The following is a 57,671-nucleotide window of genomic DNA, read 5'->3' on the forward strand; positions in this document are numbered from 1 at the left end:
CAGCACACCGCGGTGGTCCGTGCCGGAAGAGTGCCTGTGCGGTGCCTGGACGGACCGCACCATCGCCGATGCGACGAAGCCCTCGCGCCATTCACGGCGGGCGGCATCGATACGCTCCTCCCGGGAGGACCCTGCTGCCCCCGCCTCCAGAAGCCGCTCAAGGGTCCGCGCATAGGCCGGGTTGCGGAACAACTCGCCCTCGGCCGGGACCCTGCCTTCCGGCATCCACAGCTCGGCCGACGTGGGCCAATGCTCCCGGAACAGCCCGGAAACGGCCGCGATCGTCGCTCCAACGCGGCCCAGCACCGGATGGCCGTCCCGGGCATACCCGACTGCAAACTCCAGCACAGCCGGCAACTCCCACGTCCCGTGGTCGCGCAGCAGCAGAAGCCAGGCGTCGACGGCGGCAGGCACCGCCGCCGCGAGGGCACCCGAGCCGGGGACAAGTTCCAGACCCTCCGAGCGAAAGTGTCCGGGCGTTGCTCCGGCGGGCGCGGGACCCTGCCCCATCAGGACCACCGGTTTGCCTGGTGCCTCGGCAGTGACGAACACACCGGTCATGTCCCCGCCCGGACCGTTCAGGTGCGGCTCAACAACGTGGAGCACAAACGCCCCTGCGGTGGCGGCGTCGAACGCATTCCCGCCGCGTTCCAAGACGGCCTGCGCGGTGGCCGTCGCGATCCAGTGCGTGGAGGCGCTCATCCCGAAGGTGCCCCGCAGGGTGGGGCGCGTGGTGAACGGATCGGGCCGCGTGAAAGTCATGGGGTCCACTGTAGCCACGGCCCGCGTCTGGAGAGCGGTGCGGTTACTTGCCCAGGCCGGCCTTTCGCAGCGCTTCGGCCATGGCGGTGTTCACCGGAGCGGGCTTGGGCGGCGGCGTCCGCGTGGCGTCGGTACGGCCGTTGTTCCTCGCGGGCCGGCCGTCATTCCGCGCCTGGCGGGCATCCTTCCGCGGCTGACCGGCGTCGCTACCTTGCCGCGGCGCACTGGTGCCCTGCCTCGGCGCATTGTTGCCCTGCCGCCCACCGGCTGCAGCCGGCCGGCCACCGGAAGGTGCCGGTTCGTCGTCGAGCCTCAACGTGAGCGAGATGCGCTTCCGCTCGGGATCTGCCTCGAGGACCTTAACCCGCACCACCTGTCCGGATTTCACCACTTCGCGCGGATCGGACACGAAGCGGTTGGCCAGCGCGGACACGTGCACCAGCCCGTCCTGGTGCACTCCGACGTCCACGAACGCCCCGAACGCAGCCACGTTGGTGACGGTTCCCTCCAGGATCATCCCGGGCCGGAGGTAGGAGATCTTCTCGATCCCCTCCGAGAACTTGGCCGCTGCGAATGCCGGCCGCGGATCCCGTCCGGGCTTCTCCAGCTCGGAAATAATGTCCTGCACCGTGGGCAGGCCGAAGGCGCCCTCAACGAAGTCCTGCGGGTTAAGTGCGGCGAGGCTGCCGGTACCTGCCCCTCCTACGGCTGCCCTGCCGCCTGCGGCGGCGACGATCTTCCGCGCCACCGGGTAGGCCTCGGGGTGCACGCTGGAAGCGTCCAGCGGCTCCGCTCCCCCGGTGATCCGCAGGAATCCGGCGCACTGCTCGAACGCCTTGGCGCCCAGCCGTGGCACCTTCTTCAGCTCGCTCCGCTTGGCAAACGGTCCGTGCTCGTTCCGGTAGGCCACGATGTTCTCGCTCAGCAGCGGTCCGACGCCGGCCACACGGCTCAGCAGCGCGGGCGACGCCGTGTTGACGTCCACCCCAACAGCATTCACGCAGTCCTCCACCACGGCATCCAGGCTGCGGTCCAGCTTCGCCGCCGTGACATCGTGCTGGTACTGCCCGACGCCGATCGACTTCGGCTCGATCTTCACCAGTTCGGCCAGCGGGTCCTGCAGGCGCCGGGCGATGGACACGGCACCACGCAGGGAAACATCCATGCCGGGCAACTCGGCAGCAGCCAGCGCCGACGCCGAGTACACGGACGCTCCGGCTTCCGACACCACCAGCTTTTCCGGCGGCCGGGTTCCCGGTGCCGCGTTGCCCGTTTGCCCCGTCGCTGACTCCGCGGCTGACCCCGCGGACAGCTTCTTGATCAGTTCGAGGGCAAGCTTGTCAGTCTCCCGGGATGCCGTCCCGTTGCCGATCGCCACGAGTTCGACGGCGTGATGACGCGCCAGCCGGACCAGTGTGGCCAGGGCTTCGTCCCATTTCCGCGCCGGGGCGTGCGGGTAGACAGTGTCCGTGGCCACCACTTTGCCGGTGCCGTCCACCACCGCCACCTTCACGCCGGTGCGGAGCCCGGGATCGAGCCCCAGGGTGGCCCTGTTTCCGGCCGGGGCAGCCAGCAGCACGTCGCGGAGGTTGGCGGCGAAAACCCGGACCGCTTCGTCTTCGGCGGCTGCGAACATCCGTCCGCGCAGGTCGGCCGTCAGCCGGGCCAGCACCCGCGAGCGCCACGCCACCTGCGCGGTCTGCAGGAGCCACTCGTCGGCGGGACGGCCGCGGTCCGCAACCCCGAGGAACCTGGCCACGGCGGATTCGTAGCGGCCGCGGGCGGCGGCCAGGGCGTCGTCGTCGGACGGTTCAGCCTCAGCCAGATCCAGCTCCAGCACCCCGTCCTTTTCCCCGCGAAGCAGCGCCAGGACGCGGTGCGACGGCATCCCCGACGGCGCCTGCGAAAACTCGAAATAGTCCTTGAACTTCTGGCCCTCGGTCTCCTGGCCCTTCTTCACCCGGGACACCATGCGGCCCTGGGTCCAGAGCCGTTCACGCAGTGTTGCGGCGAGGTCGGGGTCCTGCGCCACCCGCTCCACCAGGATGGACCGGGCGCCCGACAGCGCCGCTGCGGCGTCGTCAATGGAGTGTTCAGGGTTCAGGAACTTGGCGGCCTCGCGCTCCGGATCCAGCTCCGGGCGCTTGAGCAGCGCGTCGGCGAGCGGCTCCAGCCCCGCCTCGCGGGCGATCTGCGCCTTGGTCCGCCGCTTGGTTTTGAAAGGCAGGTAGATGTCTTCAAGGCGGGATTTGGTGTCCGCATCGACGACGGCGGCCTGCAGTTCCGGCGTCAGCTTGCCTTGCGAGGCGATCGCCTCCAGGACGGTCCGACGGCGGTCCTCCAGTTCACGGATGTACCGCAGCCGCTCCTCGAGCTCGCGGAGCTGCGTGTCATCCAGGGTCCCGGTAGCTTCCTTGCGATACCGGGCGATGAACGGAACGGTCGAACCGCCGTCGAGGAGGTCCACGGCCGCCTTGACCTGCCAGGCCTTCGCTCCCAGTTCGCCGGCGATCTGGGCCGCGATCTGTTCGGCCACGGCGTCGGCGGTCTTGCCGGCGGGCTTGCCGCCTGGCTGCGCGGCTGTCTGTCCGGCTGTCCCGCCGGCGGTTTTTCCGGGCATCACGGCGCCCGGAGTGGCAGGGGACGGGGAAGGGCGCTGCGGGATGTGGTTCACCCAGAACATTTTGCCTTACCGGACCGACACTATGGCACGGGCTGCGCGAGATTGGGTCTACCGGGCCCGGGGCATAAGTGATGTAGTGGCAGTAGGAAGGCCAGCAACCAACGGAGGCGGTCCATCATGCAGGAGTTGCTCATCATCCTTCAGGACGGCTTTGAGGAGGACAATGTCACGGTCTTCGTTAACGGCAAGCAAGCCAGGCGCGACACCGATCTCTCCACCAACCCCCTTTTGGGCATTGCGGAGGAGGTCGCAATCGAGCTTCCGGCGCGCGGGGCCACCATCGGCGTCGAGGTCACCAGCCGGGGTCTGGCCGGAGGCGTCAAACTCAGCGGAAGGCCGAAGAGCCTCCTCGTGTCCATCGCAGAAGGCAAACTGGTGATTCGGGAGGGAACCGGACGCGAGGCCTTCTTGTAGCTTTGCGGTCAAGTAGCTTTGCGGTCACCCGAGACCCGGCGCAAGGAAGTGACGGCAGGTAAGCGACAAGCGCCGCGACCAGGTCGCGGCGCTTGGGTCGGTTGGCGCTTGGGTCGATTGCAGTCAGCAGTTGATCGCATTCGGCACTAGGCCATGTTCTCCATGGGCCTCTTGGCCGAAATGTGTTCCACCAGTTCGCCGACGCGCTCTTCCGAGTAGTTGCGGGCAATATCGCCCTGGCTGATGATGCCCACCAGCTTATGGTCGGAAATGACCGGCAGGCGCCTGACCTGGTACTGCTCCATCACTGCAATGGCTTCGTCGATGTTGGCGTCAGCATCGATCCAGCGCAGATTGCCCTGGGCCAGGTCGATGGCCTTGACCTCCCTGGCGTCCAAGCCCTCGGCAACGCACCTGAGTACGATGTCGCGGTCCGTGATGAGTCCCCTGAGTTTGCCTTCGCTGCCACAGATCGGCAGCGAACCACAGTCAAGGTCGCGCATCATTACGGCCGCTTCCTGCAGTGTCTGCTCTTCCTTGACGCACTGGGCGTTGGTAGTCATGAATTCACGTACGACGCTCATCAGTCCTCCTTCATCGGTTGGGGTTCGACGCAGGGGCCCTCCGCTCCGGCGCCGATGCTGTCAGCCTACGCCCGGGCAAACGCCCTGACTAGGCTCAATCATGGTTCGTCGGACGGCGGTACCGGAGGGCGCACCCGGGCCGGTTTAGGCTCCATTTTGGAGTTCAAATAGGGCCGTGCGGGAGGCAAAGTTGAAGATGACGGCCTACTCGGCGATGTCCTCGGCCCACAGTTCCGGGTAGTCGTGTTGGAACGTGAGCATCATGTCCACGCAGCGCTGGTCGTCCAGCACCACCACCTCCACACCACGCGAGCGCAGGAGGTCGAATTCGCCGGGGAACGTCCTGGCCTCACCCACCACAACTCTCGGAATCTTGAACTGGATGATGGTTCCCGTGCACATCGCGCAGGGTGCAAGGGTCGTGTACAGAGTGGTGTCGCGGTAGCTCTTCTGCCGGCCCGCTGCCCGCAACGCGGCCATCTCGCCGTGGGCGATCGGATCACCGTGCTGCACGCGTTCGTTGTGGCCGCTGGCGATCACCTCGCTCCCCCTCGCCAGCGCGGCCCCGATGGGGATGCCGCCTTCGCCGAGGCTCTGTTGCGCAGCCCGGACCGCGGCCTCGAACGCGGCTTCGTCGTATGCAGTGATGCCATTTTGCTCAGTCATGGTCCCCGGTTCAGTTCAGAATTAGGGTGCCCCGCCTGCAGCGGTGCACCGTCTGTTGATTTTTGTCTCAGGCACGTCCCTCAGACCCTACGCCGACAGCACGGGCCTGGAGCAGACCAGCTATTGCAGCCAACCCGCCAATACTGTCAGGGGCCTTTGATACTTTGGCAATAAGACATCAACGGCAACACGACATCTACGGCAACGAGGCGCAGTGTTTCTTCTTGAACCGCAAGCACCGGATCTGGACCAGGATCTGGTTTTCTCCGCGAGCGATCTCGTCATCGCGGCCACGTGCGAATACCAGCTGCTGCGCAAGCTGGACGAAAAACTGGGCCGGTCCCCCAAAGCGGAGTTCGAGGCCGACGAGATGTTGGCCCGCACAGCGAAGCTGGGTGACATCCACGAGCACAAGGTCCTGGACAGGTTCCTGGATGAGTTCGGCCCGTGGGATCCCGCCACCGGCCGCGGCGTGTACGACGTCGCGCCCGCCACAGCCATGGACCGCGCCACCCTGCAGGCCAAGCATGCCGAATCCGTCGATGCGCTGCGGGCCGGGGCGGACGTTGTCTTCCAGGCGGCTTTCTTTGACGGCCGCTTCCACGGGCGTTCCGACTTCCTGGTCAAACAGGCCGATGGCAGCTATGCCGTGTACGACACCAAGCTGGCCCGCCACGCCAAGGTGACGGCGCTGCTCCAGCTCGCCGCGTACGGCGACCAACTGCTCCACGCCGGCATTGCGCCGGACCCTGCGGTGACGCTGATTCTGGGTGCCACGGTGGAAACGCCCGGGGGCGGCTTCGACTATGTTCGGAGCAGCCACAAACTGGCGGACATCCTCCCGGTCTTCCGCGAGCGGAGGGACAGATTCCTGGCGCTCACTACCGGCCACCGCAACCAGTCCGACGTCGTCAGCTGGGGCTCGTCCGGTGTCGTGGCCTGCGGCCGGTGCGATTACTGCCAGGAACAAGTGAAAGCCACTGATGACCTCCTCCTGGTGGCACGGATGAACTCTGCCCAGCGGAAGAAGCTGCACGCGCAAGGAATCCTTACGGTCAAGCAGCTGGCCGACGCCACGTTGCCCGGAGCCAACGCGTCACTGCTGCGGATGCAGGATCAGGCCAGGATGCAAAGCAACGCCGGAACCGCGGAGGGATCCGTCAGCTACGTCAAAGACGGTGAACAGCACAGCATCGGCTACCGCGTGATCCCCGAGAACACGCTGGCGGAACTTCCCCCGCCCAGCCCCGGAGACATCTTCTTCGATTTCGAAGGGGACCCGCTGTGGCAGGACAGCAGCACCGGAGTCTGGGGGCTTGAGTACCTCTTCGGAGTTATCGAAGCACCGCAGGAACGTGATGGCCCAACCGTTTTCAAGCCGTTCTGGGCACACAACCGTGCGGCGGAGAAGCAGGCATTCCTCGATTTCCTGGACTACGTCGAGGACAGGCGGCGCAGGTATCCGGACATGCACGTCTACCACTACGCAGCCTACGAGAAGACGGCCCTCCGCAAGCTGTCGGTCATGCACGTCGCCGGCGAGGACACCGTGGACAACTGGCTGCGGGACGGGCTCCTCGTGGACCTGTACCAGACCGTCCGGAACAGCATCCGTATCTCCGAGAACTCCTACAGCATCAAGAAACTCGAGCCGCTGTACATGGGCAGCAACCTCCGCTCCGGGGACGTGAAGGACGCCGGCGCCTCGGTTGTGGCGTATGCCGATTACTGCGAGGCGCGCGACGCCGGCCTGGCCGGGGATGCTGCGGCCATCCTCGCCGGCATCTCCGACTACAACGAATACGATTGCCTCTCCACCCTGGAACTGCGCAACTGGCTGCTGCGGCTGGCCGGCGAGCGCGGAATCGGGACCGCCCTGGGAAGCAAAAAGACTGCCGGAAATTTAGGGCAGGCGGCGCCTGACTCCGATGACAGTGCCACGGTCCGGCGGTCTGAGCTGGCCATCAGGGCTTTCCTGCACCAGGCTGCGGAGTTCCGCGCTGTGGGTGTCGCGGCTGAGTCCGTCCGTGCCGCTGTGGGGCACGTCGGTGTGGATCCTGACGTTCAGGCCGTCGCCATGGTCGACGCTGCCGTGAGCTACCACCGCCGCGAGCGCAAGGCGTTCTGGTGGGCCCACTTCGACCGCTGCGAAAACGGACCCGACACCCATCAGCAGGACCGCAACGTCTTCCTCGTGGAGGAGGCCCGCATCCTCGATGACTGGCAAAAGGTCGGCACCAGGCTACCGGAGCGCAGGGTACGGCTGACCGGCACCGTGAGCGCCGGTTCGGACCTTCGCGAGGGCAGCAGGTGGTTCCGCATGTATGACCGTCCGCTGCCGGCCGGGCTGGAAGGCACGGGAAGCGACGGTTCCGGGCGCAACGGCTGGTTCGGGACGGAGGTTCTGGAGCTCGGTCACGAGGACGGCAGGGATACCGTGGTGATCCGGGACAGGCTGCCTCGGAAGATCGATCCTCACAACAGCCTGCCCATCGCACTGACCGAGGACCAACCCATCCCCACCAAGAGCTTGGAGGAGGCACTGGCGCGGCTGGCTGACCAGGTCGCGGCCGGGCTTCCGGACGGCACGGCAGCGGCGCCGGGGAAACCAGTCTTTCGGAAGCATCCGGCCCTGGACCTCGTGCGACAGGTTCCGCCGCGGCTGGTGACAGCCGGGCCGCTGCCCGAACCTTCCGTCGGCCCGGACCGCTTCATCGACGCCATCACGGCTGCCGTGGAAGCGCTCGACCATTCGTACCTGGCAGTCCAGGGTCCGCCAGGAACCGGCAAGACACACGTCGGATCGCACGTCATTGCCCGGCTGGTGGCCCGCGGCTGGAAGGTGGGCGTTGTTGCCCAGTCGCACGCCGTGGTGGAGAACCTGCTCTGCACGGCCGTGAATAAGGCCGGAGTGGATCCGCGCAGGGTTGCCAAGGACGTCAAACACGACGGTTCCCTGCCGTGGCATCACCGGGATGCCGCGGATGTGGACAGGCTGCTCAGTACCCCGGGCGGGGCCCTGGTGGGCGGCACGGCCTGGACCATGACCGGTTCCACGGTGCCCGCGGGGTCTTTGGATCTCCTCGTGATCGACGAAGCGGGGCAGTTCTCGCTCGCCAACACCCTGGCTGTTGCCCAGGCCAGCCCGCGGCTGCTGCTGCTCGGCGATCCGCAGCAGCTCCCCCAGGTCAGCCAGGGCACGCATCCCGAGCCGGTCAACGAATCCGCCCTGGGCTGGATCTCTGCTGGCCGTGCCACGCTTCCGCCGGAGCTCGGCTACTTCCTGGCCGACTCGTGGCGGATGGCATCGCCGCTGTGCGCTGCTGTGTCGGAGCTCTCGTACGAGGGCCGGCTGCAGTCCGCCAGCGCGGCGGACCTGAGGTTCCTGGACGGCGTTCCCGCCGGAATCGAAACGGTCATGGTGCCGCACAGCGGCAACATCACGTCCTCGGTAGAGGAAGCCGCCGAAGTGGTGCGGCAGGTCGGCAGGCACCTGGGATTGACGTGGCACGACGAAGCCGGCAGCCTGCCGCTCGGGCCGGAAGACATCCTGGTGGTGGCGGCCTACAACGCCCAGGTGAACCTGATCCGGGATGCCCTGGACGCTGCCGGCCACACGGCGGTCCGCGTGGGCACCGTGGACAAGTTCCAGGGCCAGGAGGCGGCTGTGGTGATTGTGTCCATGGCCTGCTCAGCGGTGGCCGAGGCTCCGCGCGGCATGGAGTTCCTGCTCTCCCGGAACCGGATCAATGTCGCTGTGTCCCGCGGGAAATGGCGCGCTGTGGTGGTGCGGGCCCCGGAGCTGACCAACTATCTGCCCACCCATCCGGAGGGCCTCGAACAGTTGGGGGGCTTCATCGGGCTCTGCCAGCGGTCTGTTTCTTCGTAGCGGCTTCTACTTAGCGGCGATCAGCAGCGCCTCATCCAGCACCCTGCCGAAGTTCGCGGCGTCGTGCGCGAAGCGGCCAAGGAAGAGCCCGGACACGCCGCTGAGCCGGGGCAGCAGGCCGGGCTTGGCAGAACCGCCGTAGATGACCGGAAGATCCTGAAGTCCGTGCACGGCGAGCAGGGCACGGAGGTGACTCACGACGTCGGACACGTAGCCGGCGTCAGCCGGCTCGGCGGCGCCGATGGCCCAGACAGGCTCGTAGGCAATGATCAGGCGCGAGGCCAGCGCCCAGTCGCCGCCAACCGCGGCCTTGATCTGCCGGTACACGAAGCCGGCCGCAGGGGCGCCGCCGGCCACGTCACCGCCGGCTGAGTCCCCGCCGGCAGCAGGCCCGCGGGCTAAGTCCCCGCCAACTGAGACTTCACCGACGCAGAGCAGCGGCGTCAGCCCGGCGTCGTCCGCGGCGCGTACCTTAAGCGCCACCACGGCGTCGTTTTCGCCGAAGTGCGCGCGGCGTTCTGCGTGGCCGATCTCCACCAGGCCGACGCCGAGCTCGGCGAGCATGGACGGCGCCACCTCACCGGTCCACGGCCCGTCGGCCCAGCCGCAGTTCTGCGCGCCCAGGACCAGCGGTGACCCGTCCAACACCGCGGCAGCCGCCGGGAGCACCGGGAAGGACGGGATGACAAACGGGACAACCCGCCCGGCCGCGAGGGCCGGACGGGAGTCCACTTGGTGCCGCAACTGCTCCAGCCAGTCCAGGCTGTCCCGATAACCCAAGTACATCTTGGTGCTGACGCCCACGTAGATGGTGCGGTCGTACGCATCCGGGCGTGCCGCAAGGGAGCCGGGGGCCTGGCTGGCTGAAGCGTGCTGCATCTGTCTTGCTTTCTCGCTGGGGCGGAGGCTGACGGCCGCCTTGCTGGTGACGGGTCCGGAGCTTGTGTCCCGAACTTCCTTCCGGAACCTACTTCTCCAGCAGTTCGTCGGCCTTGTTCTGGAACCGCTTTGTGGCGTACATCATGACCGCAGCCACGAACGGCAGGACGCCGAGGGCGTAGACGCCCATCGTTCCGGTGTCGGACGCCGTGACCTGGTTGACCGTGGTGCGCAGGATCGGGGCGACGAAGCCGCCCAGGTTGCCCAGCGAGTTGATCAGGCCGATGCCCGCAGCGGCTGCCGTTCCGGTGAGGAACGCCGTCGGGTAGGACCACGCGATGGGTCCGATCGACAGGAAGCTGCAGACGGCCAGGGTGATGAAGATGATGCCGAGCGCCGGGATGTGGTTGGCTCCGGCCCAGGCCGAGCCGAAGATGCACAGGCCCGTGGAAATGAAGAGGCCGGTGCCCCAGACGCGGCGGCGGACTATGGTGTTGGCAGCTTTGCCGATGAAGTAGCAGGCGAAGATACCGAAGAACCACGGGATGGCTGCCAGCAGGCCCACCACGATGCCCACCTTCTGGCCGGTCAGCTGGGCTACCTGCTGCGGCAGGTAGAACGTCACGCCGTAGACCGCTATCTGCAGGCAGAAGTAGATGGCTGTGAAGTACCAGACCTTGCGGTTCTTCATCGCGGCAAGGACACCGCGGGGGCCGGTTTCTTCCTTGACAGTGTCCTCCAGCGCCATGACGTCCAGCAGCGCCTTCTTTTCGCCCGGGTTCAGGAACTTTGCGTCCTGCGGGCTGTTGATCAGGAAGAAGTACGCCGCGATGCCGGCCAGGACCGCAAGCATGCCTTCGACGAAGAACATAACCTGCCAGCCGGCCACACCGGGAACCTGGTCGCCGATGTTGATCAGCCATCCGGACAGCGGGGCCCCCATCATCTGGGAGAACGGCTGGGCAAGGTAGAAGATGGCGAACATCTTCACGCGCACCTTGTTCGGGAACCAGGCCGCCAGGAACATGATGACGCCCGGGAAAAGGCCGGCCTCAGTCACACCGAGCAGGAAGCGCAGGATGATGAAGGAGGTCTCGCCCTGGACGAAGGCGAAGCACGCGGACACGATACCCCAGGTGATGGCGATCCGTGCCAGCCACATCTTGGCGCCGAACTTGGTCAGCAGCAGGTTGCTGGGGATTTCGAACAGTGCGTAGCCGATAAAGAAGATGCCCGCCCCGAGGGCGTACGCACCGGCCGTGATGCCGCGGTCCACACCGAGGGCGGCTTCAGCGAAGCCCACGTTGGTGCGGTCCAGGAAAGCGACGACGTACAGGATGACGAGCATCGGCATGAGCCGGAACGAGGCCTTGGAAATCGCCGATTTGAGGATCGGCGAATCCAGGAGCTCCTTGGTGGAAGTTGCTGTTAGGGACATCAAAACTCCTCTTTGAGTAAATCAGTTGCGAACGAAGGTGGGCCCCTCGGGTCCTAGCGGGAGAACGCGATGATGAGGACGCCGGCGATGCAGGCAAGGATGCCGACGGCGAGGTAGATCCGGCGTTCACGGCTCCAGGACCTGAGCCCGGTGGCTGCCGGTAGTGCCGCTGCCGGCTGTGCTGCGGTCCGTGACGCCGAAGTCCGTGCGGCGGGTTTGCTGTGCTGTGCCATGGCTGTCCGTTCCTAGTGCATGTAGAGTCCGCCGTCCACATTCAGCGTCTGACCAGAGATGTACCCGGCGTCCTCGCTGATGAGGAAGGCGATGGCTGCTGCGATGTCGCGCGTGGATCCGACGCGGTTGACCACGAGGTCCTTGGTGAGTTCGTCCTTGCGTTCCTGGCTGAGGGTGCCGCCCATGATGTCGGTGTCGATGGGGCCCGGGGAGATGGCGTTGACGGTGATGTCGTACTCCCCCAGTTCGCGGGCGGTGGAACGGGTCAGCCCAATCACGCCGGCCTTGGCCACAGAGTAGGGCGTCTTGGAGAAGGTGCCGCCGCCGCGCTGGGCGGACACCGAGGAGATGTTGACGATGCGCCCGATCCGGTGCTTCACCATGGATTCGGCCACCCGGCGGGTGGCGTAGTGGACGCCGTTGAGGTTGATGTTCAGGACGCGGTCCCATTCGGCGGCGTCCAGTTCCAGGTATGGAACCGGCGAGCTGACACCGGCTACGTTGGCGAGGGCCACGACCTGCGGCAGTTCCGCTTCGATGGAATCGATGGCTGCGCGGACGGATGCTTCGTCGCCGACGTTGGCGCCGACACCGTGGGCCTGCACGCCGTACTGGGCGGCGAGTTCCTTGGCGGTGGCCTTGCACAGGGCGTCGTCGAGGTCGATAATGCCGATGTTCCAGCCCTGCGCGGCGAGGTAGTTGACGGTGGCCCGGCCGATGCCGCGCTCGGAGACGGCGCCGGTGACGATTGCCGTGCGTTCTGCGGGGAAAGTGCTCATGGTTGCTCCTGGAAAGGTGAAGAGTAAGGGGAGATCAGTTGATGGGGGCCGGGCCGAGGTCGTCGATCAGCTTCTGCATGGCCACGTAGGCCTTGTTGCGGTAGGCGATCAGTTCCGGAGTGCGCTCGGCCGGGACGTTGAGGAAGCCTGCTCCGGTCTTGGTGCCCAGCTTCCCGGCGTCCACCAGGTCGCTGAGGATCTTCGGGGTGGCGAACCGCTCCGGGAAGTCGGTCTGGAGGGACTTGTAGCAGAAGTTGTAAACGTCCAGCCCGGCCATGTCCGCGATGGCGAACGGTCCGAAGAACGGCAGCCGGAAGCCGAACGTGGTGCGGACCAGGGTGTCCACGTCGTCCGCGGTCGCGATGCCCTGCTCCACCAGCTGCGCGGCTTCGTGGAACAGCGCGTACTGCAGCCGGTTGAGCACGAAGCCGGTGACGTCCTTGACGACGGCGGTCTGCTTGCCGGCGGCGTGCACCAGGTCGCGGACCGCGCCGACGGTGCCGGCCGAGGTGCCGGCGTGCGGGATGATCTCGACGCCGGGGATGAACGGCGAGGGGTTGGAGAAGTGCACGCCCAGGAAGCGCTCCGGGTTGGTGACCGGCTCGGACAGTTCGGCGATGGAGATCGTGGAGGTGTTGGAGCCGATAATGGCGTCCGGCCGGGCTGCTGCGCTGATGCGGGCCAGGGTCTGGTGCTTGATGGCGATGACCTCGGGAACGGCTTCCTCGATGAAGTCGGCGTCAGCGACCGCTTCCTCGATGTCCTTGGCGGCCCAGAGGTTCTGCTTCAGGATCTCGGTGGAACCGGCGGGGAACAGGCCGTCCGCCACGAACTGGTCCGACTCCGCCAGGAGCCTGTCGTAGTTGCTTTGTGCCACCTCGGCGGACACGTCGGCGAGTGCCACGCGGGCCCCGCCGAGGGCCAGGACCTGGGCGATCCCGCCGCCCATGTAGCCGGAGCCGACGACGGCGATCTTCCGGGCGCTGTTTGCCGCGGTGGCGGCTGTGGTGGTGGTGCTTGCTGTTTCGGTCATGATCAGATTGCCTTCGTGTAGTCGGGCTCGTAGGAGCAGATGGCGTCCACCTTGGCGGCGGAGGATGAGGTCTCATCGAAACGGTAGTCGAGCCATTCGCCCACCAGCTTCTTGGCCAGTTCCAGGCCGATGACGCGCTGGCCCATGGTGAGGACCTGTGCGTTGTTGCTCAGCACGGAGCGTTCCACGGAGTAGCCGTCGTGGGCGGTGACTGCGCGGATCCCGGGTACCTTGTTGGCTGCGATGGCCACCCCCAGCCCGGTACCGCAGATCAACAGCGCCCGGTCCGCTTCGCCGTCGGCCACCTTGCGGGCGGCGTCGACGGCGACGTGCGGGTATGCGGTCGAGTCGTTCGCCCCGACGCCCACGTCCAGAACGGACGCCACGCGGCTGTCCGCTTCGAGGAGCGCCTTCAGCGCTTCCTTGTATTCGACGCCGGCTTCATCGTTGCCGATGACGATGCGCCATCCGGCCGCAGTACTGGTGCTCATGGGTGTGCTCCATTTCCGGCCGCAGCGGCCAGTTGGGAATCAGACGGTTGTGAATCATTCAGTTCGGAATCGAAGTAGTTCGAGATCCGGGCAGCGATCAGCCCGAAGGACACAGCGCCGGGATCGGGATGGCCCAGGCTCTTTTCCGCCAGGGGCCGTGCCCTGCCCTTAAGCGGCCGGAGCGAAGCGGTGGCGTCCGCCGCCTCCTGTGCGGCGGCCGCTGCGGCGGCGACGGCGCCGGCGATCGGAGTGCCGCCGTCGAACGCGGCCAGGAAGGTGTCTTTGAAGGGAAGCAGCGCGTCCACCATGGTCTTGTCCCCTGGTTCGGCCTTGCCGAGGGCGGTGATGGCGTCCACGAAAGCCGTGACGGCGGCCGCAGCATCCTCGCCGCGGTACGACTCCCTGTTACCGAGCGCGAGTCCGGCGGCGATCACCGCGGATCCCCACAAGGCCCCCGAGGTTCCGCCGGCGCGTTCGCTCCAGGCCTCCCCGGCGGCGGTGAGCACGCGTTCTGCCGATGCCCCCGCCGCAGAGGTTTGCTGTGCTGCGGCGGCTGCCGCGTCCACGCCGCGGCGCATGCCGATGCCGTGGTCGCCGTCGCCCGCGATGGCGTCCAGGTTGCCCAGTTCCTCTTCATGTTCGACGACGACGCCCTGCACCTGGGCGAGCACGGCGGCTGCCAGCCGGCCCAGGTCCGCTGCTGCCGCCGTCGTTTCCTCCGATGCGGCGGCCACCGCGTCCTCCGGTCCGGCCGGTTCGCGACGTGCCCGCGGGGCTAGGTTGCCCTTACGAAAGGCCGGGGTGTCGGCCGGGGCTGCCCAGAACTGCTCCAGTTCGTCGTCCAGCCACAGCAGGGTCAAGGAGAGCCCGGACATGTCCAAGCTGGTGACCAGCTCGCCACATTCCGGTTCCACCACAGTCAGGCCGGCCGCGGTCAGGAGCTTTTCGATCTTGCCGAACAGCAGGAACAGCTCGTCGTATTTGACCGTGCCCAGGCCGTTGACGATGGCCACCACGCGGTTCCCGGCGTCGTCGGGCTTGTCCGCGAGGAGCCGGGAGACGAGCAGTTCGGCGAGTTCGGAGGCCGTGGGCATGGGGTGTTCGGAGATCCCCGGTTCGCCGTGGATGCCCAGGCCCAGCGACATCTGGCCGGCGGGTACGTGGAACAGCGGTGCCTCTGCCCCCGGGAGGGTGCAGCCGTCGAACGCCACGCCGAGGGAGCGGGTACGGTAGTTGGTCCGGATGGCAAGCCGTTCGACGGCGTCGAGGTCCAGTCCGGCTTCGGCTGCGGCGCCGGCGATCTTGAAGACCGTCAGGTCCCCGGCGATGCCGCGGCGCTTCCCGATCTGGTCCAGCGGCGCACTGGCGATGTCGTCCGTGACGACGACGGTGCGGGTTTCGATGCCTTCCGCATTGAGCCGCAGCTGGGCCTGGCCGAAGTGGAGCACGTCGCCGGCGTAGTTGCCGTAGCTCAGCAGCACGCCGCCGCCGGCATTGGCGGCCTTGGCCACCCGGTAGACCTGGCCGGCTGCCGGGGACGCGAACATGTTGCCGCAGGCTGATCCGGTGGCGAGGCCCGGTCCCACCAGGCCGGCGAAGGCCGGGTAGTGGCCGGAGCCGCCGCCCACCACCAGGGCCACCTGGCCGGCAGGCACCTCGGTGGAGCGGACGACGCCGCCGTCCACCCGGGCAACGTACCCCCGGTTGGCCGCCACAAAGCCGTCCAGTGCCTCATCCGCGAAGTCAGCGGGGTTGTCGAAGATCTGGGTCATGGTTCCTCATTGAATCCGTGTTGGGAAAGCGGTGCTGGGTTAGGAGGCCGGCTTCAGTCAGACGCCGGCTAGTTCGACGGCGGACGGCTGCTGCCGCCCCTGGGCCACCTGGCTCTGGCCGAGCGAGTAGCCGTCGGTCTTCGGGAGGACGTGGCGGCGCAGGTAGTCCTGGTTGCTGGCGGTCACGCTCAGGCCGTCTCCGCCGTAGTGCTCGGTGCAGAGAATGCCCTGGAACCCGACGGAAAGCGCAAGTTTGAAGGCTTCGCGGTAGTTGATGAGGCCGCTTTCCATCGGTGCCGGCATGGCGACGTACATGTCGCGGGCTGCGTCCTCGTCCCGGATGTAGTTCTTCATGTGCCAGTAGTTCGAGTACGGCAGGGTCTTCGCGACCATCTCACGCCAGTCCTCGATGGGCCGGTGGAGCCGGATCAGGTTGCCGAGGTCCGGGTTGAGACCGACGTTCGAGAGGCCGATGTCCTGGACCAGCTGTACGGACGAATCCGCGGTGCCCAAGTAGGTGTCCTCGTACATTTCGAGCGAGAGCAGGACGCCCACCTCGGCAGCGTGCCGGCCGAGTTCGCGGAGGCGGGTGACGGCGTTGCCCCAGGCTTCCTTGTTCCCCGCCGGGTCCTTGTGGCCCTCAACCGTCCAGAACCACAGCTGCTTCTGCTGCTCGGGCGTGATGGCCTGGTGGAGCCCGAAGGAGACAACCTCGCAGCCCAGCTCGGCGGCGGCGTCGATGGTGCGGTGGCTGTAGGCCAGGTTGGCTTCCCAGTTGCCTTCCTCGATGACGCTGCGGCGGATCGCGGAGATCACCGGGATGCCGATACCGACGGTGGCCGCCGTCTGCTTGAACTCGGCGAGGCGCTCCTTGCTAAGGTCCCCCGGGCGAACCCAGCTGTCCGTCAGGTCCGCGTGGGCGAAACCGGCGTCCTTGACCTCGGTGAGGACCTCAGCCCAGGCCGAAGCGTCGGCGTCGTTGATCGGGGTTCCCTGGGCGTCGGTGCCCGGGAACTGCAGCAGGGCCGCGGTAATGGGCCAGTTCTCAGCTGTGTAAGCCATGATGTTCACTCCTTTGTGCGAATCCTGTTTCCTATAGGATTTACTATCGAAAGAGAGTTGTCAAGGTCACACTTCGGGTGGTGCCAGCCCAACTAGGTAGCAGCAGGTGTCGTTTTGAGGCTCCAAAACGACACCTGCTGCTACTTAGTTGGGTATGGGCGGGCCTAGCCTTCCGGGGCGTCGGCGATGGCGCGACCGCGGACCTTCCGGACGTGCTCGGCCATGGCGGAGGCGGCCTTTTCGGGTTCCCCCGTGGACAGCGCGTCCAGGACAGCCTGGTGCTCGGCGATGGCGTTTTCAGCATCCGTGATGCCGACGCCGCCGAACAGTCGGAACCGCTGCACTTGGCCTCCCAGTGCAGCGTAGGCGGCCACCATGAACTGGTTTCCGGTTTGTTCGGCGATTAGCCGGTGGAAGCGTTCGTCGGCTTCGAGGTAGTCACGGTATTCAGCGAATGACGGGCCCCGCGGCGCAGTCTTCAGGTCGGTCACGGCCTGTTCCAGCTGGGCGAGCCGTTCCGGGGTCAGCCGTGCACAGGCGAGGCGGGCGTTCACCGGTTCAATGGCGAGCCGGGCCTCCATAAGCTCGGCAAAGTCCTCGCGGGTGAAAACCGGCGCCACGCGGTAGCCCTTAAGGGCCACGCGGCGGACCATGCCGGTGTGCTCCAGCCGGGCCAGCGCTTCGCGGACCGGCGTAGGCGAAACGTCGAGATCCCGTGCGGTTCCGTCAATGCTGACAGTGGCGCCCGGCTCGAGCCGGCCATCCATCAGTGATTCCAGCAGCTCCTCGTAGACGTGGTCGGCCAGCACTTGGCGGCTCACAGGCCTGCCTTTGCGGGTGCCGGGACTGTTGATCTGGGACGGACGCTGCATGTTCAGATCCTATAGGGCTGGCACGAAGCAGCTCGCATGGACGCCGGTGGGAACGAGAACGCGGGGTCACATCCTGTCCGATAACCTCAGGCCAAAGGACTCGATGCGACCCCGCGTTGCTATGTGCAGCTGCGAGCTAAGACGCTAGTTGCGGGACTCCTCGTAGAAGGGGTAGTCGGTGTATCCTGCTGCGCTGTCGCCATAGAACGTGGCCTGGTCCGGCTCGTTGACCGGCAGGCCCTCGCGCCAGCGGCGGACGAGGTCCGGGTTGGCGATGGCAGGCCGGCCCACGACCACTGCGTCGGCATGGCCGTCGGCAACCAGGGAGATGGCTTCATCGCGGGAGGTTACGACACCGAAGCCGGTGTTGACCAGGAACGTGCCCCTGAAGCGGGCCTTCAGGTCCTGGACCAGAGCGCCGGATGGCTCGTTGTGCAGAATGCTCAGGTAGGCAAGGTTCAGCGGCGCGATCGTGTCCACCAGGACTTCGTAGGTTGCGCGGACATCGGCGGGGTCGTTCTCCGCGATCCCCTGGACGCCGTGTGCCGGTGAGATCCGGATCCCCACCCGGTTTCCGCCGAGCGCTTCGACCACGGCGTTGACGGTTTCGATGACGAACCGTGCCCGGTTCTCGGGAGACCCACCATAGCCGTCCGTCCGCACGTTGGTGTCCGGCGCAAGGAATTCGTGCAGCAGGTAGCCGTTGGCCGAGTGCAGCTCAACGCCGTCGAACCCTGCCTCGATGGCGTTCCGTGATGCCGTCACGATTTCCTGGATCACCACGGGCACCTCATCGGCGGTGAGCTCGTGCGGCACGGGGTGCGCCTGCTTGCCCTTGTACGTACGGGTTTCAGCCTCGAGGGCGATGGCGCTCGGTGCGACGACCTGGTGGCCGCCGTTGATGTCCTCGTGGGAGACCCGGCCGCCGTGCATGATCTGCGCGAAAATCCGGCCGCCTTCGGCATGGACAGCGTCCGTGACCTTCTTCCAGCCGGCAATCTGTTCGGCGGTGACAATGCCGGGCTGCCCGGGGTAGGACCGGCCGGCGGGGCTGGGGTAGGTGCCCTCGCTGACGATCAGGCCAAGCGAAGCGCGCTGGCGGTAGTGCTCAACAACGAGCGCACCGGGCACGCCCTCCTCGCCGGAGCGGAGGCGGGTGAGCGGCGCCATTACCAGGCGGTTGGGCAGTTCGAGCTCGCCGAGAGTCATGGGGGAAAACAACATGCGCGGTTCCTTTCGAAGCGGATGGGGTCCACTGGGCTCAACTGGGGCGCGCGTGCAACTATTCCGCAAGAGACGGGGATCACTAAGGGTGCACGATGATCTTCACCGCCGTGTCGTTGTGGTTGATGAGCGTATCGAAGCCCTTGTCCACCAGGTCCTCGAGGGCAATTCGTCCGGTGATGAAAGGTTTGAGATCCACTTTCCCTTCCTGGACCAGCTTGATGGCAGCCGTGTGGTCGCCCCGGTAGGCAATGGTGCCGCGCAGGTCGATTTCCTTGAGGACGATCTTCTGCATGTCCACCGTGGCCGGACGGCCCCAGATGGACACGTTGACCACCACACCGGCAGGCTTCACGACGTCGAGCATGGTGTCCAGCACCGCGTTCACCCCCGCGCACTCAAAGGCTGCGTCCGCACCGGCTCCGCCGGTCAGCTCGAGTACGCGCGCCTTGACGTCGTCACTGCTCGGGTCGATCACATGATCCGCGACGCCGGACGACGTCGCCTTCTCCTTGCGCGCAGCGGACAGTTCGGTCACCACGGTGGTGACGCCGATCCCTTTCAGGACTGCCGCCGTGAGTAGTCCGATGGGACCTGCACCGCCGACGACGGCGACGTCCCCGGCTTTGAGGCCGCTCCGGGCGACGGCGTGATAGGCCACCGCGAGGGGTTCGATGAGCGCGGCTTCGTCCAGCGGGATGCTGCCAACGGGATGGACCCAGCGTGAGTCGACCACGATCTTTTCGCTGAGTCCCCCGCCGCCGCCGGCCAGTCCGATGAAGCCCAACTTGGTGCACAGGTTGTAGTTGCCCTCCCGGCACGGACCGCATTCGTCACAGACGAAGTAGGGTTCCACCACCACACTGTCTCCGATGGCGAGCCCGGTAACGCCCTCGCCCAGTTCCTCCACAGTGCCGGAGAACTCATGACCCAGGGTGACCGGGGCGGCCTCGTGTGACAGCCCGTGGGGGTGCCCGGGCGGTGGGGTGAAGATGGGCCCCTCCAGGAATTCATGGAGGTCTGTACCGCAGATCCCGCACCAGGCGACGGCGATCTTCACGGCTCCGGGGCGCAGCCCCGGCTCCGGAATGTCTTCGATCCGGAGATCCTCGCGGGCGTGGAATCGTGCTGCTTTCATGATGTCTTCCTTCGCATTACGGGCCGTGGATGCACCCGGCCAGGCGCACCCACGGCATGTCGTTGGATTTTCACAGCAGGGGCCGTCACCCCCAGTGTGGTTCCCGTGTTGGTGATTGTCACGGCCCGTCGGGGTCAGCGCGCGTGGTGGGTGGGCTGGAGTTCGTAGACCGGCGTCGGCAGCCCCTCCATCCGGGCCTTCAGCTGAAGCGCCAGGTAGTTGGAGTAGTGGCGGCTCTGGTGCAGGTTGCCGCCATGAATCCAGAGACTCCCAACATTGGTGGGCTTCCACATGTTGCGCAGTTCGCCCTCCCACGGGCCCGGGTCCTTGGGCGTGTCCGAACCGTACCCCCAGCACTTGCCGACGGCGTCCGCCACCTCGGGCGAGACCAGGTCGGCCAGCCACCCGTTCATGGAACCGTAGCCGGTGGCATAGATGATGACGTCGGCTTCAAGCTCCGCCCCGCTGTCCATGACTACGGCATTGCCGGTGATCTTGCTGACCTGGCCGTTCGCGAGCTTGACCCGTCCGTCGATGATCAGCTGGGAGGCACCGACGTCGATGTAATAGCCGGAGCCGCGCCGCAGGTATTTGAGGAACAGGCCGGAACCGTCGACTCCGAAGTCCAGGTCGAAGCCGGCGGCCTCAAGCTGGGAGTAGAACCCGGCGTCGCGCTTGGCCATCTCCTGGTAAACCGGGATCTGGGCTTCCGGCAGGATCCGATACGGCAGGGACGCGAACAGGAGGTCGGCCTTCTCCGTGGTGACGCCGTTGGCGAGCGCCTTCTCCGAGTACAGGTCACCGAGTGCGAGATCCATCAGCGACTCGCTCCGGGCAATGTGCGTGGAGGACCGCTGCACCATGGTGACGTCCGCGCCGTGTTCCCAGAGATCGGCGCAGATATCGTGCGCGGAGTTGTTGGAGCCGATCACCACGGCCTTCTTGCCCGTCCAGTCTCCACCGCCCGGGTGCTTGGACGAGTGGTACTGCTGCCCCAGGAAGGACTCGGCGCCGTCGAACGCTGGAACGTTCGGGTAACCCGAGACGCCCAAGGCGAAGACAAGCTGTTTGGGCCGCAAGGTGACCGGTTCGCCGTCGCGCACTACCTCAACGATCCATTCCTGGGACGCTTCATCAAAGCGGGCGTTGGTGCATTCGGTCCTGGACCAGTAGTTGAGCTCCATGATCCGGGTGTAGTGCTCCAGCCAGTCGCCGATCTTGTCCTTGGCGGCAAAGACCGGCCAGTCGTCCGGGAACTTCATGTACGGCAGGTGGTCGTACCAGACGGGGTCGTGCAGGTGGAGGGACTTGTAGCGGTTCCGCCACGAATCGCCGGGCTTCTCGTTCTTCTCCACGATGATGGTGGGCACGCCGAGCCTGCGGAGCCGCGCACCAAGTCCGATCCCGCCCTGTCCGCCGCCGATGATCACGGTGTACGGCTGGTCCTCATAGCCGAGCTTTGCCGCTTCCTCCTCCTTGAGTTCCAGCCAGGACTTGCGGCCCTTGCTGATCTGGTGCGCCACGCCCTTCTCCCGGTTGGGGCCCTTCTTTTCCTCGAATCCTTTGAGCTCCTGCATGGTGGTGAGCAGGGTCCAGCATTTGCCGCTGCGTAGCCGCAGGTGGGCATAGCCCCGCGCCTGGGCGGTTTCGAAATTCACCCACGCCTCGGTGTTCGCGGCGTCCCCGGTGGCATCCTCGGCCAGTTTCCAGTTGCCGGGCTGGACGTCGCCGAGCGTGGTGTCCAGCATGCGCTGGATTTCCGCTTTGCCCTCCAGTGTTTTGAGGTTCCAGGTGAAGGATACGAAGTCGCGCCAGTACGAATCGTCCTCGAACAGTTGCAGTGCGGCATCGGTGTTGGTGCTGCGCAGCGCCTCATCGAACTGCGCCAGCCAGGCCTCCACAATGCGGTTTGGTGTCTCAGGCATGATTCCTCTTTCCGTTGCTTTCAGTGAGCCACTCCCGGTCCGCCTCGCCATGACCGCCCCGTGACCCGCATCACAAGTAAAAGACGCCGAGGGTTACAATCGAGTGACATGGCCCTCTCCCCCGTTCCTTCGAGCTGTCTGCCGTGGGAACTGCTGGAGAGTGGCCTCCGGTTTTTGGCCGGATCGATTCGATGACGAGTTGGGAGATTGCGGATGCGGACGGGCACCGGCGCGGCCACCTATCTTCCTGACCTGAGGTTTACCGCGCCGGCGGAGTACGCACGTACGCTGCGGAAGGCCCATGAAGCCACGATTTCGGGCAATCCTGATCCGTTCCTTTCGCCGGGCATCATCAAGTCCTGGCAGCGATCGCTGGCACTGGGGATCGACCCGGATCAACACCGCCCCGTTCACCGGCACGACGTGTCCGAGGCGCGCTCGCTCAGCGCCGGGCACCGACTGGCCTACGTGATGCCGGCCTTGTCGCAGCTGCTGGCCGACGAGTCCGCCGCGGGCCGCCATCTGCTGATCGTCACGGATCAGCAGGGCGAGGTGCTGTGGCGGGTTGGCAGCCGGCAGGCGCTGCGGCTGGCCGATTCCCTGGAGTTCGTTGAGGGAGCCGACTGGTCCGAATCCGGTGTCGGGACCAACGCCATCGGCGAGGCCTTGGTGACCGGCGCACCGGCGCAGTTATTCAGCGCCGAACACCTGGTGCGCACCCATCACGACTGGGCCTGCACGGCAGCGCCGATTCGCGATCCGTTCACGGGCGAAGTCGTGGGAGTGCTCGATGTGTCCGGGCCCTTTGAATCGGTGACGCCGGACAGCCTCCGCATGGTGCGCTGCGGTGTTCGGCTGGCGGAGGAGCTGCTGAAGACGGCCGGCGCCCCGGCCGCCGGCCACCTCCTGCGGCAGCCGGCGAGCGCGGTGCGCTCAACGCTGATGCTGAAGTTGCTGGGTGACACTCCCAGCGCCGAGGTCGACGGCGGTGCCCGGCTTCCGCTGACTCTTCGCCGCGCGGAAATCCTGGCACTGCTGGCATCCCGGACCCAGGGGTGGAGCGCCGACGAACTGGCGTATCGGCTTCACGGCGAGGACGGTGCCGCAACAGCCATCAGGACAGAGATGCATCGAATCCGCGGCGTCCTGGGCAACGTGGTGGAACCCAACCCCTATCGTTTCTCTTCGGCCATCCGCGTCGTTACGGACGCGTCTGTCGTTGCCGGCCACTTGCGCGAGGGCCGGGTGCTGGACGCCCTGGCCGTTTACCCTGCAAAGCTGCTGAACCGTTCGGTCAACCTGTCTGTTGAACTGATGCGGGACGAGCTCAACGAGGCGGTGGGCGCGTCAGTCCGCGCAAGCGGGAATGCCCAACTCATGATGCGGTGGTGCGCGAGCGACATGGGTGCAACAGATACCGAAGCAGCTTCGGCAATGGCCAGCCTGGTAGGGCCTAGCGATCCGCGCTATCAGTTGGTTCGGGCGCAGATGGAGCGGGTGGACCGGGAGCTGCAGGCGTAGCTGCCGGTCGCGCCGATGGTCGCGCCGGAAGTGCGACTCCCTACGGAACCGTGCGGAGCCCGCGACGCTCTTACGGAGCCTGCGGCGCGACGCCCGGACAGCCTTGGCCCTGCGGATTCCTGATGCAGTCGTCGGCGTAGTTTCGGGTGACGGAACGCCAGACGCTGATCGTTTGAGGCAGCGAATTGAACTGCCCCTGTCCCGGGATGGGCAGCGGTGGGCCGTTGTTGACGGAGTAGGTCCCCTGGAAATGGGTTGTGAGCACCACCTGGAAATCGCCGGTCTGGGTGTAGACGTGGCTGGTGCGCGTTTTCTCACCCCACCGGCCCTGCGGAAGAGGGCCGCCCGCCGAGGGCTGCGGCCCCAGCGTGGTTCCGTCTCCGTAGTTCCATGTGTATTGAACCGGTGTCGCAACGACATGCACTTTCTGGGCGAGGATCGTGATGTCGAACTGCTGCTCGGCAGAGTCAGCATAGAAATTTGTTTCGGCTCCACGCAGAGTGTGCGGACTCGGCTGAGCGGTCACAGTTCCTGCGGCAACGGGGAGTTTCTGAAACTCGCTCTGGATTAAGGCTGCGATGCGAGGAAGCAGGTCCTCAGGCTTGGGGTCGAAGAGGCAGGTCGGTCCGGAATGGAAGGTCCACACCGGGTTAGGGATGCCCTTGGGCGCTTTTAGCCAAACAACAGGAATTCCGTCTTTCCCGTCGGGGCCATTCTTGCACTCCAACTGTCGCGCCAAACAAGGCGTGTCAAAGTCGCCCCCGCCTAAATGACATTGAAGTTCGTACTTGTACTGGTTGGGGTCTGTGTTGGGGGCACCGGGCTCCCGTGGGACCACCTTGCCTGTTGATGGATCGACGGTCCATTTGTCAGCGCCGACAGCAATGCCCTGATCCTCGTAACCGATACCAATGGGCGGGTCATCTGCGAGCGCCGCGACCGAGGTGCCCACATTGGAGACCACAATAATCGCAACGGTGACCAAGAATTTGGCGACCCAACGCATGGTCTACCGAATCAACCCGAGGTCGGTAAAGATCCAGCCGTTTGTGCCATAGGTAGCTGTCGCTTGGCTTGCTGTATTTGTGGGTTTTGTCGGTTCCTGGTAAAGACTGCCATCCGCCTTACGGATCCCGATCTGCTGCTGCAACACCTGAATTGTCGCCTGGGAAGCTGTTCCTGACGAGAGCTGAACCGTCACTGAGGGAGTTTCAATTGTTCCACCCTCAATCCATTTTCCGTCTCGCCATGCGCTCTCCACCCCCTTGCTGAGGCCCGCGCAGAAAACACATTCCGGACCGCTCATCGCTTTGAAATAGGACGTATCGCCGGTTTCATAGGCATAGCTAAGCGTTGAGTACCAATACTTCGCGAAAGCCTCCAGCCCCTCCTTCGTCTCCGCCTTCGCCGCCTCAGGCAGCACCGGGACCGGCACATTCTGGGCTTTGCCCTTGGCGTCTGCCGGTTTGTAGGCGGCGGACGGTGTAGGCGTGGGACTCGAGGTGGCTGAGGCCGACGCGGACTCTGAAGCCGACGGGGACGTCGGGTCGTTGCCCGGTGGATTACCACCGTCATTGCACGCTGTCAGGACGAGAGCTGTAGCAGCAAGAACTGCAGCCGCGGAATAGCGCAATCGTGTGAAGGGCGAAGTGCGAGATGTCATGGGCAGCTATTCCCCCAATAGTTTTCAAGACGTCCGAGCCGCCCGCCAATAAATCCGGACGATTATTAAAGGGTAACCGAGGTCACACTTTGAGGCTCAAAGTTATCCACAGCCATTGCCTCCGTTTTTACCACTCGGCGCAGACGTTAGGAAGTCACTAATATCCCGGCCGGGAGCCAAAAGCCGGCGAACGCCCGTCCGCATCCGGCAATCCCTAACGCGTGGCGGAGAGCCCCACTCAATGGCCCCTCGCATCCGAATAAGTCGTACGGCACTGGCCTTTGGCCGCCACCGACGGAACAATGAGCTCATGATGTTCACACATGCAGACAGTAAACCCATTCTGAACCTGGACGATGACCAGTCGTGGAAGCTCCTGGAGGGCACAAAACACGGCCGATTGGTAGTGACTGTGGCCGGTGAGCCGGATATCTTTCCGGTCAACTACGCCGTGAGCGGCCGGAAGCTCTACCTCCGAACCGCCCCCGGGAACAAGCTTGCGGAGCTGACGATTAATGCCAAGGTTCTCTTTGAGACGGACGGCATCATGTCCGACGAGGCCTGGTCCGTGGTACTTCGCGGAACTGCGCGGGTCCTTGACCAGTCCGCAGATATCGCGGCCGCGGAATCGCTCGGATTGAAGCCCTGGGTGCCCACGTTGAAGGACTTCTACGTGGAGATCGAACCGGTCTCGCTCAGCGGCCGGCACTTCCAGTTCGGCGAACATCCGGAGCGGGAAATCTAGAATCCCAGCAGGTCAGAGGCAGCCGGCCGCGCCGGATGTGGCCCGCCTAGACTTGAACTATGGTTGACCGGCTGAGTCCAGAACAGCGCAGCTGGAACATGTCCAGGATCCGGGGCAAGAACACCAAGCCGGAATTGTTGGTTCGCAGCCTGTTGCATGCGAAAGGTTACCGCTATCGCCTGCATGGCAGCGCGCACGGCGGCAAACTCCCCGGCAACCCTGATCTGGTGTTCGCGGGACGGCACAAAGTCATCTTCGTCAACGGCTGCTTCTGGCATTTCCACGACTGCAGGGCGGGTCAGCACTCCCCCACTGCGAACGCAGAATTCTGGGAAGCCAAACGGACGCGCACAAGGAACCGCGACGCCGAGCAGCGCCAGCTGCTTGAGGACTCCGGTTGGGAGGTGCTCACCGTCTGGGAGTGCGAACTCAAGGACACTTCCGCTCTGGAACAGCAGCTGGAGCGATTCCTCGCGTGAGCCCGGTCACTAAGGAAATCCGTGAAGGGAAAACCTGCGCAGACCTTGATGCAATCTTTGGGCTATCCCCGGACATTTACTGAGGCAGGGCCAACAGGATGGATCCCGTTGCCCTCAGGACGAGGGCCGTAAATTCCTTCTGAAGAGGCTTCTTTGCAGTCAGTATTACCACCGGCCACGGCGTCGTCTTTGCCGGACGACTCGGATCCCCGTGAGGCAGCCTGGCAACTGCGGGTAGTCGTCCTCGTCCCCGCCTACAACGAGGCCAGCTCCATCGGTGCCACCCTTGATGGTCTGATGGTGCAGTCCCGCCCTGCGGACCGGATCGTGGTGATCCCCAACGGCTGCTCGGATTCGACCGCATGGGCGGCCCGGAAGTACCCCGTCACGGTCATGGAACTGCCACGGCTTGAACACCGCAAGTCCGAGGCGTTGAACCGTGCCTGGAATGAATATGCGTACGACGCCGACGTGGTGATCTGCCTTGACGCGGACACTGTGCTGCCGCCCAACGCACTGGCGGCCTGGGCCCAGGAATTCGCCGCGTCAGAGACGCCTTCCGGAAGACCCTTGGGCGGGTCGTCGTCGAAATTCACCATGCAGGATCCCGGCATCCTCAGCAGGCTGCAGAAGGCAGAGTTCGCCACGTGGACCGACGTCGCGCTCCGGCGCGGGCGGACCAGCGTGCTGGCAGGAACCGGCTGCGCCATCAACAACAGTGTCCTTCGGCGGGTCGCGGCCCGGGACGACCGCGAAGGCCCTTGGGTCTATACCTCCCAGGTTGAAGACTTCGAACTCACCTACCGCATCCGGGAACTCGGCTATACCTGCCAGGTCTCCCCGGATGTCCGCGCCTACACGGACTCGATGAAGTCGGTAAAGGCGCTGTGGGGCCAGCGGATGAAGTGGCAGGTAGGCACCGTGGAGGACCTGCTCGAACTGGGCGTCAACCGGCTGACCCTGCGCGACTGGGGCCAGCAGGCCATGGGCTTGCTGGGGGTGTTCCTCAAGCTCCTGTGGCTCGCCGTTATGGCGGCGTCCCTGGTGCTCGGGGTTTTCCGGTTTGTCCTCTTCTGGTGGCTGGTGCCGATCCTTTTCGTGGCTCTGGACATCAAGCGGGCACGGCGGATTCCGCACCGCGACTGGAAGGACATTGCCCTCGCGGCGTCCTTCTTCCCGCAGGAAATCTTCATGTGGCTCCGGTCCGGATGGTTTCTGGCCTCCTGGTGGGCCGTGCTTACAGGCAAAATCACCCGGCGGCGGATTGACCGCTGGGAAGCGCAATACACAGCAGAGGAAATCAACTAAACATGTACGGAATGAACGCTGCAATGCCCGCGACTGGTGCAGGCGCCACTTTGGCCTACACCGGGCTCAATATGGGCGCAGGCCTGCTCACCGCCCTCGGCATCATGCTGATCGGCGTAGCACTCCTGGCCCTGGCCCGCCCCAGCGGCCAGGTCCGTCCCTAAGCGGCTCGGCGTCCCCAGGGGGTCCCGCGCGCCGCCCTGCACCAGCCGCTACGACGCCCGGCGGGCCGCCAAAGCAGTTTTGAATGCGGCCGCCGAGGCGTCGGTGCTGTTGATGCGCCAGTCGGTTTCCTTCTGAAGGTGGAACCAGACGAAGCCCATAACATCAGGCTGGGCTGCAAGATAGCTAACCAGGTCCGTGTTCCACGCGGCCTTGGAACCGCCCGCCTCACTCGAAGCCGTCTCGGCGATAAGGATGGGAACCCCGGGTGCCAGCGCACGCAACTGGGCTATCCCGGGGGCGAACAGGTCCTGCGGGGAAATCCAGCCGCTCCACGACGCCGAGGTTCCCCAGTTGTAGCCGTCGAGGGCCACAACGTCCACGTAACTGGCTCCTGGGAACAGACCGTCAAGATCCGTGGAACCGAAGTAGGGAACATTTGGGCTCCATACCCAGGACACGTTGCTTGCACCGGTCGCAGCAACGACGTCGTGAACATGCCGCCAGGCCTGGACGTAGTCCCCGGGCTGGTTTCCGTTCACGCCTTCGGCCCACGGGTACCAGTTGCCGTTCATCTCATGGGCGAACCTCAGCTGGACGGGCTGGCCCCAAGACGCCAAGGCCTGGCCCCACTGCGCAATGTGGGCGTCAAAGTCGCCGGCGGCAATCCTGTCCAGGGAGTAGGCGGGCTGTTCCAGGCCGCCGCCCCAGGCCCAGGGTTCCCACGTAACCAGCGGGACGGCGCCACGTGCCCGTACGGCGTTCATCTCCGTGATGGGCGGCGCCTGGAGGAAGTCCTTGTAGAAGAGCACGCTGGAGGGGCTCTCCCCCGCCAACTGCGACACTTCGTCCAGTTCAGCACTGGCCAGCGGGCCGCCGGCTGTGGCCACTCCAAAGCGCAGCGCCGCGGTGCTGACCGGCGGGACGGTGGGCGCGGGGGCTGCAGCAACCTTGAACACGGACGATGCTTTGACGGAGGAGGTTTTGGCCGTGATGGTCAGCGAACCAGTGGCTGCGGCCGGGATCGTGATGGAAGTGCTGAAGGCACCGGATGCCGCCGTGTTGAACGAAAAGGTGGAGGACCCGACGATGACGGTTCCTGTGGTGGACACCTTGAACCCTGTTCCGCTGACTGTCACCGCGGACCCTGCCGGTCCTGTATTCGGGTTGAGTGAAATCTGCGCGGCCGCCGGCGCTGCCTGGACGGGCTGGATGGCCGCCAAGGTCAGTCCCAGCCCGACAAGAAGGCCAACAAGAAGTGTCTTCACGGTACTGAACAAAGCGATCCCCGCAATCGGCTGGTGGCCGGAAGACCACAGGTCAGTTCGGTGCCGACAGGCACTTGTCCCGATCCTAAAGCTCAAGCGGGCAGTCTGATCAAGATTGGCGCAAATTTTTTTGGAAAACGCATTCCGCAGCCGCGGGAGCCCTACTGTAAAAGAGGCAAGGTTTATGTCCGCACCCGCTATCCCAGCTGTGCGAGGCAAAGGGAAGGGGTGTCCAATGGATGGACAGGATGGCGCCAGCCAGCCTTACGTTGACCCCGCCGTGCTTCAAACACTCCGCTGCGAACTCGAGCCCGACCCGGACTACTGCGTCGTGTTCGTCAACAGCTACATCCAGCAATTGCCGCAACGGCTGGACCGGCTCCGGAATGCCGTGGAAGCCATGGATTTGGATGCGGCCATGGACGCCGTGCTGAGCGTCAAGACGTCCAGCCAGATGGTCGGGGCGGCGTATCTGGGGATGCTCGCCGACGAACTCGAGACAATCCTGAGGCACCTGGAGACCCACCCGGGGATCCCCGCAGAGCAGCCGGCGTTACTCCAGCTGGCTCTTCTGGAAAGCATGGACGCCTGCACAGGCCAGACGGTGGCCGGTCTCTCCGCCGCCGTCGCGGCCTGAGCCCAGGGCCCTAAGAGTCAGCGTTCAGCTGGAGCCAGCCGGTAGCCCACGCCACGCACAGTCTGGAGCCACCGCGGATTCTGCGTGCTGTCACCCAGCTTCTTGCGCAGGTTTCCCATGTGCACTTCAACGGACCGTTCGTCGGCCTCGGAGATGTACCCGCCGACGTCGTACGGCTCGTCCCGCAGGCGCTTCACCAGTTCCGACTTGGTCCGCACCATCCGGCCGGCCTCAAGAAGGGCGTGCAGCAGGTCGAATTCAGTGCGCGTCAGGTGCAGTTCGCGCCCGTCCACGCTCACGGTCCGCGCCTCGTAGCTGAACTCGAGGCCGTTGTGCGTCAGCGTGTGGCCGGTGCCGCCCGCTGCGGCAGGTGCCTTGCCACCGGCGGAGGAGTCCGACGTCGAACGCGGACGCCGCATCATGGCGGCAACTCGTGCGCGCAATTCGCGGGGACGGAAGGGCTTTGTCAGGTAGTCGTCAGCCCCTGATTCCAGGCCGATGAGGGTATCCAGTTCCTCCGCACGCGCCGTCAGCATGACGATGTATGCATCGGAAAACTCCCTGATCTGGCGGGCGACTTCAAAGCCGTCGATGTCCGGGAGCCCCAGGTCCAGGGTGATGACTGCGGGATTGAGCTCCTTGGCCGCTACAACACCGGCCGCCCCGCTGCTGGCCACTTGGACATCGAACCCGGCCTGGACCAGCACTACCCGCACCAGTTCACGGATGTCGTGGTCATCCTCGATTACCAGACCCACACGTGATTCACTCATCGCAGCCCCCTCAGTCCGCTCGATACCGTCAGAAGTATAGCGGTCGCCGGATATCGTGGTGGTATGCGTCCACTAAACCGCACGACTTTGTTCACCCGGCCATGAGCGGCAACCTTACCTGGGACATCTCGTCCGGCCGGATACTGTTCTTCCGACGGCCGTTCCACGAGTACTCGTTGCGGGGGCGGGTAGTGCTGAGCCAGATGCCGCTGTCCATCACTGCAGGGCTCACTGCCGCCCTGATGCTGTTGTTTTTCCCCGGCACCCTTGGAAATCCCCCCTTCATCGCATTCCTGGTGACGCAGGTCGTCATTCTTGCCCTGTGCTACTTCACGCCGTGGGAGCGGCTGCCGTACCCCAGCTTCCTGGCGTTACCGTTCCTTGATTTCGTCTCGATCGCATTGGGGCGGGAAGGCGGACAGGAAAGCCTTATGGGCATCAGCCTCCTGGCCGTCTTTCCCGTCATCTGGCTGTGCGCGTCGGGGATTTATCCGCGCACCGCCCTGCTGATGTCATTCGTCGCTCCCCTGGGCATCATCTGGGTGCCCTTGTTTGTTCGCGGCGACGTCACGGGGCAGGATCTGGCGAAGTCACTGCTGCTGCCGGTGATGATGCTGGGCATCGGCGTGTCAGTCAGCGTATTGACGCTCAGCATGGTCCGCCAGCAGCGCGATCTTGAGGAGAAGGATGCGCAGCTGCGGATCGCCCTCGAGGACAGCAAGCGGCAGGAACGGCTGCTCAACTCGGTGCTGGAAACGGTGCACCTGGGGGTCCTGGCCGTGGACGCGGACGGGCATGACATCCTCATGAACCGGAAACAGCGGGAGAACCACCGGCTCGCCGCCCCGGCGGGAAACAGCGACCCGAACGAATCCCAGCTCCTGGTGTTCCAGCCTGACCGGGTCACCAAGGTACCGGTGGAAGAGCGGCCCGTCCGCCGTGCGGTGTTGGGTGAGAATTTCACGGATAACCTGGTGTGGCTTGGCAGCGGCAGTGAACAGCGCGCCATTACTACCAGCGCCCGCGCCATGCGGGACCACGACGGCGCCTTCGCCGGCTCCGTCATTGTGTTCAGCGACGTCACGGACCTGGTGAACGCGCTGGCGGCCAAAGACGACTTCGTCGCCAACGTTTCCCACGAGTTCCGGACCCCGCTGACCTCCATCCTCGGCTATGTGGAGTTGTTGCTGGATGACGGAGAGGAACTGCAGGATTCCCATCGTGAACCGCTCAACATCATCCGGCGGAACTCCGAGCGGCTGCTGGGGCTTGTCTCGGACCTGCTTGCCAGCCGGAGTGGGCAGCTCATCGTAAGCCCGCAAGCGGTCAACGTGGCCGAACTTGTGCGGTCCAGCGTCAGCGCCGCGCTCCCCCGCGCCGCGGCAGCCAGGGTGCGGCTCCATACAGAAGCCCCTGAACGGCTGGAGGCCCACGTGGATTCCGCGCGCATGTCACAGGTACTGGACAACCTGGTCTCCAACGCCATCAAGTATTCGCCTAATGGCGGCGACGTTGTGGTGTCTTTGGGGTCGGAAGGATCAGAGCTGGTGTGCCACGTCAGTGATTCCGGCATGGGCATGAGCGAAAAGGACCAAGCCGACGTGTTTAAGAAGTTCTTCCGGACCGGCAACGTGCGGAACACGTCCATCCCGGGAGTGGGGCTGGGACTGTCCATCAGCAAGGCCATTGTTGAGGCACACGGCGGTAGCATCCAGCTGCGGAGCGCGCTGGGAGAAGGGACCACCTTCACAGTCAAGGTGCCGGTCTAGGGTTGTGGCCGGAACTCCTCGATCAGCGTGCGGGCCATACTCTGGGCACGCTTGGAGGCTTCCAGGTCGCCTTCCGTCGCGGAGATGATGGACCCCTTCATCAGGATGTGCCATGAGCGGGAGAAGTCCTCGGCATCCCGGAGCCCTGCCTCCTCCGCGAACTGCTGGACATGGCCCCGGATCTTGGCGAGGTAGTCAATGCTCGCACGCCCCAGCGGATGGTTGGCGCCCATTTCCAGCAGGATGTTGATAAAGGAACACGCCTCAAAGTCATCCCGGCGGAACCAGTCACCGAAGACATCGAAGATCGCCAGCAGCTGCTCGGTAGGGGTGCTGCCGCGGCGTCGCGCATCGGCAACGATCTGGTCCACAGTCCACACCCGGTCGCGTTGCTCGAGGAAGGCGAGCACCAGTTCATCCTTGGATGCAAAGTGCCGGTAGAACGTTGCCTTGGCCACGCCGGCACTGCTGATCAGCTCGTTGACGCCCACGTCGCGGATTCCCCGGCGTGCGAACAGCTGGTACGCCGTATCGACAATCCGCTGCCTTGCGTCGGCAGGAGTCATCACAACCTCGCCCTGGGGCGCGGGCTGTAGCGATACAGATTCTGGCGTTGGGGTCATTACAAATAGTCTAACGCAAAGGGCAGACAGACTTGTCTGTCTGCGATAGGATTCTTACATTCCGGTCGGTCGAATTCCCAGGCGTTGAGCCAGAGCGCTTGTGCCACAGGAGGGTAAGAGATGCCGAAGAAAATGTTGTCAGCCGTTGAGTCCCGCCAGGGCGATTCGTGGCAGGCGCGGTCCGGGATCCATGCCGGTGGGGGGCCCGTCAGCGGGCGCGTGAATCTTGAGCCGATTCGTCACCAGTCGTGGGAAATCATCAGTGCAATCCTGGCGGACACCGATCCGGAGGGATCTGAAATCCGCAATCAGCTGCGCCGTTGCCTCAGCAAGAACCAAGGCAACCCTGAGAGGGCACTGCTCATGCACCTCATGTCAATGCCGGGCCGCTCCGTGCCCGCGCTCCTTGATTAAGTCCTGCCTGCCGCACCACTTCGCCCCAGGACTGCTGTGCCAGGTCAGCAACCGCTGCCAGGATGTCCGACGGCGGCAGGGACAGATCAAGCGGGTACTCCACCACGTCGATGTCGGTATTGAGGATGCGGCGGAGCTTCATTTCCCCCGCGCCTGCATACACCAGCCAGGCGGTGGGAACCCGTAGAGCCGTGCAGAACGCAAGCATTTGAAAGTGGTCCGCGGACAGTGACGCGCCCTGGTCCGTCGCCGCCCGGTACTTCGTGTCGTAGACCACCACCGGACGGCCGCCCAGGAGATGCACGGCGTCGGGACTCACCGTGAGCCGGTCCGAGTCGCGCACGGCCTCGTTCAGCAGGGCGTTGTACTGCAACCGCATTTCGCCCGGGAAGGCAGCCATGGCTTCGCGGAGTGCCGCCCCCACGAAATCCTCGAACACCTGCGCCATATCCACCACAAACGACGCCGTCTGTTGCTTTCCGTCGCCCGCTTCGGCCGAGGCATTGCGAAGGATCACCTCGGACAGGCGGAGCACCGCGTGGTACCGGGTATTCTTCCGGCTTGCCTGCCACGGAGGCAGCGGCGCTCCGGACTGAAGGCGCGTGACGGCGTCGAGCTTTCCCTTCAGCTGCCGCAGGCGGCTCTGGACATCGGGCCGCACGCGGGGAACCCTGGCCATGCGCTCGAGGGCAGCCCGAAGGATGCGGTTCTCGGCAATGTCCTCGGTGAATTCGTCGTACGAGACTTCCAGCGGCACGAGCATTCCCGGCCGGCGGGAAATCTGGTCCGAGATCCGGATCCTGCCCTTGACCGTCCGCAGCGATTCGTCAACGGTGAGGTAGCCCTGCAGGACCCCACGGCTCAGGGCGCGGTCCGCCAGCTGCGCGAGCGATTCTGCCAGCGCGCTCCACAGGTCCGAGTCCTCCACGGCGGCCACCGGATCGTCGCGGAAGCCCTGGTTCCCCGCGTAGCTGAGCAGGAACAGCAGCCGGCTCAGGCCAAGGCGGTCCTTCGGCCGGACCTCCAGCTGCACCGTGGGCGTGCGCACGGACCCCACCATGCCCACCGGTTCGATCCTGAACAGGCCCATCCCCATGGGGGACGCCTTGGCAAGGCCGCTGGCGTTCAGGAACGCGGCACTGGCTGCGTCAAGCTTGTCCACCACGCCGCCGGAAAGCTCGTCCAGGACGATGTGTCGGACAGCCTTTACCGGGGTGGCGGGCTGCCGCGACGGCAGTGGCGGAACAGCGACCTGCAATGTGTTAGCGGGACGCAAGGCGGCCCAGCAGTTGCTCAAGCCCGAAGCGCTCTTGCAGCTGGGCCCGGTTCAGCTGCCCGTGGTAGTGCTCCTCCAGCAGGGGCATCAGCTCGTATTTCCAGATCCGGCGCAGGCCGGAGGGGGTCTGGGCCGCCTTCTTCATGAAGTAGGACGGCCCGATCATCAGGTCCCGGTCCCATTCGTCGATTGCATCGTTGAGGGCATCGAGCAGGAGGGCCGGGGTGGTGTCCAGGCCGCGGGCCTGCAGGAAACGCAGCAGCGACCCCTTCACCGGTTCGGTCTTGGGGTGCAGCTCGATGAAGGAGAAGCGCCGGCGGATGGCGGCGTCCATCATGGCGATCGAGCGGTCCGCGGTGTTCATGGTGCCGATGATGTACAGGTTGTCCGGGAGCGTGAACGGCTCATTGGGGCTGTACTGGAGGTAGATGCGGTCATCGCGGTATTCCAGCAGGAAGTACAGCTCTCCGAAGACCTTGGCCAGGTTGGCGCGGTTCATCTCATCGATGATCAGGAAGTACGGCTTCTTTTCATTGCCGGGCTTCGCAGCTTCCTCCGCGAGCCGCCGCAGCGGGCCGGCCACGAGCTTGAAGGACACCTGCCCCTCGTCGGTCTTGTCCGGACGGAAGCCTTCGAAGAAGTCCTCGTAGGCGTACGACGGGTGGAACTGCACCAGCTTGACGCGTTCGTCCGTGCTGTCAGCGGCAAGTTCGGCCGCCAGATGCTTGGCGAGGTAAGTCTTGCCCGTTCCGGGCGGGCCGTACAGCACGAGCTGCCGGTTCTCCTCCAGGAGCTCCGCGATTTCCTGCAGCGGTTCCAGGTCCATGTGCAGGGACGCTGCGAACTCCTCCGTCAGCGGACGGAACCCTTCCGGGACAGGTTCGACGACGGCGGCCGGTGCGGCGGCGTCGTCGGCCTCCGCTTCCGCTTCGGCGGGCAACAGCGCCTGCAGCGCCTGCACCACCCGGGTGACGTCCACGATGACCCCCGGTGTGGCCAGCTGGCGCTGGACGTGGCGGGGAAGGTCCGTCATGGTGTGTGCTTCGTCGAACCATCGGACCTTGCGCCGCATCCTGCGGTTGTCCTCGTTGTGCTCCGGCTCGCCCAGGACCACGCCGAGGCGAACAGCGCCGGCGTGCTGGTACAGGACGAGGTCGCCCGGTTTCATGACCGTGAGGAAAGCGAAGACGGCGGTCTTGTTGTCCTCGCGTTCCACGTAGCCAAGGTGCTTGTAGTCCTCGTCCACGGCGTGCTGGACCAGTCCCGCAGTGACGCCGGGGCCCAGGAGGCGCAGGTGCTCGACGTCGAGGGTCACCTTCTCTTCCCCGTGCCACGCCGCCAGCAGGTCCTTGTCGTCATGGTGGGTGCGCAGCAGCCATGCACGGCGGCCCGGGTCCCCCACCTTGCGCCACTGGCTCACCAGCTGGCGGGCATACCAGTCAATGCGCTGGCCCGCCTGCTTGTCGAGGTAGAGGCGGATGCGGTGGATGTCAGCGGTGATTTCTTCGTCGCTGTCCCCCTTGGCACCGCCCACCAGGGAAGCAAAGGCATCCCGGATTTCCTGCCGCTCAACGTCAGCCACCACCGGCTCGAAGTAACTGGGCCAGGCAAGGTATTCGATGCTGCGGCGGATTGCGGGCTGGTCATCCGGTGTCTCGGCCGCGAGCAGATGGAAGGCCAAGGGATCCTTCAGGGCCTTCGCCATGGTGTCGGGGGCCTGCTTGTCCACGTGCTGGACAAAACGGCACAGCCACCTCAGGTGGTCCCAGATGGTCCAGTTGAATTCGGCCGTGCGGTCGCGGATGACTCCGTGGTCCGTCATGCCCTGGTAGAGCTCGCCGGGCAGTTCCAGCGGCGGTTCAAGCCACGAGGCCGCTTCTGCCACCCTGGCGCGCTTGACCTTGAGCGATTTCACTTCGTGGGCCAGCGGCAGCGACTGCAGGAAGAGCATCTCAACGGCCAGTTGCTTGGCTCCGCGGGAGGCCCCCATCAGGTTCTGGCGCAGGTTGGTCATCATGGGCGCCTTGGGGTCCGCGACGCCCCGTTCCAGGCGCTCCAGGAGCTCTGCAGCGGCGCTGGCGGTCCATGTGGCAGTCCGCCCGTCCAGGGCCGACGGCCTACCCTGCAGACCGGCCCCAAGAACAAACCACGCCGCGTCCTCGATCTCCTTGGAGATACCGGGGGCGCGGGTCATGGCAGGCTTCGCGGTGGGGGTCATGCCTTCAAATTTACAGGCTAAACCTGAGCGCCAACACCAAGGACCGCTGCCCGCTACTGATCGGTAGGTGTTGGGCCATTATGTATGTTGACCTGGCCGTTGGCCAGGATTTCCGGCTATTTTCGGGCTCCTGGCCCCGTACCGGTCGGGGTTGACCGGCTATTTGGGGGCAGCGGGCAGGTTCTTGCGCCCGAACGCAAAATAGCTTCCCGGACCCACGAAGTTGATCAGCGTGACCATCCGCCAGACCACCTTACTGCCGCGGATCTGCTCCGCGGGCCGGCGGGAAATGTCCCGCTGGGCTGCGACCAGGAGCGAGAGCTGCACTGCAGCTGCCACCAAGGTCCCGAAGCGCGCCAACGGGGGCATTTCCTTCCAGGACTTTTTCTTTTTCTTCGTGGCCATGGCCAATGCTCCTTGGTTCCGATAATAGTGCCGGGTGGTTCATCGTAATGACGATTTTAGGATTCGGACCCGCCCGAAGGTAGGGGCTTTAGGCTCAGGCCACGAACGGCGCGAGCCGCTCCTTCTGTTCCGGAGTCAAGCGAAGGACCCTGCCCGTACCCTCATCCACGAATGCCAGGTGGGTGGTGGCCTTGACGCAGTCCTCCCGAGTGACCGGGTCCTGCACCAGGTAGTGGATGTCGAAGCTGGCGCCTTTCACGGCGCCGATCCACAACTGGACCACGGCGGGCACGTTCCGGTATTCGAGCGTCCTGACGTAGCGGATCCTGTGTTCCACCACCAAGGCCATGGTGCCCTCCGCAACATCGTTGAAGAGGGACACCTTTGGCTCGATCCCGGGCAGTCCGGCCCCGCGGGGCGGTCCGAAGGCCGCGATGCGGGCCTCTTCCAGCATCCGCACGATCTGCACGTTGTTGATGTGGCCGTAGGCATCCATGTCACCCCACCGCATGGGGATGAGGACCTCGATGCGCCGGGCGGCGGCGCTCAGCTGTGCACCGCCGTCGCGTCATCTTCCAGCGACTGCTCTGCGTCCTCGCCCGCGAACTGGGACATGTAAAGGCGGTAGTAGGCGCCCTTGAGTTCCAGCAGGTCTCGGTGGTTCCCCTGCTCCACGATCCGTCCGGCTTCCATCACCAGGATGGTGTCGGCGTCGCGGATGGTGGACAGCCGGTGCGCGATCACAAAGCTCGTGCGGTCCGTCCGCAGGGCCGCCATTGCCTTCTGGACCAGGACTTCGGTGCGTGTGTCCACCGAGCTGGTTGCCTCGTCCAGGATGAGCAGGGACGGGTTGGCCACAAAGGCACGCGCGATGGTGATGAGCTGCTTCTCACCGGCGCTGACATTGTTGCCTTCTTCATCGATGACGGTGTTGTAGCCTTCCGGGAGTGCCCGGACGAACCTGTCCACAAACGTTGCCCGCGCCGCCTCCATGACCTGGTCCTCGGTGGCGTTGAGGTTTCCGTATTTGATGTTGTCGTAGATGCTGCCGCCGAACAGCCAGGCATCCTGCAGCACCATGCCCACCTTGGCCCGCAGTTCGGAGCGGCTCAGGTGCGTGATGTCCACACCGTCCAGCGTGATGCTTCCCGAATTGAGCTCGTAGAAGCGCATCACCAGATTGACCAGGGTGGTCTTGCCCGCACCCGTGGGGCCGACGATGGCCACGGTGTGTCCCGGTTCTGCGTTGAAGGAAAGGTCCTCGATCAGGGGCTTGTCCTCCGAGTAGCTGAAGGTCACGTGCTTGAACTCGACGTGGCCGTCGGTCTTGGCAGGCAGGTGCTCTGTGGCAGTCTCGGCATCCTGTTCCTCGGCATCCAGGAATTCGAAGACCCGCTCAGCCGAAGCAACGCCGGACTGCAGCATGTTGGCCATACCGGCCATCTGTCCGAGCGGCTGCGTGAACTCGCGCGAGTACTGGATGAAAGCGGTGGCGTCGCCCAGGCTCATACCGCCGGAAGCCACCCTCAGCCCGCCGACCACAGCGATACCCACATAGCTGAGGTAGGAGACGAACTGCATGACCGGCATGATCATGCCCGAGACAAACTGGGCTCCGAAGCTGGCCTTGTACAGGGCTTCGTTCCGCTCGTCGAAGCTTTCCAGGATGTCGGCGTCACGGCCGAAGACCCGCACGAGGTCGTGTCCGGAGAACGATTCCTCGATCTGGCCGTTGAGCTGGCCGGTGTTCTTCCATTGCGCCGCAAACAGCTTCTGGCTTCTCGACCCAATGATGCCGGCGGCCACTCCGGACAGCGGGAGGGCCACCAGGGCGATGAGGGCCAGCTGCCACGACACGATGAACATCATGATGACGATGCCGAGCACCGTGAGCGCAGAACTGATCAGTTGCGCGAAGGCCTGTTGCAGCGCCTGCTGGATGTTGTCGACGTCGTTAGTCACGCGGGACAGGGTGTCGCCACGCTGACGCGTGTCGAAGTAGTTCAGCGGCAGCCGATTGAGCTTCTTCTCCGTGTCGTCTCGCAGTTTGCGGACCACGCGCATGACCAGCACATTCAGGACATAACCCTGCAGCCAGGTGAAGATGTTCGCCACGAAGTACATCACCAGCACAATGCTGATCAGGAACGACAGCTTCTGGAAGTCGATCCCCACGCCCGGAATGAGCTCCATCTTGGCGATCATGTCCGCGAAGTTGTTTTCGCCCTGGGCTCGCAGCCCGTCCACGAACTGGTCCTTGCTGACTCCGGCGGGCAGTTGCTTTCCCACCACTCCCCCGAAGATGACGTCCATTGCCTGGCCCAGGATCTTGGGGGCGATGACGTTGAGGACCACGGCGACCGTCACCATGGCGAGCACCAGGGCGATGCCGGCGGACTCGGGTTTCAGCAGGCCCATCAGGCGCTTGGCGGACGGCCAGAAATGCTCGGCCTTCTTCGCCGGCGTGCCGCCGAACATGTCGCCGTCGGCCTCGGTGGGCTTGTATTCCTCTTCGTAGAAGTCGTCGTCCTCCACGGGAAGTGTTTCCTGGCCCGCGGGGAGTTTCTCGTTGGTGCTCATGCCACTTCCTCCGCTGTCAGCTGGGACTCGACGATTTCCTGATAGGTGGTGGAACTTAGCAGCAGCTCATCGTGCGTGCCCCGGTCCACGATCCGGCCGTTGTCCAGGACCAGGATCTGGTCGGCATCGGCAATGGTGGACACGCGCTGGCCCACGATGATCACCGTGGCATCGGCCGTTTTCGCCCTAAGTGCACGGCGAAGCCGGGCGTCCGTGGCGACGTCGAGGGCCGAGAAGGAGTCATCGAACAGGTACACCTTGGGCTGGGTTACCAAGGCCCTGGCGATGCACAGACGCTGGCGCTGGCCGCCCGAGACGTTGGTGCCGCCCTGGGCGATCCTGGAACCGAGACCGTTCTTCTTGTCCCGAACGAAGTCCGCGGCCTGGGCCACCGTAAGCGCGTCCCACAGCTCCTCGTCCGTGGCCTCTGTCTTCCCGAAGCGCAGGTTGTGCTCGATGGTTCCGGAGAAGAGGTACGGCCGCTGCGGCACCATGGCCACCCTGCCGGTGATTTCGGAACGCTCAAGGTTGGTGATGGGGACGCCGTCGAGCAGCACCTCGCCGGACGCGACATCGTAAAGCCGCGGCAGCAGGGACAGCAGGCTGGTCTTGCCGGCGCCGGTTGAACCGACAATGGCCACGGTCTGGCCGGGCTCGGCGGTGAAGCTGATGTTGCTCAGGACGGGTTCTTCGGCCCCGGGGTAAGCGAACGAGACATTGCGGTACTCCACGCGACCGGTCCTGTGGGTGGGCGCCACCGGCGCCTCCGGTTCATGGATGGAGGGTTCGACGTCGAGCACCTCACCGATGCGGTCCGCACAGACCGAGGCCCGCGGAATCATCATGGCCATGAACGTGCCCATCATGACCGCCATCAGGATCTGCAGGAGGTACTGCAGAAAGGCCGTCAGGGAACCGACCTGCATCTCCCCGGCGTCCACCCGTTGGCCGCCGAACCACAGCACGGCTGCGGTGGAGACATGGAGGATCATCCCGATGGCCGGGAACATCAGGACGAACAAGGAGCCAATTTTCAGCGAGACATCGGTGAGTTCGCGGTTGGCCCCGCCAAAACGCTCCGTCTCGTGCGGTTCCCGGACGAAGGCGCGGACCACGCGGATGCCAATGATCTGCTCGCGGAGAATGCCGTTGATGCGGTCGATCTTCGTCTGCATGGAACGGAAGAGCGGCATGAGGCGGACCACGAGGTACCCCACCACGGCAATCAGCACCGGAACGGACACCCAAACCAGCCAGGACAGGCTCAGGTCCTCGCGCAACGCCATGATGATGCCGCCGATGCACATGATGGGCGTGGCCACCATGAAGTTCAGCCCCATGAGAACCAGCATCTGGACCTGCTGGACATCGTTGGTGCCGCGGGTAATCAGGGTTGGTGCGCCGAAAACGTTGACGTCCTTGGCCGAAAAGCTCGTCACCTTCCGGAAGACGCCACGCCGCAGGTCCCGGCCGAAGGCCATGGCCGCCTTGGACCCGAAGTAAACACCGGCGATGGCAGTCGCTACCTGGATGAGTGCCACGCCGAGCATGACCCCGCCCGTTCGCCAGATGTAGTCGGTGTCTCCTCGGGAGACGCCCTCATCGATGATCTGGGCGTTCAGGCTGGGAAGGTAAAGGGCCGCAATGGTGGACGCCAACTGGAAAACAATGACTGCCGCGATATACGGCAAATACGGCTTGGAGTAGCGCCGTATGAGGGTGACAAGCATGCCCGGTAATCCTTTGGAAGAGCGCGAAGTGAATTGGAAGAAGTAATACCAGCGGGGGCTGACACTCTTAGCTTTCCCACTCTACGAAATCCGTTGCCTATGCGAAACAACAGTAGGCAAATATCATCCGAAGGGCGTATCCGTGCCAGGGTGGCGGCAGAGCCCCACGTGCGTCCTGTTACGGGTGAAGCGGGTGTTATCCCTCGGTTCCGAGGGAAGGGAATGTGAAAAACGGGTACCCAGTCAAGTATCGGCTACTCGCGACTACGCCAGTGCCTGCGGCTTAGCGTGAAGTGGTCAGTTAATTGACAACTCTGCAGGAGAGTCGCAGGCGATCTGGGCACCTACGGCCAACGGCCGGCTCCGCCATGGGGCCTCCCGCTCCCGCAGTCTGGTCAGTCCAAAATGATCCAGATGGAGAATCCCATGAAGAGAATCCTCGCAACGGCCGGCATTGCGGGCATTGCGTTAATTGGCGTTACAGCCCCGGCAAATGCCGGCGACGACAAAGTCAGCATTTGCCACGCAACGGGCTCGGAATCGAACCCCTTCGTGAGCATCACGGTCAGTAAAAATGCGCTCAACGGAAATGGCCATGCCTCGCACAGTGGCGACCTGATTCCCGCGCCTGCGGCCGGCTGCCCTGGCGGGTCAAAGGGAGACCACGACCCCAAGGACGACGACGAGGGCCACGGCACCAAGAAGGTCACCATTTGCCACGCGACGGGATCCGACAAGAACCCGTACGTCGTCATCACCATTCCCGAAAAGGCGTGGTGGAACGGTCACAAGGACGGACATAACGGCAGGGCCGACATCTATCCGGTCCCGGCGGGCGGTTGCGACGTGAAGGGTGAAGAAGAAGAGGAAGAGGAAGAGACGAAGCCGCCCGTTGTGGTTCCGCCCGTTGTGGTCCCGCCGGTCGTAACACCGCCTGTCGTAACACCGCCTGTTGTGGTCCCGCCGGTCGTAACACCGCCCGTTGTGGTCGCGCCGGCTGTTGTCGCAGTGCCGGCCGGAGCCGCAGCGGCCCCGGCTGCCGCCCCGGTGGTCAACCGCGGATTCAACGCCCAGACAGCGGCCGGCACCCAGACAGACGCCGGTATGCCCGCTTGGTTCGGAGGCCTGGCTGCACTGCTTGGCGCCACGGGGCTGGTCGCCCTGCGGCACAGGGGACGCCTGCAGAACTTCGGGTCGTCGAAGTAACGCAGTTCCCGCGGTCAGGACGGGCATCCACCGTTACGGTGCGATGCCCGTCCACACCTATCTATGGAGGAGTTCCGATGTCCTTCCCCAACCGCCATGACGTAGACAGCCCAACCCTGGACAGCGATATCGCCGCGCCTGGTGCGGGCGGGCGGGGCACCCCGGACGACGGGCATTCAAGAGACAGTGTTCCGGAGGGCGGGGCAGCCGGATACGGGGCCCACCATCAACGTCTGTTGGAGCGGCGGCGCAGTGACCTATTGCGCCTGAACCGGTTTCTGCTGGAAATCCTGCCACTTAGGGCCAAGAACCTCGTAGTCCGGTCCCTGCAAGCTAGGTCCTCCAAAGACTGGCCTGTACGCAACTGGGCGCCCGGAAACTGGTCTTCGCGAAGCTGGCGGCCGCCAAAAGGCCTGTCGCTGAACCGCCCGTCACTGAACCGCCCGTCGCTGAACCGCGGCGATCTGCTGCTGCTCCTTGCCGGCGTCGTGGCCTTCTTTGTGTTGACGTTCCTCCCTGGCATCGTCGCTCCGGGGAGCGCATCCGGCAGGGCCGGGGCCCAGTCGGCAACGTCCCCGTATTTACGGTCCGCCGAGCTGGCTCTGCCTGGCTATGCTGTCCCGCCGGACACTTTCCCCTGGAGCGGCAAGGAGACCCCGACAACTGCACCCGCGGCGCAGGAACCGCCGCCGAGCCTGCCCAGCTATCCGCCGGCCGCAGCCCCCACCAGGATTGTCTATCCGGCAGCCGGGCTGGACGTCGTGATTCATCCGCTTACCCCGACGCGCGAGGAACTGGAGTCCCAGGCGATCGTGCCGCCGATCACCGTGGATGGCTATTGGGTGTCGGACTTCGGCATGCCCGGCGCCGGGTCCACCAACACGACGTACATCCTTGGCCACAGTTGGGAAGGCCGCGACGCTCCCTTCAACCGGCTCAGTGCCGCGAGCGTCCCCGGTGACATCTTCGAAGCCACAACCGCATCGGGAACCATGCGCTACAGGGTGGATTCGGTGGACACCTACGTGAAGGCAAGCCTGAAGGACAGCCCGATCTGGACCGCAGTTCCCAACCGCCTTGTGCTGATCAGCTGCTATACGGAAGATCCCTGGGGGAAGAACGTGGTGGTCGTTGCGTCTCCGGTCCCCGCACCCTGACAAAGGCGACGGCGGCACTGTGCCGCCGTCGCCGTCGTACGGTGTTGTGGGCGACTATTCGCCGCGGTGCCGCCCGTGCGTGGCGATGTAGTCCGCCGCGGCGCGCTGCAGCTTCCGTTCCTTGGCGAGCTGCCGCCGGATGGTGGTGAGCTCCCCGCTGATGCGCGCCTGTTCGGCAGCGATCTCCCGCTGCTCCGCAGTCTGTTCGTGGACGGCACGCAGCGCTTCGGCCAAGTGGAGCTGCTGTTCTGCCAGCAGCTGCTGCGTCTGCAGCAGCAGGGGCACGACGTCGGCGGCTTCTGGCTGCGGGTCGGCCACCATGGTCCGGGAACGCGCCCGGGAACCTTCCCGTTCGGCAGACGGGGCGCCGCCGTCGAGGTGTCCTCGCCCTTCGCGGGTGGTGCCCCGGTCCTGGCGTGCCGCGTCGGGAAAGCGAGTTTCCTGGGCACGCTGCCTGCTCAGGACCTCGATGAACTCCCGGTCGAGGTCCACGATGCCTGCGTCGGCCGCGGCCGTCGGCGCTGACGCCGGAGCGGCGTTGTCGTTGTTTGAAGCGGCCGTTGCCGGGACGATGTCAACGGTGCGGCGCAGGGGCTGTTCCTTGATGCACAGGACCGCTACGAGGGCGATGATGCCGATCACCGCGGAGATCAGGAAGATTTCGGCTGTCGCGTCACCGTAGGCAGCCCTCATGATGTCCCGGATCGGGGCCGGCATGTCCTGGAGGTCCATGCTGGCTCCGGCGGATCCGCCTGCGGTCGGGATCCCGGCTGCGGCTAGGCCCTCGGTGGCCAGTTCCTTGACGCGGTTGGCCAGGACGGCGCCCAGCACGGACACTCCGATCGCGCCGCCCACGGAGCGGAAGAATGCCACGGAGGCGCTGGCCGTACCGATGTCTGTGGCCCGGACGGTGTTCTGGACTGCCAGCACGAGGTTCTGCATCAGCAGGCCGAGCCCCAGGCCGAGGACCGCGGTGTAGAGGCCGGTCAGCCAGAGTTCGGTGGTGTGGTCGATGGTTCCGGCCAGCCCCAGGCCGCCGATCAGGAGGATGGAGCCGGCTACGAGGTAGCGCTTCCATTTGCCGGTCCGGCTGATGAGCTGGCCCGACAGCACCGAGCCGATGAGGTTGCCGGCGATCATGGGCAGCGTCAGCAGCCCTGCTTCGGTGGGAGTGGCACCGCGGGCCACCTGGAAGTACTGGCCCAGGAAGGCGGAGGAGCCGAACATGCCGACGCCCACTGCAACGGAGGCGAGGATGGCCAGCGCCGTGGTGCGTTCGCTGATGATCTTGAGCGGGATGATGGGCTGCTCCACTTTGGACTCCACCACCACGAGGAGGGTCAGGAGCAGCACGCCGCCGCCCACCATGGCCGCTGTCTGCCAGGACCACCAGTCGTAGTATTCCGGGTTGCCGGCGAAGGACACCCAGATCAGCAGCAGGCTGACGCCGGAGGTGAGCAGGATGGAACCGAGCCAGTCGATCTTCGCGTGGCGCTTGACGTGGGGAAGCTTCAGCGTGATCTGCAGCAGGATGAGGGCGATGACGGCCAGCGGGACACAGACGAAGAAGGTCCAGCGCCAGCCCAGCGGGCTGTCCACGATAAATCCGCCGAGCAGCGGACCGCCGGCGGTGCCCACAGCCATGACGCCGCCCATGTAGCCGGAGTATTTTCCGCGGTCCCGGGGCGGGATGATGGAGCCGATGATGGCCTGCGCCAACGCGGTCAGGCCGCCCATGGCGACGCCCTGGATAACGCGGGCGGTCAGCAGCAGCGGGATCGTCTCGGACAGGCCCGCCATGACGGAACCGGCCACGAAGATCACGATGCTCAGCTGGACGAGCACCTTCTTGTCGAAGAGATCGGCGAGCTTGCCCCAGATCGGGGTGGTGGCGGCGTTGGCCAGCAGGGCCGCCGTGATGACCCAGGCGAAGTCCGTCTGGGTGCCCTTGAGCTCGGACATGATGGTGGGCAGCGCGTTGGCCACGATGGTGCTGCTGATGATCGCTGTGAAGAACGCGGCCAGCAGCCCGGTGAGGGCCTCCATGATCTGCCGGTGGCTCATCGCAGGCTGCGGCGCCGGTGCGGATGGTTGCGGTGGTGTTTTTGACGGGGCCCGGGACGGACCGGTGGCTGTAGCGTGGCTCGCCATGTGCAGCTCCTAAGCGGTTGGAATGTTCTCGATGGATCCGGCCGTCTTTGCCCGGGCTGAATCCCTGAGGGATTCGGCAAGTTTCTTCAGGACTTTCGCGGTCTCTTCGGCGTCGTCCTCGCTCCAGTCCTGCAGGTAGCCCTGGAGCGTCGCAGTGCGCTGCTGCTCTATCTCGCGCAGCTTCCCCGCTCCGGCCTCGGACAGCGCCACAAGCTGGGCGCGTCCGTCTTCCGGATCAGGCCTGCGGACCACCAGTCCGTGTTCTTCCAGATCGGCAATATGCCGGCTCAGGACGGGAGCGCTGACCCCCAGACGCGCGGCGAGATGCGTGGCCCGGGACTCCCCCTCCCCCACGAACCGCAGGACACCCTGGAGCGCCACCCCGGTTTCCTGCCCGCGCAGGCTTGAGACCGCGACGCAGCGGACCGCCCGCTGGAGGTCGAAGATCTGGTAAACGAGATCGGCCGCGGTTTCCGGTGCAACTGCCATGCTGAATAACCCCTTTGCTTGCCTAAGGCAACTATATAAGAAAATGGTTGCTTTGGGAAACTAAGAGGCGGCAAGCTGAGTGGGCAGACCCTTAAACGCCAAGCGCGAACTGGCAGCTAATGCCCTCAAAATTGCTTCGAGGGGGCATTAGCTGCCAGTTCGCGCGTGGGTGGTGCCGGGGTTTTGCGCTTAGACGCCCAGGTGGGTGGGTCCGAACATCTTGAGCAGGGTTTCGACGACGACGACGTTCGGCCCGTCGGCGGCGAAGCCCGCCCTGAGCGCGTCCCCGACGTTCTCCGGGGCCACCCGGACGGCCGGGACGCCGAAGGCTTCGGCGAGTTTGACGAAGTCGGGGCGGGCGAGTTCGGTGGCCGTGGCGTGGCCGAAGGCGCCCACCATGTATTCGCGCAGGATGCCGTAGCCGCCGTCGTCCACGATCAGCCAGGTGACCGGGACGTTGTGCTGTTTGGCGGTGGCCAGTTCGGAGATGGAATACATGGCCGAACCGTCGCCGGAGACCGCGAGGACCCGGCCGGGTTTGCCCGTGGTTTCCAGCCCCACTGCCCCGCCGATGGCCGAGGGGAATCCGAAGCCCAGCCCGCCGGCACCCTGGGCGGAGTGGAACTGTCCCTCGCGGGCGTCCCAGCAGCTCCAGCCCCAGTACGCGGAGATGGTCATGTCCCAGAAGGTCTGCATGTCCGCGGGCACGGCTTCGCGGATGTCGGCCATGAACTTCAGTTCCTTGCCGAGGTCCTGGGACTCCAGCCGGGCCTTGACCTTGGCCAGGGATTCCCTGACCAGCGCCTCCGGTGAGGTGCCGTGCCAGTCGGCCCGTTCCCCGTGCGGATCGGTCAGGGCAGCATCCAGGGCCGCGAGGGCCTGGCCGGCGTCGGCACGGATGCCCAGGCCGGGCCGGTTGGACTCCAGGACCCGGGGTTCGGCGTCGATCTGGATGATCCGCCCGCGCGGCTCGAACGTGAAGTAGTTGGACGTGACTTCGCCGAGGGAGGAGCCGATGACGATCAGCACGTCCGCATCCTCGAGCAGGTCCGTCATGTACCGGTCCTCGATCCAGGACTGCAGCGAAAGCTCGTGGTTCCACGGGAACGCGCCGTTGCCGCCGGGAGTGCAGATCACTGGTGCGCGCAGCTTCTCCGCGATGGACAGCAGGGACTTCTCGGCCCGGCCGCGGCGCGTGCCACCGCCGGCGATGATCGCCGGACGTTCCGCCGTCGACAGCCATTTCACTGCTTCACGGACCAGCTCCACCCGGGGCGGGTTGTCCGCCGCTTCGGCGAGGGCGTCCTCCACCGGCGGGACCATGATGGGATCCAGCAGGACGTTCTGCGGGATCTCCAGCCAGACGGGGCCCTGCGGGGAGGAAATCGCCTCGGTCCAGGCGTCCTGGATGGCCGAGGGGATCCCGGAGGCGTGCTGAATCAGCCGCTGGCTCTTGGTGACGTTCGCGGCCGAGGCCTTCTGGTCATCGAGCTGGTGGAGCATGCCCTTGCGCCGGGCGCCGAGCCCGTCCAGCGGAATCTGGCTCGCCACGACCACCATCGGCACGCCCGTGGCGTAGGCTTCCTGCAGCCCAGCCAGGGACGTCAGCGCACCCGGGCCGGTGGACAGGAACAGCACGCCCACCTCGCCCGTGGCCCGTGAATACCCGTCCGCCGCGAACGCTGAATTGTTCTCCACCCGCGAGGATACGAAGTGCAGGTTTCCCCGGCCCATCGCATCGAACAGGCCCAGTGCGTGCTGGCCCGGGATGCCAAAAACCGTCTTCGCGCCGAGCGCTTCAAGGGTCTCGACGACGAGATCCCCGCCGTTGCGGACGCTGGTTCCGTCGTTTACTCCTGTGGGAGGAGCTGCCGCGCCCGGATCGAAATCGATCACTTGGAGAACTCCTCGACGGCCGGACGGATGATTCCGGGCTGGGCAGCGGAGGCGGCGGCAAAACCTGCCTGATGCCTCTTCTCCTGCCCGAGCGCCTGCGCGGCGTAGCCGTTGGCGGCGCCGAACCTGTTTCCCTCAACCGCGGAGTCCGCCATGAGGGTGACGAGTTCGTAGGCAACGTGGCTGGCCGCGACGCCGGTGATTTCAGCGTGGTCGTAGGCCGGAGCCACCTCAACAATGTCCGCACCGACCAGGTTCATGCCGCGGAAGCCGCGGATGATCTCCAGCAGTTCCCGGCTGGTGATGCCGCCGGCCTCGGGCGTTCCGGTGCCCGGCGCGTGCGCGGGGTCCAGGACGTCGATGTCAACGGAGATGTACAGCGGGCGGTTGCCGATGCGGTCCCTGACTTTGGCCACGGTCTCCAGGACGCCCTGGTAGTAGACGTCGGCCGAGGTGACGATGCCGAAGCCGAAGCGGTGGTCGTCGTCGAGGTCCTTCTTGCCGTACAGCGGGCCGCGGGTTCCGATGTGGCTGATGGCCTCGGTGTCCAGGATGCCCTCCTCGACAGCGCGGCGGAACGGCGTGCCGTGCGTGTATTCGGCCCCGAAGTACGTGTCCCAGGTGTCCAGGTGCGCATCGAAGTGCAGCATGGCCACAGGCCCGCCGGCGCGCTCGGCGGCGGCACGGAGGAGCGGCAGGGCAATGGTGTGGTCCCCGCCAAGGGTGACCAGCTTGCTGCCACCGGCAGTCAGGTCCAGGGCGTTCTGCTGGATGGTCTCGATGGCTTCGTTGATGTTGAACGGGTTCACGGCCATGTCGCCGGCGTCCGCCACCTGGACGTTTTCGAACGGGCTGACGTCCCACGCCGGGTTATAGGGGCGCAGCAGCCGGCTGGCCTCGCGGACGTGGTTGGCGCCGAAGCGGGCACCCGGGCGGTAGGAGACGCCGGAGTCGAAGGGCACCCCCACCACCGTGATGTCGGCTTTGGCCACCTGGTCCAGCCTGGGCAGTCGGGCGTAGGTGGCAGCCCCTGCGTAGCGGGGAATACGGGATGAATCGATAGGGCCAAGGTTGCCGTTGGCCTCGATGCGCAGCTCTTCCAAAGGAACGCCTCTCCTTCGAGGATGGATCGGTAGTGTGACACCCATCATACACTCAAGTTTCCCCTTGTGCATCAAGTGTTTACCAATCGAAGTGGACGGCGTTCCCTCACGCCGGCGCGTATTCCTCAGTCGATGGCGGACGCCCCCCGCTCCCCCGTCCTGACCCTGACGGCGTCGCAGACGGAGATGGTCCAGATCTTCCCGTCCCCGAACCGACCGGTGCTGGCGCCGGATTCGATGGCCGCCATCACACCGTCCATGGCCTCCTCGGTCACCAGCACTTCCACGCGCGCCTTCGGCAGAAGGTCGGAGTTGTATTCGGTTCCGCGGTAGACCTCCACGTGGCCCCGCTGCTGACCGTAGCCGCTGGCCTGGCTTACGGTCAGTCCGCTGACGCCGAACCCTTCCAAAGCCGCCCTGACGGTCTCGACCTTTTCCGGACGGACGATAGCCGTGATGAGTTTCACGTCCGCACCCTGCTGTTTTCTGCCTGGCGGTCTGACTGCCGGCCGGACTGGCCCGCCGCCGTCACTTCCGCAGCCATTTCCGCGGAGGAACCCTCAGGCTTGCCCGCCTCGCCCCCCGCAGGAACAGTCTTGCCGTGGTGTTCGCCGGGATGGAACGTGCCGCCAACCATCAGAAGCTCGTAGGCGGTTTCGGCGTGTTCGGTAACGTCGATGCCGGACCGCTCGTTGGCTTCGGACACCCGCATGCCCATCATCTTGTGGATGGCGAATCCGATCAGCGTGGTCATAAGAGCGCTCCAGGCGGTGACGATCAGCGCGGTGAGGACCTGGGGCCAGAACTGTGTCAGGCCGCCGCCGTAGAAGAGCCCGCCCTCGGTCTTGACTGACGGGACCGCGAAGAATCCCAGTGAGAGCGTCCCCCACAGGCCGCCGACAAAGTGCACGGCCACCACGTCCAGCGAATCATCCAGGCCGATCTTGAATTTGAGTCCGACCGCGAGCGCGCAGACCGCCCCGGCCACGACCCCGATCAGGATGGCGCCGATCGGGTCCACGAACCCGCAGGCCGGCGTGACGGCGACCAGGCCGGCGACGGCTCCCGATGCGGCGCCGAGGGAAGTGGCGTGGCCGTCCCGAAGCCTTTCGATCAGCAGCCAGCCCAGGAGGGCCGCACTCGTGGCCAGCAGGGTATTGGTCCAGGCCAGGCCGGCGATGGCGTCGGCCGCGAGTTCAGAGCCGGCATTGAAGCCAAACCAGCCGAACCACAGGAGTCCTGCGCCGAGCATCACGAAAGGCAGGTTGTGCGGACGGATGTTGGGATCCTTCATGAATCCGAGGCGTTTTCCGAGCACGACGGCGAGCATCAGTCCCGCTATGCCCGCGTTCATGTGGACCACCGTTCCACCGGCGAAGTCGAGGGCGGAGATCTTGCTGCCTACGATGCCGGTGGGGCCGAACAGTCCGCCGCCCCAGACCCAGTGGGCGATGGGGGCGTAAACGAGCGTGACCCACAGCGCCGCGAACAGCAGCCACGGCCCGAACCGCACCCGTTCCGCCACCGCTCCGCTGATCAGTGCCACGGTGATGATGGCGAACGTTGCCTGGAAGCCGATGAACACCATGTCCGGGAGCCCAGGCGCCTTGCCCCCGATAGTGCTGGTCAGTCCGCTCAGGCCGGGGTTGGCAAAAGGATCGCCGACGAGCCCGGCCATGGTGTCAGGCCCGAAGGCCAGTCCATAGCCCCACAGCGCCCAGACCACAGCAACAACGCCCATGGCTCCAAAGCTCATCATCATGATGTTCAGGACGGATTTCATCCGGACGAGGCCCCCGTAGAAGAATGCCAGGCCGGGGGTCATCAGCAGGACGAGTGCGGACGCTGCCAGCATCCAGGCCGTGGCGCCGGGATCGAGCACCGCGGGATCCACTGCCATTCCCACATTGACTAGAGAGATGTTCATTTCGGGAGCCTTCCTCAAGAAGTGGCGCTCCTGGGCGCCGGCTACGGCGAGACCATTCAAAACGACGGTGCAGCTATGAGTTCCCCGAATCCGACGCTACAACCGGGGTGTTTCCGCCATAGCCGCGAAGTTTTTCCGGGACGTTAAACAGCAGGGCCGGGCATGAACCCTGCGTTTCCGGCAGATTTCCAGAATGTGACGTACATCTCACCATCGTTGCGCCGACGCGCCGCCGAACCGCGAAGGCTGCGGGCCGCGCGCTTCTGAGCAGAAAGTAACGACGGTCACACCGGGCGTAAAGGTTTCGTTAAAGCCTGCATCCTGCGCGGGTTCCCGGGCCTACGCTCCAATCAGGAGCAGCACCACGGTCCTCAGGCGGCCGAAAGCCACGCTGCGCGAAAGGATACCGTGACCACGCTCACCCGGCCGCCCGCCGACCCCTCCGACAGGTTCAAACGCAAGCCCCATCGGCTAAGGGCCTGGCTGCTGGAGGGCATGCCCGAAGGATCCGGCAAACGGCAGGGTCCCCACGGCCAGCCGCAGGCGAACCACACACCCCAGCCCTGGTGGAAAGTCATGTGCCTCACCGGCGTGGACTACTTCTCCACCCTTGGCTACCAGCCCGCCATTGCCGCGCTGGCCGCCGGAATGGTCTCCCCCCTGGCAACCGTGGTCCTGGTGGCCGTCACGCTCCTGGGCGCCCTGCCGGTGTACCGGCGGGTGGCCTCGGAGAGCCCCCGCGGCGAGGGATCGATCGCCATGCTGGAGCGGCTGCTGCCCCGGTGGGGCGGCAAGCTGTTCGTGCTGGCGCTCCTGGGGTTCGCGGCCACGGACTTCATGATCACCATGACGCTCTCGGCTGCGGATGCCAGTGCGCACGCCATCGAAAACCCGTTTGCCCCCGACTTCCTGCATGGCCAGGAAGTGGCGATAACGCTGGCATTGATCGCAGGCCTGGGCGTGGTCTTCCTCCGCGGCTTCAAGGAAGCCATCAACGTGGCAGTTGTCCTGGTGGCGGTGTTCCTGCTGCTCAATGCGGTTGTGGTGTTGGTAGGCCTCGCCCATGTGTTCAGCGAAGCCCACGTGGTCACGGACTGGTGGGCCGCCCTTAACCAGCAGCACGGAAACCCCCTCGTGATGATCGGCATCGCCCTGCTGGTTTTCCCCAAACTCGCGCTGGGGCTCTCCGGCTTCGAAACGGGAGTGGCAGTCATGCCGCAGATCCAGGGCAGCCCGGACGACACTGAGGCCAAGCCGACCGGCCGGATCCGCGGCGCGCACAAGCTCCTGACCACAGCCGCCCTGATCATGAGCGGGTTCCTCATCGCCTCCAGTTTCATCACCACGTTCCTGATCCCGGCAGCTGAGTTCGAACCGGGCGGCAAGGCCAACGGCCGGGCGCTGGCCTTCCTGGCCCACCAGTTCCTGGGCGACGGTTTCGGAACCGTGTACGACCTGAGCACCATCGCCATCCTCTGGTTCGCCGGAGCCTCGGCCATGGCAGGGCTCCTCAACCTGGTACCCCGGTACCTCCCGCGCTTTGGCATGGCACCCGCCTGGACCCGGGCCGTGCGGCCCCTGGTGCTGGTGTTTACCGCTGTTGCTTTCCTCATCACGCTGGTCTTTGAGGCCAATGTGGAAGCCCAGGGCGGTGCATACGCCACCGGCGTCCTCGTGCTGATGACATCAGCCTCCATCGCCGTCACGCTGTCCGCCCGGCGCAAGCAGCAACGCGGCCGTACGGTCGCGTTCGGGGCGATCGCCGTCGTCTTCCTCTACACCACTGTGGCGAACGTGGTGGAACGCCCCGACGGCCTGAAGATCGCGGCGATGTTCATCCTCGGCATCGTGGTGGTGAGCTTCGCGTCGCGCGTCAGGCGGTCCTTCGAGCTGCGCGCCACGCACATCCGGCTGGACGAACAGGCCCTGGAGTTCATGGCAGCCAGCGAGGAGGGCCCCATCCGGCTGATCGCGCACGAGCCCAAACGCTTCAGCGCCGCGCGATACCAGGCCAAGCTGGAGCACGCAGAACTCGCCAACCACCTGCCGGTGGACAGCGACGCGATCTTTATCGAGATCCTTGTGGATGACAGTTCGGACTTCGAGCAGGAACTCCTGGTCACGGGAAAGGTCCGCCACGGCTTCCGGATCCTTGAAATCCACAGCAACAACGTGCCCAACACGCTGGCGGCCGTGCTGCTGCACCTTCGCGATGTCACGGGACTGATGCCGCACATCTACTTCCGTTGGACCGAGGGGAACCCGCTGACCAACCTGACGCGGTTCCTGCTGTTCGGCGAGGGCGAGATCGCGCCCGTCACCCGCGAAGTGCTGCGTGAGGCCGAGCCGGACGTCACCCGCCGGCCCTGGGTCCACGTGGGCTGAGCCACGCCCCGCTGAGCCACGCCCCGCGGAACCAGGCCCCGCGGGGTCAGCGGCTGGCGGCCGGGACCAGCACCCAGAGCACTTCGACGGCGTCGTCCGTGGGGTTGATCCAGGTGTGCGGCTCCCGGCCGGGGAACGTCACGGTGTCGCCGGAGCTGAGCTCGTATTCCTCATTCGTGAGGATCAGCCGGATCCGGCCGTTGATCACGTGGAGGACATCGACGTCGCAGTCCACGGCGTAGAGTTCGGATTCACCGCGGCCGCGGGGCTCGATCACGGCCTGGATGATCTGGACGCGCCGTTCCGAGCGCGCCGTCAGCAGGCGCTCGATGATGCCCTCGCCGCCCAGTGAAATGCGCGGTCCCTCGTCCTTCTTGGTGAGGTGGGTTTCCGGCGCGGCAAACAGGTCGCCGATGGAGATGGAGAGCACCTGGCACAGCGTCACGAGCGAAGCCACCGACGGCGACGTCAGGTCGCGTTCAACCCTGCTCAGGAACCCCTTGGTGAGGCCAGTGGCGTCTGCCACCTGCTCGATAGTGAGCCGCTGTGACTGGCGGGCAGCACGAATGCGCGAACCGATGGCAACTGGAATGTTGCTCGGTTCAACTGGTAGAGCCTTCATTAACGAACCTTTCGCAGCCGGCCGCACGGCCCCATCGCTGGAGCCATACTAGCTGGATACCCACCTTGTGACGCGGGAACGGGCCGTTGGTGTCAGACGCACCTTGACTGTTACCGCCGTCACAACTACTCTTTTAGGCAACAAGTGTTGTCTATTAGGCAATCACGCGAGAATCACCGAGTTACCATCAGGGATCTCCCCCTGCATCAACCGCAACATAGCAGCGGATTTCCGGCACTGCGCTGACGCTCCCGCGAATTCCCGCCCTGCTGCCAATCAGCTCCAAGGAGCATTTTCATGGACGCAAATTTCGTCAACATCGCCATTGTGGTGGTGTACCTGGTCGCCATGCTGGCCTTCGGGTGGTGGGGTAAGTCCCGTACCAAGAACAACAGCGATTTCCTGGTGGCCGGCCGCAGGCTTGGCCCGTTCCTTTACACCGGCACCATGGCCGCCGTGGTCCTTGGCGGCGCCTCAACGGTGGGCGGCGTGGGCCTCGGCTACAAGTTCGGCATCTCCGGCATGTGGCTCGTGGTGGCCATCGGCAGCGGCGTGCTGTTGCTGAGCCTCCTGTTTGCCGGCACCATCCAGAAATTGAAGATCTACACGGTGTCGCAGATGCTGACGCTCCGCTACGGCAGCCGGGCCACGCAGACCTCCGGCATCGTGATGCTGGCCTACACGCTGATGCTGTGCGCCACCTCCACCAGCGCCTACGCCACCATCTTCGTGGTGCTGTTCGGCTGGGACCGCGCCCTGGCCATCGCCATCGGCGGCGCAATCGTCCTGGTGTACTCGACCATCGGCGGCATGTGGTCCATCACCCTTGCGGACCAGGTCCAGTTCGTGATCAAGACCGTGGGAATCTTCTTCCTGATGCTGCCCTTCACACTCAACGCGGCGGGCGGCCTGGACGGCATCCGCAGCCGCGTCGAAGACAGCTTCTTCCAGATCGACGGCATCGGCATCCAGACCATCATCACCTACTTCGTGGTCTACACCCTCGGCCTCCTGATCGGCCAGGACATCTGGCAGCGCGTGTTCACCGCCAAGACCCCCACTGTTGCCCGCTGGGGCGGCGCAACGGCCGGCGTCTACTGCATCCTCTACGGCGCGGCCGGTGCCCTCATCGGCCTGGGCGCACGGGTGGCGCTCCCGGAGATCGACGTCGCCACGCAGGGCAAGGACGTTGTCTACGCCGAGGTGGCGCAGAACCTGCTGCCCATCGGCATCGGCGGCCTGGTGCTCGCAGCGGCCGTCGCCGCCATGATGTCCACCGCCTCCGGTGCTCTCATCGCAGCCGCAACGGTGGCCCGCGCCGACGTCCTCCCGTTCGTGGCCAGCTGGTTCGGCAAGGACGTCAACACCGATGACTCCGACAACCCTGAGCACGACGTCAAAGCCAACCGCATGTGGGTCCTTGGCCTGGGCGTTATAGCCATTGTCATCGCCATCATCACCAAGGACGTGGTGGCCGCGCTGACCATCGCCTACGACATCCTGGTTGGCGGACTCCTGGTCGCGATCCTGGGCGGCCTGGTCTGGAAGCGCGGAACCGGTGTTGCCGCCGCAGCCTCCATGGCCGTGGGTTCCGTGGTCACCCTCGGCACCATGATCTACCTGGAGATCAATGCCGCCGCCCCCTTGGACGGCATCTACGCGAACGAGCCGATCTACTACGGCCTGCTCGCCTCCGCCGCTGTCTACATAGCGGTATCGCTGCTGACCAAACCCACCGACGCGCACGTTATGAAGAACTGGTACCGGCGCGTTGCCGGCAACGCTTCTGAGGAAGAGCCGGTTCCGGCGCTCGCCAAGTAGAACTGGCCAAGTAGAACCGCAAAAACAGCGCACGACGGCGGTGCCTCCCCTGCGCGGGAGGCGCCGCCGTCGTGCGTTTACAGCCTGCCGTCGTGCGTCTACAGCCTGGGGTGGCTCACTCCTCTTCCACAGGCTCAGGGAATTCTTCACCGTTTAGAGGCACCACGGGCTTTTCGTCGCCGAGGAAATCCTCCTCGACCAGGGGAACACGCCGGCCGGCCTCTTCGAGCAGTTCCTCTTCTTCGGTCTCCACTGCGTCATCGATCGGCGCGTCCTCGGCAAAGTCATAGGCGGGATCGGATTCGATGGTGTCGCGTTCCGGCTGGGTGGGCCGTGATCCGGTGGTGTCCATGGTGCAAACCTCCGTGTCTGGTTGTGCGGCCAAGGGCCGGGCCGTGGAAGCACCTGCCCTGGCAATCATCACAGCACCGGCAGTACGCGGGGTCAATAGCCGGTGCATTGCACCCCGCGAAAGCCCGCAAACCACTGCGGTTTTTACGGTCCGCCTAAACTTCCCGGTGAGGACCACCGGCCGAAAATTGGCGTGAAACCGGGGTAGGCTGGACCTGCAATGGGGCCGAACCATGCCCTATCAAGCCCAGGAGTGTTCGTGTCTCAGCACGCTAAATCTGACCGAAACCAGCCCTGCCCCGCCGACACCCCGGCCGCAAGCGCCCCGGAAGTCAACGCAGCAACCACCCCCGCCGCCCCCGGCCACGCCGACATCAAGCGCTGGCGCCAGTACCTTGCCGACGAACGTGCCGAGGCCGCCGTCTACCGCGACCTGGCGCAGAACCGCCGTGGCGAGGAGCGGGACATCCTGCTGGCCCTGGCCGAGGCCGAAGGCCGCCACGAAGCGCACTGGCTCCGGCTCCTCGGCGATCACGCCGGGAAGCCCCGCCCGGCATCCCTCCGCAGCCAGCTGCTCGGATTCCTGGCCCGGCATTTCGGTTCCGTGTTCGTGCTGGCGCTGGCCCAGCGCGCCGAGGGCCGCTCCCCTTACTTCTCGGACCCGTCGGCCACGCCCGCCATGGTTGCCGACGAGCAGATCCACGAGGAAGTTGTCCGTGGACTCGCCACCCGCGGCAGGAACCGGCTGGCGGGCTCCTTCAGGGCCGCCGTGTTCGGCGCCAATGACGGCCTGGTCAGCAACCTTTCCCTGGTGATGGGGATGGCCGCATCCGGCGTCGGCAGCCAGGTGGTGCTCCTGAGCGGTGTGGCCGGGCTGCTCGCCGGAGCGCTGTCCATGGGCGCCGGCGAATTCATCTCCGTCCGTTCCCAGCGCGAGCTGCTGGCTGCAACGCGGCCCACCCAGATCACCCTTTCCGCCGCCCCGCGGCTGGACATCGAGCACAATGAGCTGCTGCTGGTTTACCTGGCACGCGGGATGTCCCGGGAAGCCGCCGAACACCGCGTGGCGGAACGGATGGGCCTGCTGAGCTGCGACTGCGATCCCAGCCTGTCGCTCCAGCCGGAGCTCCCCGAGGCCGAGGACCAG

49 protein-coding genes (2 of these 49 cut by a window edge) are annotated in these 57,671 nt (G+C 65.3%); 14 read left to right on the forward strand and 35 right to left on the reverse strand.

The features are described 5' to 3' along the window. Both CXQ91_RS08815 and CXQ91_RS08820 read right to left on the reverse strand, forming a co-directional pair. A protein-coding gene (locus CXQ91_RS08815; protein ID WP_104173543.1) for a gamma-glutamyltransferase family protein crosses the window boundary here: on the reverse strand, positions 1-762 show its 5' portion. Its footprint begins 1,074 nt before the window's first position; 762 of the gene's 1,836 nt are visible here — the first part of the coding sequence; its start codon is at positions 760-762; its stop codon lies beyond the left edge, outside the window. 43 nt (positions 763-805) lie between these two features. Further along, on the reverse strand, positions 806-3,445 hold the full coding sequence (locus tag CXQ91_RS08820; protein ID WP_374953642.1) for a Tex-like N-terminal domain-containing protein: 2,640 nt from the start codon (positions 3,443-3,445) through the stop codon (positions 806-808). A gap of 117 nt (positions 3,446-3,562) precedes the next feature. On the opposite strand from CXQ91_RS08820, the gene CXQ91_RS08825 reads away from it, so the two are divergent. Then, positions 3,563-3,859: a hypothetical protein gene (locus CXQ91_RS08825; protein WP_104173544.1), complete on the forward strand. Its 297-nt coding sequence runs from the start codon at positions 3,563-3,565 to the stop codon at positions 3,857-3,859. A gap of 146 nt (positions 3,860-4,005) precedes the next feature. Here the strand turns inward: CXQ91_RS08825 and CXQ91_RS08830 are convergent, their stop codons facing one another. Both CXQ91_RS08830 and CXQ91_RS08835 read right to left on the reverse strand, forming a co-directional pair. Beyond that, positions 4,006-4,443, reverse strand: a complete 438-nt coding sequence (locus CXQ91_RS08830; protein ID WP_104173545.1) for a CBS domain-containing protein — start codon at positions 4,441-4,443, stop codon at positions 4,006-4,008. A gap of 204 nt (positions 4,444-4,647) precedes the next feature. After that, entirely contained in the window at positions 4,648-5,109 is a 462-nt protein-coding gene (locus tag CXQ91_RS08835; RefSeq protein ID WP_104173546.1) for a nucleoside deaminase, read from the reverse strand. A 214-nt stretch (positions 5,110-5,323) separates the two neighbouring features. Between CXQ91_RS08835 and CXQ91_RS08840 the strand changes: the two genes are divergently transcribed. Then, on the forward strand, positions 5,324-8,998 hold the full coding sequence (locus CXQ91_RS08840; RefSeq protein ID WP_104173547.1) for a bifunctional RecB family nuclease/DEAD/DEAH box helicase: 3,675 nt from the start codon (positions 5,324-5,326) through the stop codon (positions 8,996-8,998). A 6-nt stretch (positions 8,999-9,004) separates the two neighbouring features. Here CXQ91_RS08840 and CXQ91_RS08845 read toward each other — a convergent pair whose 3' ends face one another. The 12 genes from CXQ91_RS08845 to CXQ91_RS08900 form a co-directional block, all read right to left on the reverse strand. Continuing rightward, positions 9,005-9,877 carry a triose-phosphate isomerase family protein gene (locus CXQ91_RS08845; RefSeq protein ID WP_104173548.1) on the reverse strand — a complete coding sequence of 291 codons (873 nt, stop codon included), beginning with the start codon at positions 9,875-9,877 and terminating at the stop codon, positions 9,005-9,007. Positions 9,878-9,965: 88 nt separating this feature from the next. Next, positions 9,966-11,315 (reverse strand): MFS transporter, encoded by a 1,350-nt coding sequence (locus CXQ91_RS08850; protein ID WP_104173549.1) that lies wholly within the window; start codon positions 11,313-11,315, stop codon positions 9,966-9,968. Positions 11,316-11,368: 53 nt separating this feature from the next. After that, on the reverse strand, positions 11,369-11,548 hold the full coding sequence (locus tag CXQ91_RS08855) for a hypothetical protein (RefSeq protein WP_104173550.1): 180 nt from the start codon (positions 11,546-11,548) through the stop codon (positions 11,369-11,371). A gap of 12 nt (positions 11,549-11,560) precedes the next feature. Continuing rightward, a complete protein-coding gene (locus CXQ91_RS08860; protein WP_104173551.1) occupies positions 11,561-12,328 on the reverse strand; it encodes an SDR family NAD(P)-dependent oxidoreductase in 768 nt (255 codons plus the stop codon). 34 nt (positions 12,329-12,362) lie between these two features. Continuing rightward, positions 12,363-13,361 (reverse strand): 3-hydroxyacyl-CoA dehydrogenase family protein, encoded by a 999-nt coding sequence (locus CXQ91_RS08865; RefSeq protein WP_104173552.1) that lies wholly within the window; start codon positions 13,359-13,361, stop codon positions 12,363-12,365. A 2-nt stretch (positions 13,362-13,363) separates the two neighbouring features. Further along, positions 13,364-13,852: a ribose-5-phosphate isomerase gene (locus CXQ91_RS08870; RefSeq protein WP_104173553.1), complete on the reverse strand. Its 489-nt coding sequence runs from the start codon at positions 13,850-13,852 to the stop codon at positions 13,364-13,366. Beyond that, a complete protein-coding gene (dhaL, locus tag CXQ91_RS08875) occupies positions 13,849-15,624 on the reverse strand; it encodes a dihydroxyacetone kinase subunit DhaL (RefSeq protein WP_104173554.1) in 1,776 nt (591 codons plus the stop codon). The genes CXQ91_RS08870 and dhaL overlap by 4 nt, the downstream gene beginning before the upstream one ends. Before the next feature lie 57 nt (positions 15,625-15,681). Then, positions 15,682-16,686 carry a sugar phosphate isomerase/epimerase gene (locus tag CXQ91_RS08880; protein ID WP_104173679.1) on the reverse strand — a complete coding sequence of 335 codons (1,005 nt, stop codon included), beginning with the start codon at positions 16,684-16,686 and terminating at the stop codon, positions 15,682-15,684. A gap of 164 nt (positions 16,687-16,850) precedes the next feature. Then, on the reverse strand, positions 16,851-17,558 hold the full coding sequence (locus tag CXQ91_RS08885) for a GntR family transcriptional regulator (RefSeq protein ID WP_104173555.1): 708 nt from the start codon (positions 17,556-17,558) through the stop codon (positions 16,851-16,853). A 144-nt stretch (positions 17,559-17,702) separates the two neighbouring features. Continuing rightward, positions 17,703-18,782: an alkene reductase gene (locus tag CXQ91_RS08890; protein ID WP_104173556.1), complete on the reverse strand. Its 1,080-nt coding sequence runs from the start codon at positions 18,780-18,782 to the stop codon at positions 17,703-17,705. Between the two features lie 82 nt (positions 18,783-18,864). Next, a complete protein-coding gene (locus tag CXQ91_RS08895; RefSeq protein ID WP_104173557.1) occupies positions 18,865-19,920 on the reverse strand; it encodes a 2,3-butanediol dehydrogenase in 1,056 nt (351 codons plus the stop codon). A gap of 134 nt (positions 19,921-20,054) precedes the next feature. Continuing rightward, positions 20,055-21,845, reverse strand: a complete 1,791-nt coding sequence (locus CXQ91_RS08900) for an NAD(P)/FAD-dependent oxidoreductase (protein WP_104173558.1) — start codon at positions 21,843-21,845, stop codon at positions 20,055-20,057. Between the two features lie 213 nt (positions 21,846-22,058). Here CXQ91_RS08900 and CXQ91_RS08905 point away from each other — a divergent pair, with 213 nt between their 5' ends. Continuing rightward, positions 22,059-23,366 (forward strand): GAF domain-containing protein, encoded by a 1,308-nt coding sequence (locus CXQ91_RS08905; RefSeq protein ID WP_104173559.1) that lies wholly within the window; start codon positions 22,059-22,061, stop codon positions 23,364-23,366. Positions 23,367-23,436: 70 nt separating this feature from the next. Here the strand turns inward: CXQ91_RS08905 and CXQ91_RS08910 are convergent, their stop codons facing one another. Then, positions 23,437-24,372, reverse strand: coding sequence for a PKD domain-containing protein (locus tag CXQ91_RS08910; protein WP_258073901.1), 936 nt, complete (start codon positions 24,370-24,372; stop codon positions 23,437-23,439). Between the two features lie 3 nt (positions 24,373-24,375). Then, positions 24,376-25,029, reverse strand: coding sequence for a DUF6318 family protein (locus CXQ91_RS08915; protein WP_181038831.1), 654 nt, complete (start codon positions 25,027-25,029; stop codon positions 24,376-24,378). 310 nt (positions 25,030-25,339) lie between these two features. Here CXQ91_RS08915 and CXQ91_RS08920 point away from each other — a divergent pair, with 310 nt between their 5' ends. From CXQ91_RS08920 to CXQ91_RS24740, 4 genes are all read left to right on the forward strand, one after another. Next, entirely contained in the window at positions 25,340-25,774 is a 435-nt protein-coding gene (locus CXQ91_RS08920) for a pyridoxamine 5'-phosphate oxidase family protein (RefSeq protein ID WP_104173561.1), read from the forward strand. 59 nt (positions 25,775-25,833) lie between these two features. Then, positions 25,834-26,253, forward strand: a complete 420-nt coding sequence (locus CXQ91_RS08925) for a very short patch repair endonuclease (RefSeq protein WP_104173562.1) — start codon at positions 25,834-25,836, stop codon at positions 26,251-26,253. Between the two features lie 153 nt (positions 26,254-26,406). Then, positions 26,407-27,561, forward strand: coding sequence for a glycosyltransferase family 2 protein (locus CXQ91_RS08930; protein ID WP_181038832.1), 1,155 nt, complete (start codon positions 26,407-26,409; stop codon positions 27,559-27,561). An 11-nt stretch (positions 27,562-27,572) separates the two neighbouring features. Next, positions 27,573-27,725, forward strand: coding sequence for a hypothetical protein (locus CXQ91_RS24740; protein ID WP_181038833.1), 153 nt, complete (start codon positions 27,573-27,575; stop codon positions 27,723-27,725). 48 nt (positions 27,726-27,773) lie between these two features. On the opposite strand, the gene CXQ91_RS08935 is transcribed toward CXQ91_RS24740, so the two are convergent. Continuing rightward, complete coding sequence (locus CXQ91_RS08935; protein ID WP_258073902.1) at positions 27,774-28,991, reverse strand: glycoside hydrolase family 26 protein; 1,218 nt, start codon at positions 28,989-28,991, stop codon at positions 27,774-27,776. Positions 28,992-29,226: 235 nt separating this feature from the next. Here CXQ91_RS08935 and CXQ91_RS08940 point away from each other — a divergent pair, with 235 nt between their 5' ends. Continuing rightward, complete coding sequence (locus CXQ91_RS08940; RefSeq protein ID WP_181038834.1) at positions 29,227-29,628, forward strand: Hpt domain-containing protein; 402 nt, start codon at positions 29,227-29,229, stop codon at positions 29,626-29,628. A gap of 17 nt (positions 29,629-29,645) precedes the next feature. Here the strand turns inward: CXQ91_RS08940 and CXQ91_RS08945 are convergent, their stop codons facing one another. Then, on the reverse strand, positions 29,646-30,401 hold the full coding sequence (locus tag CXQ91_RS08945) for a response regulator transcription factor (protein ID WP_181038835.1): 756 nt from the start codon (positions 30,399-30,401) through the stop codon (positions 29,646-29,648). A 101-nt stretch (positions 30,402-30,502) separates the two neighbouring features. Here CXQ91_RS08945 and CXQ91_RS08950 point away from each other — a divergent pair, with 101 nt between their 5' ends. Further along, positions 30,503-32,170 carry an ATP-binding protein gene (locus tag CXQ91_RS08950; RefSeq protein ID WP_104173566.1) on the forward strand — a complete coding sequence of 556 codons (1,668 nt, stop codon included), beginning with the start codon at positions 30,503-30,505 and terminating at the stop codon, positions 32,168-32,170. Here the strand turns inward: CXQ91_RS08950 and CXQ91_RS08955 are convergent. The 7 genes from CXQ91_RS08955 to CXQ91_RS08990 all read right to left on the reverse strand — a co-directional run bounded on the left by CXQ91_RS08955 (position 32,167) and on the right by CXQ91_RS08990 (position 41,416). Next, positions 32,167-32,736 carry a TetR/AcrR family transcriptional regulator gene (locus CXQ91_RS08955; protein ID WP_258073913.1) on the reverse strand — a complete coding sequence of 190 codons (570 nt, stop codon included), beginning with the start codon at positions 32,734-32,736 and terminating at the stop codon, positions 32,167-32,169. The genes CXQ91_RS08950 and CXQ91_RS08955 overlap by 4 nt on opposite strands. A gap of 427 nt (positions 32,737-33,163) precedes the next feature. After that, positions 33,164-34,393, reverse strand: coding sequence for an McrC family protein (locus tag CXQ91_RS08965; RefSeq protein WP_104173683.1), 1,230 nt, complete (start codon positions 34,391-34,393; stop codon positions 33,164-33,166). A 76-nt stretch (positions 34,394-34,469) separates the two neighbouring features. Then, positions 34,470-36,701 carry an McrB family protein gene (locus tag CXQ91_RS08970; protein WP_104173568.1) on the reverse strand — a complete coding sequence of 744 codons (2,232 nt, stop codon included), beginning with the start codon at positions 36,699-36,701 and terminating at the stop codon, positions 34,470-34,472. A gap of 159 nt (positions 36,702-36,860) precedes the next feature. Continuing rightward, positions 36,861-37,106, reverse strand: a complete 246-nt coding sequence (locus tag CXQ91_RS08975; protein WP_104173569.1) for a PLDc N-terminal domain-containing protein — start codon at positions 37,104-37,106, stop codon at positions 36,861-36,863. Between the two features lie 94 nt (positions 37,107-37,200). Next, positions 37,201-37,617 (reverse strand): thioesterase family protein, encoded by a 417-nt coding sequence (locus CXQ91_RS08980; protein WP_104173570.1) that lies wholly within the window; start codon positions 37,615-37,617, stop codon positions 37,201-37,203. 35 nt (positions 37,618-37,652) lie between these two features. Then, positions 37,653-39,686 carry an ABC transporter ATP-binding protein gene (locus CXQ91_RS08985; protein WP_104173571.1) on the reverse strand — a complete coding sequence of 678 codons (2,034 nt, stop codon included), beginning with the start codon at positions 39,684-39,686 and terminating at the stop codon, positions 37,653-37,655. Beyond that, a complete protein-coding gene (locus CXQ91_RS08990) occupies positions 39,683-41,416 on the reverse strand; it encodes an ABC transporter ATP-binding protein (protein ID WP_104173572.1) in 1,734 nt (577 codons plus the stop codon). The genes CXQ91_RS08985 and CXQ91_RS08990 overlap by 4 nt, the downstream gene beginning before the upstream one ends. 426 nt (positions 41,417-41,842) lie before the next feature. On the opposite strand from CXQ91_RS08990, the gene CXQ91_RS24745 reads away from it, so the two are divergent. After that, positions 41,843-42,622, forward strand: coding sequence for a hypothetical protein (locus CXQ91_RS24745; protein WP_181038836.1), 780 nt, complete (start codon positions 41,843-41,845; stop codon positions 42,620-42,622). Positions 42,623-42,699: 77 nt separating this feature from the next. Further along, positions 42,700-43,779: a class F sortase gene (locus tag CXQ91_RS09005; RefSeq protein ID WP_104173575.1), complete on the forward strand. Its 1,080-nt coding sequence runs from the start codon at positions 42,700-42,702 to the stop codon at positions 43,777-43,779. 54 nt (positions 43,780-43,833) lie between these two features. Here the strand turns inward: CXQ91_RS09005 and CXQ91_RS09010 are convergent, their stop codons facing one another. The 6 genes from CXQ91_RS09010 to CXQ91_RS09035 form a co-directional block, all read right to left on the reverse strand. After that, positions 43,834-45,930, reverse strand: coding sequence for an MFS transporter (locus CXQ91_RS09010; RefSeq protein WP_104173576.1), 2,097 nt, complete (start codon positions 45,928-45,930; stop codon positions 43,834-43,836). A 9-nt stretch (positions 45,931-45,939) separates the two neighbouring features. Continuing rightward, positions 45,940-46,419, reverse strand: a complete 480-nt coding sequence (locus CXQ91_RS09015) for a MarR family winged helix-turn-helix transcriptional regulator (RefSeq protein WP_104173577.1) — start codon at positions 46,417-46,419, stop codon at positions 45,940-45,942. Positions 46,420-46,608: 189 nt separating this feature from the next. Next, positions 46,609-48,315, reverse strand: coding sequence for a thiamine pyrophosphate-binding protein (locus CXQ91_RS09020; protein WP_104173578.1), 1,707 nt, complete (start codon positions 48,313-48,315; stop codon positions 46,609-46,611). Next, positions 48,312-49,418: an agmatinase gene (gene speB, locus CXQ91_RS09025; RefSeq protein ID WP_104173579.1), complete on the reverse strand. Its 1,107-nt coding sequence runs from the start codon at positions 49,416-49,418 to the stop codon at positions 48,312-48,314. Before speB ends, CXQ91_RS09020 begins: the two co-directional genes overlap by 4 nt. 125 nt (positions 49,419-49,543) lie before the next feature. Further along, entirely contained in the window at positions 49,544-49,885 is a 342-nt protein-coding gene (locus CXQ91_RS09030) for a P-II family nitrogen regulator (protein WP_104173580.1), read from the reverse strand. Beyond that, the gene (locus CXQ91_RS09035; protein ID WP_104173581.1) at positions 49,882-51,345 is read right to left on the reverse strand and encodes an ammonium transporter; all 1,464 of its coding nucleotides are present in this window, start codon (positions 51,343-51,345) and stop codon (positions 49,882-49,884) included. The genes CXQ91_RS09030 and CXQ91_RS09035 overlap by 4 nt, the downstream gene beginning before the upstream one ends. A 408-nt stretch (positions 51,346-51,753) precedes the next feature. Here CXQ91_RS09035 and CXQ91_RS09040 point away from each other — a divergent pair, with 408 nt between their 5' ends. Next, complete coding sequence (locus tag CXQ91_RS09040) at positions 51,754-53,730, forward strand: amino acid transporter (RefSeq protein ID WP_104173582.1); 1,977 nt, start codon at positions 51,754-51,756, stop codon at positions 53,728-53,730. A gap of 46 nt (positions 53,731-53,776) precedes the next feature. Here CXQ91_RS09040 and CXQ91_RS09045 read toward each other — a convergent pair whose 3' ends face one another. After that, positions 53,777-54,352, reverse strand: coding sequence for a helix-turn-helix domain-containing protein (locus CXQ91_RS09045; protein ID WP_104173583.1), 576 nt, complete (start codon positions 54,350-54,352; stop codon positions 53,777-53,779). 297 nt (positions 54,353-54,649) lie between these two features. On the opposite strand from CXQ91_RS09045, the gene CXQ91_RS09050 reads away from it, so the two are divergent. Then, positions 54,650-56,173 carry a sodium:solute symporter gene (locus tag CXQ91_RS09050; protein WP_104173584.1) on the forward strand — a complete coding sequence of 508 codons (1,524 nt, stop codon included), beginning with the start codon at positions 54,650-54,652 and terminating at the stop codon, positions 56,171-56,173. Between the two features lie 115 nt (positions 56,174-56,288). Here CXQ91_RS09050 and CXQ91_RS09055 read toward each other — a convergent pair whose 3' ends face one another. After that, on the reverse strand, positions 56,289-56,525 hold the full coding sequence (locus CXQ91_RS09055; protein WP_104173585.1) for a hypothetical protein: 237 nt from the start codon (positions 56,523-56,525) through the stop codon (positions 56,289-56,291). Positions 56,526-56,783: 258 nt separating this feature from the next. On the opposite strand from CXQ91_RS09055, the gene CXQ91_RS09060 reads away from it, so the two are divergent. After that, a protein-coding gene (locus CXQ91_RS09060) for a VIT1/CCC1 transporter family protein (protein ID WP_104173586.1) crosses the window boundary here: on the forward strand, positions 56,784-57,671 show its 5' portion. Its footprint extends 288 nt past the window's final position; the window shows 888 of its 1,176 coding nt (coding positions 1-888); the start codon lies at positions 56,784-56,786; the stop codon falls past the right edge of the window.

The organism is Arthrobacter sp. Y81, assembly GCF_002929335.1.
GTDB lineage: Bacteria > Actinomycetota > Actinomycetes > Actinomycetales > Micrococcaceae > Arthrobacter.

Coding starts and splice junctions, on each gene's coding strand:
- CXQ91_RS08820 (WP_374953642.1), bottom strand. CDS start 3,445: ATGTTCTGGGTGAACCACATCCCGCAGCGCCCTTCCCCGTCCCCTGCC.
- CXQ91_RS08825 (WP_104173544.1), top strand. CDS start 3,563: ATGCAGGAGTTGCTCATCATCCTTCAGGACGGCTTTGAGGAGGACAAT.
- CXQ91_RS08830 (WP_104173545.1), bottom strand. CDS start 4,443: ATGAGCGTCGTACGTGAATTCATGACTACCAACGCCCAGTGCGTCAAG.
- CXQ91_RS08835 (WP_104173546.1), bottom strand. CDS start 5,109: ATGACTGAGCAAAATGGCATCACTGCATACGACGAAGCCGCGTTCGAG.
- CXQ91_RS08845 (WP_104173548.1), bottom strand. CDS start 9,877: ATGCAGCACGCTTCAGCCAGCCAGGCCCCCGGCTCCCTTGCGGCACGC.
- CXQ91_RS08850 (WP_104173549.1), bottom strand. CDS start 11,315: ATGTCCCTAACAGCAACTTCCACCAAGGAGCTCCTGGATTCGCCGATC.
- CXQ91_RS08855 (WP_104173550.1), bottom strand. CDS start 11,548: ATGGCACAGCACAGCAAACCCGCCGCACGGACTTCGGCGTCACGGACC.
- CXQ91_RS08860 (WP_104173551.1), bottom strand. CDS start 12,328: ATGAGCACTTTCCCCGCAGAACGCACGGCAATCGTCACCGGCGCCGTC.
- CXQ91_RS08865 (WP_104173552.1), bottom strand. CDS start 13,361: ATGACCGAAACAGCAAGCACCACCACCACAGCCGCCACCGCGGCAAAC.
- CXQ91_RS08870 (WP_104173553.1), bottom strand. CDS start 13,852: ATGAGCACCAGTACTGCGGCCGGATGGCGCATCGTCATCGGCAACGAT.
- dhaL (WP_104173554.1), bottom strand. CDS start 15,624: ATGACCCAGATCTTCGACAACCCCGCTGACTTCGCGGATGAGGCACTG.
- CXQ91_RS08880 (WP_104173679.1), bottom strand. CDS start 16,686: ATGGCTTACACAGCTGAGAACTGGCCCATTACCGCGGCCCTGCTGCAG.
- CXQ91_RS08885 (WP_104173555.1), bottom strand. CDS start 17,558: ATGCAGCGTCCGTCCCAGATCAACAGTCCCGGCACCCGCAAAGGCAGG.
- CXQ91_RS08890 (WP_104173556.1), bottom strand. CDS start 18,782: ATGTTGTTTTCCCCCATGACTCTCGGCGAGCTCGAACTGCCCAACCGC.
- CXQ91_RS08895 (WP_104173557.1), bottom strand. CDS start 19,920: ATGAAAGCAGCACGATTCCACGCCCGCGAGGATCTCCGGATCGAAGAC.
- CXQ91_RS08900 (WP_104173558.1), bottom strand. CDS start 21,845: ATGCCTGAGACACCAAACCGCATTGTGGAGGCCTGGCTGGCGCAGTTC.
- CXQ91_RS08905 (WP_104173559.1), top strand. CDS start 22,059: ATGCGGACGGGCACCGGCGCGGCCACCTATCTTCCTGACCTGAGGTTT.
- CXQ91_RS08910 (WP_258073901.1), bottom strand. CDS start 24,372: ATGCGTTGGGTCGCCAAATTCTTGGTCACCGTTGCGATTATTGTGGTC.
- CXQ91_RS08915 (WP_181038831.1), bottom strand. CDS start 25,029: ATGACATCTCGCACTTCGCCCTTCACACGATTGCGCTATTCCGCGGCT.
- CXQ91_RS08920 (WP_104173561.1), top strand. CDS start 25,340: ATGATGTTCACACATGCAGACAGTAAACCCATTCTGAACCTGGACGAT.
- CXQ91_RS08925 (WP_104173562.1), top strand. CDS start 25,834: ATGGTTGACCGGCTGAGTCCAGAACAGCGCAGCTGGAACATGTCCAGG.
- CXQ91_RS24740 (WP_181038833.1), top strand. CDS start 27,573: ATGAACGCTGCAATGCCCGCGACTGGTGCAGGCGCCACTTTGGCCTAC.
- CXQ91_RS08940 (WP_181038834.1), top strand. CDS start 29,227: ATGGATGGACAGGATGGCGCCAGCCAGCCTTACGTTGACCCCGCCGTG.
- CXQ91_RS08945 (WP_181038835.1), bottom strand. CDS start 30,401: ATGAGTGAATCACGTGTGGGTCTGGTAATCGAGGATGACCACGACATC.
- CXQ91_RS08950 (WP_104173566.1), top strand. CDS start 30,503: ATGAGCGGCAACCTTACCTGGGACATCTCGTCCGGCCGGATACTGTTC.
- CXQ91_RS08955 (WP_258073913.1), bottom strand. CDS start 32,736: ATGACTCCTGCCGACGCAAGGCAGCGGATTGTCGATACGGCGTACCAG.
- CXQ91_RS08970 (WP_104173568.1), bottom strand. CDS start 36,701: ATGACCCCCACCGCGAAGCCTGCCATGACCCGCGCCCCCGGTATCTCC.
- CXQ91_RS08975 (WP_104173569.1), bottom strand. CDS start 37,106: ATGGCCACGAAGAAAAAGAAAAAGTCCTGGAAGGAAATGCCCCCGTTG.
- CXQ91_RS08980 (WP_104173570.1), bottom strand. CDS start 37,617: ATGCGGTGGGGTGACATGGATGCCTACGGCCACATCAACAACGTGCAG.
- CXQ91_RS08985 (WP_104173571.1), bottom strand. CDS start 39,686: ATGAGCACCAACGAGAAACTCCCCGCGGGCCAGGAAACACTTCCCGTG.
- CXQ91_RS08990 (WP_104173572.1), bottom strand. CDS start 41,416: ATGCTTGTCACCCTCATACGGCGCTACTCCAAGCCGTATTTGCCGTAT.
- CXQ91_RS24745 (WP_181038836.1), top strand. CDS start 41,843: ATGAAGAGAATCCTCGCAACGGCCGGCATTGCGGGCATTGCGTTAATT.
- CXQ91_RS09005 (WP_104173575.1), top strand. CDS start 42,700: ATGTCCTTCCCCAACCGCCATGACGTAGACAGCCCAACCCTGGACAGC.
- CXQ91_RS09010 (WP_104173576.1), bottom strand. CDS start 45,930: ATGGCGAGCCACGCTACAGCCACCGGTCCGTCCCGGGCCCCGTCAAAA.
- CXQ91_RS09015 (WP_104173577.1), bottom strand. CDS start 46,419: ATGGCAGTTGCACCGGAAACCGCGGCCGATCTCGTTTACCAGATCTTC.
- CXQ91_RS09035 (WP_104173581.1), bottom strand. CDS start 51,345: ATGAACATCTCTCTAGTCAATGTGGGAATGGCAGTGGATCCCGCGGTG.
- CXQ91_RS09045 (WP_104173583.1), bottom strand. CDS start 54,352: ATGAAGGCTCTACCAGTTGAACCGAGCAACATTCCAGTTGCCATCGGT.
- CXQ91_RS09050 (WP_104173584.1), top strand. CDS start 54,650: ATGGACGCAAATTTCGTCAACATCGCCATTGTGGTGGTGTACCTGGTC.
- CXQ91_RS09055 (WP_104173585.1), bottom strand. CDS start 56,525: ATGGACACCACCGGATCACGGCCCACCCAGCCGGAACGCGACACCATC.